The organism is Kosakonia sacchari SP1, assembly GCF_000300455.3.
Taxonomy (GTDB): Bacteria; Pseudomonadota; Gammaproteobacteria; order Enterobacterales; family Enterobacteriaceae; genus Kosakonia; species Kosakonia sacchari.
The window spans coordinates 56,828-114,304 of record NZ_CP007215.2 but is presented as its reverse complement, the minus strand read 5'-3'; the positions used below and the strand labels follow the sequence as shown (position 1 = coordinate 114,304).

General features: G+C 53.9%; 56 protein-coding genes and 1 tRNA gene (2 of these 57 only partly in view). 30 read left to right on the top strand and 27 right to left on the bottom strand.

Translation table 11 applies throughout. From position 1 onward, the window contains the following. The 7 genes from C813_RS23550 to coaD form a co-directional block, all read left to right on the top strand. On the top strand, positions 1-1,351 hold the 3' portion of the coding sequence (locus C813_RS23550) for a hypothetical protein (RefSeq protein WP_017458179.1). Its footprint begins 17 nt before the window's first position; only the last 1,351 of its 1,368 coding nucleotides appear in the window; its start codon lies beyond the left edge, outside the window; the stop codon is at positions 1,349-1,351. A gap of 159 nt (positions 1,352-1,510) precedes the next feature. Continuing rightward, on the top strand, positions 1,511-2,494 hold the full coding sequence (locus C813_RS23545) for a glycosyltransferase (RefSeq protein WP_017458178.1): 984 nt from the start codon (positions 1,511-1,513) through the stop codon (positions 2,492-2,494). 7 nt (positions 2,495-2,501) lie between these two features. Continuing rightward, positions 2,502-3,473, top strand: coding sequence for a glycosyltransferase (locus C813_RS23540; RefSeq protein ID WP_025263795.1), 972 nt, complete (start codon positions 2,502-2,504; stop codon positions 3,471-3,473). A gap of 19 nt (positions 3,474-3,492) precedes the next feature. Next, complete coding sequence (locus tag C813_RS23535; RefSeq protein WP_017458176.1) at positions 3,493-5,127, top strand: sulfatase-like hydrolase/transferase; 1,635 nt, start codon at positions 3,493-3,495, stop codon at positions 5,125-5,127. A 172-nt stretch (positions 5,128-5,299) separates the two neighbouring features. Continuing rightward, positions 5,300-6,574, top strand: coding sequence for a lipid IV(A) 3-deoxy-D-manno-octulosonic acid transferase (gene waaA, locus C813_RS23530; RefSeq protein ID WP_017458175.1), 1,275 nt, complete (start codon positions 5,300-5,302; stop codon positions 6,572-6,574). Beyond that, positions 6,574-7,344, top strand: coding sequence for a glycosyltransferase family 2 protein (locus tag C813_RS23525; protein WP_017458174.1), 771 nt, complete (start codon positions 6,574-6,576; stop codon positions 7,342-7,344). Before waaA ends, C813_RS23525 begins: the two co-directional genes overlap by 1 nt. A 3-nt stretch (positions 7,345-7,347) precedes the next feature. Further along, a complete protein-coding gene (gene coaD / locus C813_RS23520; RefSeq protein WP_017458173.1) occupies positions 7,348-7,827 on the top strand; it encodes a pantetheine-phosphate adenylyltransferase in 480 nt (159 codons plus the stop codon). A gap of 11 nt (positions 7,828-7,838) precedes the next feature. Here the strand turns inward: coaD and mutM are convergent, their stop codons facing one another. The 4 genes from mutM to radC all read right to left on the bottom strand — a co-directional run bounded on the left by mutM (position 7,839) and on the right by radC (position 10,033). Next, positions 7,839-8,648, bottom strand: a complete 810-nt coding sequence (gene mutM, locus C813_RS23515) for a bifunctional DNA-formamidopyrimidine glycosylase/DNA-(apurinic or apyrimidinic site) lyase (protein ID WP_017458172.1) — start codon at positions 8,646-8,648, stop codon at positions 7,839-7,841. A 75-nt stretch (positions 8,649-8,723) separates the two neighbouring features. Then, positions 8,724-8,891, bottom strand: a complete 168-nt coding sequence (gene rpmG, locus C813_RS23510) for a 50S ribosomal protein L33 (protein WP_003024094.1) — start codon at positions 8,889-8,891, stop codon at positions 8,724-8,726. A 20-nt stretch (positions 8,892-8,911) separates the two neighbouring features. Continuing rightward, on the bottom strand, positions 8,912-9,148 hold the full coding sequence (rpmB, locus tag C813_RS23505) for a 50S ribosomal protein L28 (protein WP_002436699.1): 237 nt from the start codon (positions 9,146-9,148) through the stop codon (positions 8,912-8,914). 216 nt (positions 9,149-9,364) lie between these two features. Next, positions 9,365-10,033, bottom strand: coding sequence for a RadC family protein (radC, locus tag C813_RS23500; RefSeq protein ID WP_017458171.1), 669 nt, complete (start codon positions 10,031-10,033; stop codon positions 9,365-9,367). Between the two features lie 173 nt (positions 10,034-10,206). On the opposite strand from radC, the gene coaBC reads away from it, so the two are divergent. From coaBC to C813_RS23480, 4 genes are all read left to right on the top strand, one after another. Further along, entirely contained in the window at positions 10,207-11,418 is a 1,212-nt protein-coding gene (gene coaBC / locus C813_RS23495; RefSeq protein WP_025263794.1) for a bifunctional phosphopantothenoylcysteine decarboxylase/phosphopantothenate--cysteine ligase CoaBC, read from the top strand. Next, on the top strand, positions 11,396-11,854 hold the full coding sequence (gene dut / locus C813_RS23490) for a dUTP diphosphatase (RefSeq protein WP_017458169.1): 459 nt from the start codon (positions 11,396-11,398) through the stop codon (positions 11,852-11,854). Before coaBC ends, dut begins: the two co-directional genes overlap by 23 nt. Positions 11,855-11,978: 124 nt before the next feature. Then, a complete protein-coding gene (gene slmA / locus C813_RS23485) occupies positions 11,979-12,575 on the top strand; it encodes a nucleoid occlusion factor SlmA (protein WP_017458168.1) in 597 nt (198 codons plus the stop codon). 179 nt (positions 12,576-12,754) lie between these two features. Next, a complete protein-coding gene (locus C813_RS23480; protein ID WP_017458167.1) occupies positions 12,755-13,771 on the top strand; it encodes an SMP-30/gluconolactonase/LRE family protein in 1,017 nt (338 codons plus the stop codon). 33 nt (positions 13,772-13,804) lie between these two features. Here the strand turns inward: C813_RS23480 and pyrE are convergent, their stop codons facing one another. Then, positions 13,805-14,446 carry an orotate phosphoribosyltransferase gene (gene pyrE / locus C813_RS23475; RefSeq protein WP_017458166.1) on the bottom strand — a complete coding sequence of 214 codons (642 nt, stop codon included), beginning with the start codon at positions 14,444-14,446 and terminating at the stop codon, positions 13,805-13,807. Positions 14,447-14,628: 182 nt separating this feature from the next. Further along, entirely contained in the window at positions 14,629-15,345 is a 717-nt protein-coding gene (rph, locus tag C813_RS23470; protein WP_017458165.1) for a ribonuclease PH, read from the bottom strand. A 122-nt stretch (positions 15,346-15,467) separates the two neighbouring features. Here rph and C813_RS23465 point away from each other — a divergent pair, with 122 nt between their 5' ends. Further along, the gene (locus C813_RS23465; RefSeq protein ID WP_017458164.1) at positions 15,468-16,331 is read left to right on the top strand and encodes a YicC/YloC family endoribonuclease; all 864 of its coding nucleotides are present in this window, start codon (positions 15,468-15,470) and stop codon (positions 16,329-16,331) included. Between the two features lie 267 nt (positions 16,332-16,598). Further along, on the top strand, positions 16,599-17,216 hold the full coding sequence (locus tag C813_RS23460; RefSeq protein WP_017458163.1) for a trimeric intracellular cation channel family protein: 618 nt from the start codon (positions 16,599-16,601) through the stop codon (positions 17,214-17,216). Here C813_RS23460 and ligB read toward each other — a convergent pair. Continuing rightward, the gene (gene ligB / locus C813_RS23455) at positions 17,210-18,889 is read right to left on the bottom strand and encodes an NAD-dependent DNA ligase LigB (RefSeq protein WP_025263793.1); all 1,680 of its coding nucleotides are present in this window, start codon (positions 18,887-18,889) and stop codon (positions 17,210-17,212) included. The two genes, C813_RS23460 and ligB, sit on opposite strands and share 7 nt — an antisense overlap. 257 nt (positions 18,890-19,146) lie before the next feature. Here ligB and gmk point away from each other — a divergent pair, with 257 nt between their 5' ends. The 7 genes from gmk (at position 19,147) to C813_RS23325 (ending at position 28,384) form a co-directional block, all read left to right on the top strand. Continuing rightward, positions 19,147-19,770, top strand: a complete 624-nt coding sequence (gene gmk, locus C813_RS23450) for a guanylate kinase (protein ID WP_017458161.1) — start codon at positions 19,147-19,149, stop codon at positions 19,768-19,770. A gap of 54 nt (positions 19,771-19,824) precedes the next feature. Beyond that, positions 19,825-20,100 (top strand): DNA-directed RNA polymerase subunit omega, encoded by a 276-nt coding sequence (rpoZ, locus tag C813_RS23445; protein ID WP_007369481.1) that lies wholly within the window; start codon positions 19,825-19,827, stop codon positions 20,098-20,100. A gap of 18 nt (positions 20,101-20,118) precedes the next feature. Continuing rightward, the gene (gene spoT, locus C813_RS23440; protein WP_017458160.1) at positions 20,119-22,236 is read left to right on the top strand and encodes a bifunctional GTP diphosphokinase/guanosine-3',5'-bis pyrophosphate 3'-pyrophosphohydrolase; all 2,118 of its coding nucleotides are present in this window, start codon (positions 20,119-20,121) and stop codon (positions 22,234-22,236) included. 4 nt (positions 22,237-22,240) lie between these two features. Next, positions 22,241-22,930, top strand: coding sequence for a tRNA (guanosine(18)-2'-O)-methyltransferase TrmH (gene trmH / locus C813_RS46905; protein ID WP_017458159.1), 690 nt, complete (start codon positions 22,241-22,243; stop codon positions 22,928-22,930). A gap of 3 nt (positions 22,931-22,933) precedes the next feature. Further along, positions 22,934-25,015, top strand: a complete 2,082-nt coding sequence (gene recG, locus C813_RS23360) for an ATP-dependent DNA helicase RecG (protein ID WP_017458158.1) — start codon at positions 22,934-22,936, stop codon at positions 25,013-25,015. A gap of 125 nt (positions 25,016-25,140) precedes the next feature. Beyond that, a complete protein-coding gene (locus C813_RS23330; protein WP_017458157.1) occupies positions 25,141-26,526 on the top strand; it encodes a nucleobase:cation symporter-2 family protein in 1,386 nt (461 codons plus the stop codon). Positions 26,527-26,647: 121 nt separating this feature from the next. Then, positions 26,648-28,384, top strand: a complete 1,737-nt coding sequence (locus tag C813_RS23325; RefSeq protein ID WP_017458156.1) for an AsmA family protein — start codon at positions 26,648-26,650, stop codon at positions 28,382-28,384. Positions 28,385-28,434: 50 nt separating this feature from the next. On the opposite strand, the gene yicI is transcribed toward C813_RS23325, so the two are convergent. Together yicI and C813_RS23280 are read right to left on the bottom strand one after the other, a co-directional pair. Continuing rightward, entirely contained in the window at positions 28,435-30,753 is a 2,319-nt protein-coding gene (gene yicI, locus C813_RS23305; protein ID WP_017458155.1) for an alpha-xylosidase, read from the bottom strand. 10 nt (positions 30,754-30,763) lie between these two features. After that, complete coding sequence (locus tag C813_RS23280) at positions 30,764-32,155, bottom strand: glycoside-pentoside-hexuronide family transporter (RefSeq protein ID WP_017458154.1); 1,392 nt, start codon at positions 32,153-32,155, stop codon at positions 30,764-30,766. A gap of 289 nt (positions 32,156-32,444) precedes the next feature. Between C813_RS23280 and C813_RS23260 the strand changes: the two genes are divergently transcribed. Then, positions 32,445-32,539: transfer RNA gene (locus tag C813_RS23260), tRNA-Sec, on the top strand. A gap of 190 nt (positions 32,540-32,729) precedes the next feature. Beyond that, on the top strand, positions 32,730-33,122 hold the full coding sequence (locus C813_RS23255; RefSeq protein WP_017458153.1) for a hypothetical protein: 393 nt from the start codon (positions 32,730-32,732) through the stop codon (positions 33,120-33,122). 143 nt (positions 33,123-33,265) lie between these two features. Here C813_RS23255 and C813_RS23250 read toward each other — a convergent pair whose 3' ends face one another. Then, positions 33,266-33,439, bottom strand: a complete 174-nt coding sequence (locus C813_RS23250) for a YlcI/YnfO family protein (RefSeq protein WP_017458152.1) — start codon at positions 33,437-33,439, stop codon at positions 33,266-33,268. A gap of 132 nt (positions 33,440-33,571) precedes the next feature. Here C813_RS23250 and C813_RS23245 point away from each other — a divergent pair, with 132 nt between their 5' ends. Further along, a complete protein-coding gene (locus C813_RS23245; protein ID WP_017458151.1) occupies positions 33,572-33,880 on the top strand; it encodes a SymE family type I addiction module toxin in 309 nt (102 codons plus the stop codon). A 276-nt stretch (positions 33,881-34,156) separates the two neighbouring features. Further along, entirely contained in the window at positions 34,157-34,438 is a 282-nt protein-coding gene (locus C813_RS23240) for a hypothetical protein (protein ID WP_017458150.1), read from the top strand. A 48-nt stretch (positions 34,439-34,486) separates the two neighbouring features. Here C813_RS23240 and C813_RS23235 read toward each other — a convergent pair whose 3' ends face one another. Next, positions 34,487-35,590: an alkene reductase gene (locus tag C813_RS23235; RefSeq protein ID WP_017458149.1), complete on the bottom strand. Its 1,104-nt coding sequence runs from the start codon at positions 35,588-35,590 to the stop codon at positions 34,487-34,489. Between the two features lie 114 nt (positions 35,591-35,704). Then, positions 35,705-36,379: a helix-turn-helix transcriptional regulator gene (locus C813_RS23230; protein ID WP_017458148.1), complete on the bottom strand. Its 675-nt coding sequence runs from the start codon at positions 36,377-36,379 to the stop codon at positions 35,705-35,707. 864 nt (positions 36,380-37,243) lie between these two features. On the opposite strand from C813_RS23230, the gene C813_RS23225 reads away from it, so the two are divergent. Further along, the gene (locus C813_RS23225; protein ID WP_017458147.1) at positions 37,244-38,302 is read left to right on the top strand and encodes an AbrB family transcriptional regulator; all 1,059 of its coding nucleotides are present in this window, start codon (positions 37,244-37,246) and stop codon (positions 38,300-38,302) included. 20 nt (positions 38,303-38,322) lie between these two features. On the opposite strand, the gene C813_RS23220 is transcribed toward C813_RS23225, so the two are convergent. After that, positions 38,323-39,207 (bottom strand): dihydrodipicolinate synthase family protein, encoded by an 885-nt coding sequence (locus C813_RS23220; protein ID WP_017458146.1) that lies wholly within the window; start codon positions 39,205-39,207, stop codon positions 38,323-38,325. Positions 39,208-39,217: 10 nt separating this feature from the next. Continuing rightward, positions 39,218-39,910 carry a B3/B4 domain-containing protein gene (locus C813_RS23215; RefSeq protein ID WP_017458145.1) on the bottom strand — a complete coding sequence of 231 codons (693 nt, stop codon included), beginning with the start codon at positions 39,908-39,910 and terminating at the stop codon, positions 39,218-39,220. 45 nt (positions 39,911-39,955) lie between these two features. Between C813_RS23215 and C813_RS23210 the strand changes: the two genes are divergently transcribed. The 3 genes from C813_RS23210 (at position 39,956) to C813_RS23200 (ending at position 42,453) form a co-directional block, all read left to right on the top strand. Next, entirely contained in the window at positions 39,956-40,558 is a 603-nt protein-coding gene (locus C813_RS23210; protein WP_017458144.1) for a helix-turn-helix domain-containing protein, read from the top strand. Positions 40,559-40,668: 110 nt separating this feature from the next. Then, a complete protein-coding gene (locus C813_RS23205) occupies positions 40,669-41,832 on the top strand; it encodes a multidrug effflux MFS transporter (RefSeq protein WP_017458143.1) in 1,164 nt (387 codons plus the stop codon). 225 nt (positions 41,833-42,057) lie between these two features. Then, the gene (locus C813_RS23200; protein ID WP_025263792.1) at positions 42,058-42,453 is read left to right on the top strand and encodes a (R)-mandelonitrile lyase; all 396 of its coding nucleotides are present in this window, start codon (positions 42,058-42,060) and stop codon (positions 42,451-42,453) included. Positions 42,454-42,555: 102 nt separating this feature from the next. On the opposite strand, the gene C813_RS23195 is transcribed toward C813_RS23200, so the two are convergent. The 3 genes from C813_RS23195 to C813_RS23185 form a co-directional block, all read right to left on the bottom strand. Beyond that, entirely contained in the window at positions 42,556-43,449 is an 894-nt protein-coding gene (locus C813_RS23195; protein ID WP_017458141.1) for a WYL domain-containing protein, read from the bottom strand. 519 nt (positions 43,450-43,968) lie between these two features. Continuing rightward, positions 43,969-44,922 carry an aldo/keto reductase gene (locus C813_RS23190; protein WP_017458140.1) on the bottom strand — a complete coding sequence of 318 codons (954 nt, stop codon included), beginning with the start codon at positions 44,920-44,922 and terminating at the stop codon, positions 43,969-43,971. A 78-nt stretch (positions 44,923-45,000) separates the two neighbouring features. Next, complete coding sequence (locus C813_RS23185; protein WP_017458139.1) at positions 45,001-45,936, bottom strand: LysR family transcriptional regulator; 936 nt, start codon at positions 45,934-45,936, stop codon at positions 45,001-45,003. A 203-nt stretch (positions 45,937-46,139) separates the two neighbouring features. On the opposite strand from C813_RS23185, the gene nfsB reads away from it, so the two are divergent. Next, positions 46,140-46,793 carry an oxygen-insensitive NAD(P)H nitroreductase gene (gene nfsB / locus C813_RS23180; RefSeq protein WP_017458138.1) on the top strand — a complete coding sequence of 218 codons (654 nt, stop codon included), beginning with the start codon at positions 46,140-46,142 and terminating at the stop codon, positions 46,791-46,793. Between the two features lie 86 nt (positions 46,794-46,879). Here nfsB and C813_RS23175 read toward each other — a convergent pair whose 3' ends face one another. The 10 genes from C813_RS23175 to C813_RS23120 all read right to left on the bottom strand — a co-directional run bounded on the left by C813_RS23175 (position 46,880) and on the right by C813_RS23120 (position 57,122). After that, positions 46,880-48,073: a zinc-dependent alcohol dehydrogenase gene (locus C813_RS23175; protein ID WP_017458137.1), complete on the bottom strand. Its 1,194-nt coding sequence runs from the start codon at positions 48,071-48,073 to the stop codon at positions 46,880-46,882. A 186-nt stretch (positions 48,074-48,259) separates the two neighbouring features. Continuing rightward, positions 48,260-48,790 carry a hypothetical protein gene (locus C813_RS23170; RefSeq protein WP_017458136.1) on the bottom strand — a complete coding sequence of 177 codons (531 nt, stop codon included), beginning with the start codon at positions 48,788-48,790 and terminating at the stop codon, positions 48,260-48,262. Between the two features lie 52 nt (positions 48,791-48,842). Continuing rightward, positions 48,843-49,820, bottom strand: a complete 978-nt coding sequence (locus C813_RS23165; RefSeq protein WP_017458135.1) for an ABC transporter ATP-binding protein — start codon at positions 49,818-49,820, stop codon at positions 48,843-48,845. Next, on the bottom strand, positions 49,817-50,797 hold the full coding sequence (locus C813_RS23160) for an ABC transporter ATP-binding protein (RefSeq protein ID WP_017458134.1): 981 nt from the start codon (positions 50,795-50,797) through the stop codon (positions 49,817-49,819). Before C813_RS23160 ends, C813_RS23165 begins: the two co-directional genes overlap by 4 nt. Then, positions 50,794-51,741 (bottom strand): oligopeptide ABC transporter permease, encoded by a 948-nt coding sequence (opp4C, locus tag C813_RS23145; RefSeq protein ID WP_017458133.1) that lies wholly within the window; start codon positions 51,739-51,741, stop codon positions 50,794-50,796. The genes C813_RS23160 and opp4C overlap by 4 nt, the downstream gene beginning before the upstream one ends. Then, positions 51,741-52,700, bottom strand: coding sequence for an ABC transporter permease (locus C813_RS23140; RefSeq protein ID WP_017458132.1), 960 nt, complete (start codon positions 52,698-52,700; stop codon positions 51,741-51,743). Before C813_RS23140 ends, opp4C begins: the two co-directional genes overlap by 1 nt. Before the next feature lie 47 nt (positions 52,701-52,747). Continuing rightward, the gene (locus C813_RS23135) at positions 52,748-54,451 is read right to left on the bottom strand and encodes an ABC transporter substrate-binding protein (protein ID WP_017458131.1); all 1,704 of its coding nucleotides are present in this window, start codon (positions 54,449-54,451) and stop codon (positions 52,748-52,750) included. A gap of 629 nt (positions 54,452-55,080) precedes the next feature. After that, complete coding sequence (locus C813_RS23130; protein WP_017458130.1) at positions 55,081-55,461, bottom strand: hypothetical protein; 381 nt, start codon at positions 55,459-55,461, stop codon at positions 55,081-55,083. A 109-nt stretch (positions 55,462-55,570) separates the two neighbouring features. Continuing rightward, a complete protein-coding gene (locus C813_RS23125) occupies positions 55,571-55,975 on the bottom strand; it encodes a hypothetical protein (protein ID WP_017458129.1) in 405 nt (134 codons plus the stop codon). 190 nt (positions 55,976-56,165) lie between these two features. Beyond that, complete coding sequence (locus C813_RS23120; protein ID WP_017458128.1) at positions 56,166-57,122, bottom strand: LacI family DNA-binding transcriptional regulator; 957 nt, start codon at positions 57,120-57,122, stop codon at positions 56,166-56,168. A gap of 293 nt (positions 57,123-57,415) precedes the next feature. On the opposite strand from C813_RS23120, the gene C813_RS23110 reads away from it, so the two are divergent. Beyond that, on the top strand, positions 57,416-57,477 hold the 5' end (the start) of the coding sequence (locus C813_RS23110) for a PTS sugar transporter subunit IIB (protein WP_017458127.1). It continues 253 nt past the right edge of the window; 62 of the gene's 315 nt are visible here — the first part of the coding sequence; its start codon is at positions 57,416-57,418; the stop codon falls past the right edge of the window.

Genomic DNA, 57,477 nt, shown 5'->3' with positions numbered 1-57,477 from the left:
TTTTTTGGCAGGGATTCTGGTCCTGTTTACCCTCGCTTTGTGTTTTGTCTGGCCAATGCCTAACGGTCAATTACCTTTCCACAGAAATGGATTCATCTATCCGGTTATCGCACTTTCACTCGGCCTGTTTTTCACCTCTCCACAAGCTCGCGCTCAGTTGCACGGTAAACAGTTGCGCTTTGTCCTTTATACGCTTGGTGCGTTAACACTGTTCCTGCTGATCAACGGCTTGTTTGTTGCACCAGATTTGAAAGAGATGATCGGCACATGGGATGGGCAATGGGTGCGTCCCGCACTACTTTTCAGTGCGGGTATCGTGTTGTTGCCAGCCGTACAAACGGCTTTCCCCAATTTTTCCGCTGCCCGGCTATTTACGTTTATTGTGCTCTCTTTCTGGGGCGTCATTCTCATTCACTTGCTGGATACGGTTTGGCTTTACTGGCGTGATGGGATAATCCATTGGGGTGAGACGCGCATTGTGTTTAACCGCACGCGCATGAGTTTCCAGATCAATATGATCACCGGTTTTATTCTCGCAGAGCTGTTAGCGCGTGGTTTAATGCACCAGCGTTTTCTGCGCCTGAGTACACCGGTGCTTGGCTTACTACTGCTGTCTAACCTCGTCTGTACCGCATTAGTGGACACGCGCTGGGGAACTATCGGTCTGGTTGGCGGCCTGTTTTCGGCCTTCATTCTTATCACGCTGCATAATATGCAGCGCAGCCGGGTAGTGCTGACATGCGGCATTTTAGTAGCAATTGTCGCAGCATCCGCGGCGCTGGGCTACGCCTCGTGGGAAACAGACCCGCGCTGGCAAAGCCTGGAAAGCGATGCGATTACCGGCTGGAATGCACCTTTTGAGAGCTTTTGCTATATCAATAGCGCAGCAGTACCCGTAAACGATATGGGTACCCCGATGAACCACTCTAACGGCTGCCGGGCCAGTTTCTTTCATCAGGGATGGAAATTGGTCTTCAAGTATCCAGCAGGGATGGGCCCACACAAAGAAGCCTTCAACTATATTTTGAATCGCGATTTACATACCGATCGCATTACCATCCCGCACAGCCACTACGGTTTGATTGAATTCGGTCTGCAAAATGGTTTCGCAGGTATCGCGGGTTGGTTAATTCTGTTGGCGGGATGTTGGTATATCGGCTGGCGGCACTTTCGCCATGGCAATACAATGATCGGCATGTTTTTGCTGCTGTTTACCATTGGCTTCTTCTCACGCACATTGGTTGATCATAACTTGCTGGATCACTATCTTGAGCAATACATGTTTCTAACTGGCCTATTGATTGGCATGTGTGCTTTACAGCAGTTGCGCTCTGGTCCCCCTAAAATCTAACAGTCTCCCCGAGCGCCAGTAGCTTTCTTTATCGCTTCGTAGATAATGAGCACCGCTGGCGCAACCACCACGGAACAAATCTGCCGCTTCGATGGTCTTTAAAAGGCCATCAACTATCAGGGTAAATCCCTCGCACAGCCCGCTTTTAACGGAGAAAGCATGTCCGATACACCGCAACTGAGCCTCGTTATTGCTGTTTATAATGGCGAAAAATTCCTCAGCGCATTCTTTGACAGTATCAAGGCTCAACAGCTTGAAAGCCTCGAGATGATTGTTGTTAACGACGGTTCAACCGATGGTTCTGCAGAAGTGATCGCGCGTTACGCCAGTGAGTTTACTCACTTTCAGGTGATCAACCAGGCTAACCAGGGCGTTTCAGCAGCGCGAAATACCGGCCTTGCCATCGCGCGCGGTGAGTATCTGGCTTTCCCCGACATCGACGATGTGATCTATCCCGGCATGTATCCGCGTCTGCTGGAGATAGCGACGCAAGGTAATTTGGATGTCGCGACCTGTAATGGCACTTACATCTATGATGACGGTCGTCCGGCAAAGAAAATTTTTCCGTCCGATAAACTCTCTTCGACAGGCGTACTGGAAGGACCGGTTTGGTTGCAAATGGCGCTCTCATCGCGCAAATTTCTGCACGTCACCTGGCTGAATATTTATCGTCATGCGTTTATCAAAGAGCACGGTTTTACGTTCGAACACGGTTTGCGCCATCAGGATATTCCCTGGACAACGGAAGTATTACTTACCGCGAAGCGTGTTCAATATGTGGATGAAACGTTTTACGACTATTTGATCCATTCTGCATCGGTATCACATATTCCAGGTACCAATGACACTCGCATGCGTTCAGCGCGTCATTATATGAAAATCCTCGAAATGCTCGACGCGATTAACCTTCGATATCCGGAACAAGTCAAACGTGTTCCGGCTTGTCAGTGGCAAATCGCCAAAGAGGGGTTGGGCATTTTGCATGAGATTAATAACATTGATGATCTGGCAAAAAAACGTGAGATCACGCAGGAGCTTTTTGACCGTGGGATTTGGTCAATGATTTGGCAGAACGCACGTGGATTCCGCCAGCGCTGGCGTCTTGGGCGTCGCTATTTTCGGCTTAAAAAACTTATTAAATAACTAAACTATGACCAAATTTAGGTTACATATCGTCTCACATGACGACTTTATCGCGACAAATTTTGCCGATTTTCAGACCCTGATGGATGAAAGCGTCAATCCGGATGATATTCCCCAACGGTTTTATTGCGGAGGCCGGGGTGTATGGACATTTCAGACCATGCTCAGCCTGAATTATTACTACCCTGGCGAAATAGCTTTTTCATGGGGCACTGAGTGCCGTGCAGACGCCATTAATTTGCTTCATAACGATCATTTCGGTTATCGGATAAAACCGTGGAATGGTCTTACTGTTGTCGCCAGGACCGACCGCCCGCCCGTGCTCGGCGCAGATTATGTGGTTGAACAAAATCCGGCGGTCTTATCGACACCAGGGCGAATATTCATCCCACATTGGCCTCAACCGGGTTTGCAACCGCGTGAACGTGACGATAACACCGTGCATACCGTCGCCTACTTCGGCAGTAAAGACAGCCTTCCGGAGGCATACCAGACCGAAAAATTTAAACAGCGGCTGGCAGATCAAGGTATTACGCTGCGCATCTCGTTTGATAACTGGACAGATTACCGCGATGTGGACGTATGTCTGAGCTTTCGCAAAAACCACGATCACCGACTGGCGCGTAAACCGGCCAGTAAATTAATTAATAGTTGGCTGGGCAAAACCGTCATGATCTGCGATGACGAACCTTCTTTCCGGGCTATACGCGAAAGCGAACTGGATTATTTGATCGCCAAAACGCCCGATGAAACCTTTGCCGCCATTATGAAGTTGAAAAATTCTCCTGACTTGTTTGCCCGCATGCGTGAACAAGGAGAAAAACGGCGACTTGCGCATTCCCATGAAGCTGTTGCAGCTAACTGGAATGCCTTGTTTGAAAGTATCTGGAAAAAAGGGCTACACAACCGCACTACCGCCGGGCGCGCTTTGCGCTTCGTATTGAGTAAGGCGATTCGTCCGCTTACCAGGAAGTTTTAATAAAAAGCCAGGTAGTTAAATGTTAAGTAAGTCTTTATCGGCCCACGGGAAATTGGGGCGCGATAGCGTACGGACTCTGCTCCTGACGTTATCTTTTGTAGTGCTTTTTTCTTTTTCTGAACTCATTGTTATCGCGAAGGATCATGTCTATCGCCCCAAAAGTGATGATATTGCGCTTTATCTTATCATTGCTCTGCTGGCCGCTATCAGCGCGCGTTTCATCATTACGCGTTTATTGCTGTCCGTAACCTTTATCATTCAGGTTACAGAGGCCATTTACTATCAATTTTATGGTCAGTTCTATGGGCCAAGCGAAGTCTGGCTGGCTTTTGTTGAAACAAACGATATCGCCAGAGGCATGCTTGACAGCCTGGGTTCACTGGGGATTTTCTTTTCTATCCTGGCGATCGCGCTTGTCTTCATTCTCGGTTTTACTCGCCGCCTTGCGCCGCAGTGGCGAAATTCACTGGCGGTACCGTGCCTGTTAGCCATTACGATAATGTTTGTCGGTCAGTTTTATAAGGCCAAAGATGGGCAGATGTATAAATTCAACCCGGATCTGCGCCACTCATTGCTACGTAATGGTTTGTCTGCGGTAAGCTTCAGCGCCATGCGCCTGATCCCTGAAGCCATATCCGGTGAGAATCAGAATATAGCGAGTTACGAGCCTTATCAGGTGGCACCAAGAAGTGATTTCCGGTTTGGTAAATACTCAATCATTCTGGCGATTGGCGAAAGCCTGAATCCGCACCGTATCAGTGCTCTTGGCTATGAGCGCGATACGACGCCGGAGCTGAAGGCATTGATGGAGCAATATCATGGCAGTAGCAAACTGATCGTCTCCAATGCCGTTTCTACCCGTGTCGCGATCCCGATGCTGGTGAATAATTTGCGTGAGCCAGACAACTATTTTGCGTACAAGTCAAAAGCGACCAATATTTTCGCTAACGCGAACAAACAGGGGTTTGAGACTGCGTTCATTTCAGCGCAAGGGCTTGAAGGCTTGAGTAACTGGATTGGTATTCACGATATCGATCTCTGGGAAGACACGCAGATTCGCCCGGCACCCGACATCGGTGCGGATCAAGTGTTAACTCCGTCGGTTGAAGATGCGGGAATGAATTGGGATAAGCCATTCTTGATGGTTTTAAACAGCCGTGCACCACATATTCCTTACGATAGTAATATCCCGCAAGGGTTTGCTAAATTCTCAACGCCTGCGCTCAGCGACACCGTGGCGCAGAAGAAAAATGAATATGACGACGCTGTGCGCTTTTATGACAAAGAGTTGGCATCCGCCATCCGTACTGTTATGGCGAAATCGAAGCTACCAGTGCTGGTCTTTATTACTTCCGACCACGGCGAGCGGGTTGGAGAAGGCGGTTTATTTGGGCATTCGGTCGTTGAAATGCCGATCGCAGAAGTGCCGTTTATCTATTTCAGTAACGACCCCACAATGTCGCTAAGCGCTATTTCGCCACAAGCGCCACGCAACCATTACCAATTGGCAACTTTGATAAACAAAATGATCGGTTTTGATGTGAGCAACCCCAATCAAAAAGATGACAGCTACTACATCACCGGGGGCGATATCCGCGGCCTTTCCGAAAAAGTGACTTATCATCTGGATTCCCTTTCGGACGTTAAACCATAATCACCGCGTTGGGCGGGCAGAAATGCCCGCCTTTTCTTAATTTCCCACCAGAATCATTTCCCTACAGGACGTTACGCCCTCAAAAGAAGTGGCTTGCGCGCCAAAGGTATAGCTTTAACCGCCCTAAATGCTTAGAATTTGCCCGCCGAATCTTAAAAAAACGGATAGTCGCTTGGAATTGCTGTATACCACCCTGCTTTACTTAATTCAGCCTCTGGTGTGGTTGCGATTATTACTTCGCAGCCGCAAAGCCCCTGCTTACCGCAAACGCTGGGCTGAACGCTATGGTTTTTGTCGTAACAAAGTGAAGCCAGACGGTATTCTGCTGCATTCCGTCTCCGTGGGAGAAACGCTGGCGGCGATCCCGCTGGTACGCGCGCTGCGCCATCGTTACCCTTCGCTGCCCATCACCGTGACCACCATGACGCCAACCGGCTCAGAACGGGTGATGTCGGCGTTCGGCAAAGACGTACATCATGTTTATCTCCCGTACGATCTGCCCTGCGCCATGAACCGTTTTCTCAACAATGTTCGCCCGAAGCTGGTGATCGTGATGGAAACCGAACTGTGGCCGAACATGATCTCCGCGCTGAAAGCGCGCCAAATTCCACTGGTTATCGCTAACGCGCGACTGTCAGAACGCTCGGCAAAAGGTTATGGCAAGTTAGGCAAATTCATGCGCCGACTGCTGAGCAAAATCACGCTGATTGCAGCGCAAAACCAGGAAGATGCCGACCGCTTTTTACAATTGGGCTTAAAGCGCAGCCAGTTGACCGTGACCGGCAGCCTGAAATTTGATATCTCCGTAACGCCAGAACTCGCTGCCCGCGCAATAACGCTGCGCCGCCAGTGGGCACCACGCCGCCAGGTGTGGATTGCCACCAGCACGCACGACGGCGAAGAGGCGATTATTTTACAGGCGCACCGCAAGCTGCTGGAAACTTTCCCTGATTTACTGCTGATCCTGGTGCCTCGCCACCCGGAACGCTTCCAGGATGCGCGCAATTTGACGCAGAAAGCCGGGTTCAGCTACACCTTACGCAGCTCGGGCGAAATCCCGTCCAGCAGCACACAGGTGGTGATTGGCGATACCATGGGCGAGCTGATGCTACTTTACGGCATTGCCGATCTGGCGTTTGTCGGTGGCAGCCTGGTCGAACGCGGCGGCCACAACCCGCTGGAGCCTGCTGCACACGCTATTCCCGTGCTGATGGGGCCGCATACGTTTAATTTCAAAGATATCTGTGCACGCCTGCAGGAAGCGGAAGGGCTGATCACCGTCACCGATGCGGATTCGCTGGTGAAAGAGGTGTCGACCCTGCTGACGGATGAAGATTACCGTTTATGGTACGGTCGCCACGCGGTGGAAGTGCTGCACCAGAACCAGGGCGCGCTCGCGCGTCTGCTGCAACTTCTGCAACCGTATTTGCCTCAGCGGAGCCATTAATGTCCAAACGTTTGTCGGTGGTGATGATCGCCAAAAACGCGGCGGATCTACTGCCCGATTGTCTGGCATCCATTGCCTGGGCGGATGAAATTGTGCTGCTGGATTCCGGCAGCAGCGACGACACGGTAGGCATTGCCAGCCGCGCGGGCGCCAAAGTCTTCACCCATACCGACTGGTCGGGTTACGGCGTACAGCGTCAGCTGGCACAGCGCTACGCCAGCGGCGATTACGTTCTAATGCTCGATACCGACGAGCGCGTCACCCCGGAACTCGCAGAGCACATTCGCGTGACGCTCGCCGCACCGCAGCCGGGGGCCGTTTATAGCATTTCCCGCCGTAATTATTTCCTTGGTCGCTTTATGCGCCACAGCGGCTGGTATCCGGATCGCGTTACCCGCTTGTACGAGCGTGAGCGCTATCAGTACAACGGCAATCTGGTACATGAATCGCTGGATGCACCGCAAGCGCCGGTCATTGCGCTCAGTGGTGATTTGCTGCATCTGACCTGCCGGGATTTCGCCAGCTTTCAGCGTAAACAGTTGAATTACGCCACGGCGTGGGCGCAGGAACGCCATCAGCGCGGTAAAAAAACGTCGCTACCGGGGATTTTCGCGCATACTTTGGGCGCATTCGTCAAAACATTATTGCTGCGCGGCGGCATGCTGGATGGAAAACAGGGCTGGCTGCTGGCAGTGGTTAACGCGCAGTATACTTTCAATAAATACACCGAGCTGTGGGCGCTGAACCACGGTTATTCAGAGAAAGAATAAGCGATGAGTACAAAAGCGATTTATCCCGGCACCTTTGACCCCATAACTAACGGGCATATTGATATTGTGACCCGTGCCGCCACGATGTTTGATGAGGTGGTGTTAGCGATTGCCGCCAGCCCAAGCAAAAAACCGCTGTTTGACCTGCCAGAGCGCGTGGCGCTGGCGCAAGCCGCGACGGCACATCTGCTGAATGTGTCCGTGGTGGGGTTTAGTGATTTGATGGCCAATTTTGCCCGCGCCCAGCAGGCAAATATCCTTATTCGCGGCTTGCGGGCGGTAGCGGATTTCGAATATGAGATGCAGCTGGCGCATATGAACCGTCACCTGATGCCGGAGCTGGAAAGCGTGTTTCTTATGCCGTCAAAAGAGTGGTCGTTTATCTCTTCTACGCTGGTCAAAGAAGTGGCACGTCATCAGGGCGATGTCACCCACTTCCTGCCGCCTGACGTTCACCAGGCGCTGTTAGAGAAGCTTAAATAAGCTTCTGACCCTTATTTCTGGCAGCGTCGGCAGTAAAACGTTGAACGCTGTGCATGCTTTGCGGCAACAATCGGCGTGCCGCAGACGCGACAAGGTTCCCCTTCCCGACCATATACCTGCAACTCCTGAGCGAAATAACCCGGTTTACCGTCGCTTTGCAAAAAGTCTTTTAGCGTGGTTCCGCCCTGTTCGATAGAGCGAAGCAGCACCGCTTTGATCACCCGCACCAGAATTTCGCACTCCTGCGCCGAGAGTGATGAAGCCAGCCGATCGGGATGGATCCCGGCAGCAAACAGCGATTCGCTGGCGTAGATATTCCCCACGCCGACCACCAGCTTGTTATCCATGAGCCAGGGTTTAATGGCGGTTTTCTTCTTCGCGCATTTCTGCTGGAAATATTCAGCGTTGAAAACGTCGCTGAGCGGTTCCGGGCCGAGATGCGCCAGTACATTGTGGCCTTCCAGCTCTTTCGTCCACAGCCACGCGCCAAAACGACGTGGATCGGTGTAGCGCAGCACTTTGCCGTTGCTCATCACTAAATCGACGTGGTCGTGTTTTTCAGCAGGCAGCTCATGGGGAAGAATACGCAGGCTACCGGACATGCCAAGGTGAATAATGATCCAGCCGTCGGGCAATTCGAGCAGCAAATATTTGGCGCGGCGCTGAACGCTCAGTACCGGTTTGTCGCTCAGGCTGTGGATCTCTTCGGAAACCGGCCAGCGCAATCGCCCGTTGCGCACCACCGCGTGAAGAATGGTTTCGCCAACAAGGTGCGGTTCAATACCTCTGCGGCTGGTTTCGACTTCGGGTAATTCAGGCATCTCGTCTCCGGTTTATGGGTGGTCAGAAATGCAAAAACCCCGACAGAGCGGGGTTTTTGTGCAAGAAAACTAAAATTATTTAATTTTAGCTTCTTTGTACAGCACGTGCTGACGGACAACTGGATCGAATTTTTTCAGTTCCAGTTTTTCCGGCTTAGTACGTTTGTTCTTCGTGGTGGTGTAGAAGTGACCAGTACCAGCGGAAGAAACCAGCTTGATTTTCTCACGAATACCTTTAGCCATGATTTATATCCTTTAAGTACTTAGTACTTTTCGCCACGGGCACGCAGTTCAGACAGAACTGTATCGATGCCTTTCTTATCGATTACACGCATACCTTTAGCAGATACACGCAGGGTGACAAAACGCTTTTCGCTCTCAACCCAGAAACGGTGAGAGTGCAGGTTCGGCAGGAAACGGCGTTTAGTCGCGTTCAGTGCGTGGGAACGGTTGTTACCGGTCACCGGACGCTTGCCAGTAACTTGGCAGACTCGGGACATGTCTATTCTCCAAAAATCAAATTAGCTCGAGCTTCGTATGGGGTATCGGCGCCTCGTCAGGCTTTACAGCCCGGTCATCGCAGTTCTATGTGAACTCTCGATTGCCAGGCCCAAATGCCAAACCCGAGATTCTCAAAGGTGGCGTAGTATACGCTGAGTCGGCGGTGTGCTCAAGTCCCGAACAGACAAAGATCCCGATGGATCGCGCAAAGTGGTCTAAATCCAACCACGTTCGGCAAAAGAAACGTACTCACCGCGGCCAATAACCAGATGATCGAGCACCCGGATGTCCATGAACTGGCAGCATTTTATTACCCGTTCGGTGATCTGCCTGTCCGCTTTGCTCGGCTCAGCGTTACCAGAGGGGTGATTATGCGCGAGGATCACGGCGGCCGCATTGACTTTTAACGCTTCACGCAAAATTTCTCGCGGATGCACCTCAACCTGGTTAATCGTGCCGGAAAAAAGCCGACAATGTTTGAGTATCCGGTTCTGGTTATCCAACAGGATCACCATAAAGATCTCGCGCTCTTCGCCCGCAAGCTGGCTTTGTAAAAACTCGCGCGTCATTTCCGGGCTCAGCAGTGAGCTCTCTTCCAGCAGGCGCGCATTATAATAGCGCCGCGCCAGTTCACCGATACCCCGCAATTGGGCATATTTGGCAAGGCCAATGCCATGCACCTCCTTAAAATCATCGAGATCGGCGGAGAGCAGCGTATACAGCGAACCAAACTGCTTAAGCATTTCACGCGCCACGGTGAGCACGCTCTTTCCCTGTGTTCCGGTGCGCAAAAAAAGCGCCAGGAGTTCCACGTCAGTCAGTGACTCAATACCGAACTTCATCATCTTTTCACGCGGTTTCTGGGGCGTAAAAACAATATCCATATTCATTTCTCCTTCGCTCTCGCCAATGCTGCCATAGCTGCCATCTCGCTTCGACCAGGGAGTCATATCTCTGCGTAGCACCTCGCAAAGTGGTTTGTGGGCAACAGCACGACAACACCAGGATTGTGATAAAATGCCCAGCTTCTGGTGAAATTCAACAGGAAAGAATCATGATCAGTCTGGCGGGTAAAAAGATTGTCCTCGGCGTGAGCGGCGGTATTGCGGCCTATAAAGCGCCCGAACTGGTACGCCGTCTGCGCGATCGCGGAGCGGAAGTCCGTGTCGCAATGACCGAGGCGGCAAAAGCCTTTATTACGCCGATGAGCCTGCAGGCCGTTTCCGGTTATCCGGTTTCCGACAGCTTGCTCGATCCCGCCGCTGAAGCGGCAATGGGCCATATTGAGCTGGGCAAATGGGCTGATTTAGTGATTCTCGCCCCCGCCACTGCAGATTTAATCGCCCGCGTCGCTGCCGGTATGGCAAACGATCTGGTTTCCACTATTTGCCTTGCCACACCGTCGCCTGTCGCCGTTGTTCCCGCAATGAATCAGCAGATGTATCGCGCCGCCGCCACCCAGCATAATTTGCAGGTGCTGGCCTCGCGCGGGCTGTTGCTGTGGGGCCCGGACAGCGGTAGCCAGGCCTGTGGCGATGTTGGTCCAGGAAGAATGCTCGACCCGCTGACCATTGTGGATATGGCCGCCGCGCATTTCTCGCCGGTCAAAGATCTGCAACATCTGAATATCATGATTACTGCCGGTCCGACGCGTGAACCGTTAGATCCGGTGCGTTACATCACCAATCTCAGTTCCGGTAAGATGGGCTTCGCCATTGCCGCCGCCGCTGCAAGCCGCGGTGCGAATGTCACGTTGGTTTCCGGCCCTGTTTCGCTGGCAACGCCGCCGCTGGTGCAACGGGTGGATGTGACCACTGCGCTGGAGATGGAGGCCGCGGTTCAGAGCCGCGTTCAGCAGCAGAATATTTTTATCGGCTGCGCCGCCGTTGCGGATTATCGCGCCGCCAGCGTCGCTGAAGAAAAAATCAAAAAGCAAGGCGATGAAATCACGATAAAAATGGTGAAAAACCCGGATATCGTCGCTGGCGTTGCCGCACTTTCTGCTCATCGACCTTATGTTGTTGGGTTTGCTGCCGAAACAAATAATGTGGAAGAATATGCCCGGCAAAAACGCGCCCGCAAAAACCTTGATCTGATTTGCGCTAACGATGTTTCGCAGTCGAATCAGGGGTTTAACAGCGACAACAATGCATTACACCTTTTCTGGCAGGATGGCGACAAACGCTTGCCGCTGGAGCGTAAAGAACTTCTGGGACACCTATTACTGGACGAGATCGTTACCCGTTATGATGAAAAAAATCGACGTTAAGATTCTGGACCCGCGTGTTGGCAAGGAATTCCCGCTGCCGACATATGCCACCTCCGGTTCCGCCGGACTTGACCTGCGCGCCTGTCTCGACGACGCCGTAGAACTGGCGCCTGGCGCAACGACATTGCTGCCGACGGGTCTGGCAATCCATATTGCCGATCCCTCACTGGCTGCGGTCATTCTGCCGCGCTCTGGTCTGGGCCATAAACATGGCGTCGTGCTGGGCAACCTGGTGGGGCTGATTGACTCGGATTACCAGGGCCAACTGATGGTGTCCGTCTGGAACCGCGGCCAGGACAGTTTTACCATCGTGCCGGGTGAACGCATCGCGCAAATGGTCTTTGTGCCGGTCGTTCAGGCGGAATTTAACCTTGTAGAATCTTTCGACGCGACCGAGCGCGGCGAAGGCGGCTTCGGCCATTCCGGGCGCCAATAAGCAGCCCTATTTAACGCATCACACGGCGAAATAACGCGATAACATCACCGCAAACGCACTACGTTTGCGGTCGCCTTGTGGTTGCTCGCCTGACAAGTGCTTATTTTCAGGGGTATTTTGGAACATGGCAGAAAAACAAACTGCGAAAAGGAATCGTCGCGAGGAAATACTTCAATCTCTGGCGCTGATGCTGGAATCCAGCGATGGAAGCCAGCGTATTACGACGGCAAAACTGGCGGCGTCCGTTGGCGTTTCTGAAGCGGCGCTGTATCGCCACTTCCCCAGTAAAACGCGCATGTTCGACAGCCTGATTGAATTTATCGAAGATAGCCTGATTACCCGTATCAACCTCATTTTAAAAGACGAGAAAGACACCACTGCGCGTCTGCGTCTGATTGTGCTGCTGATTCTGGGCTTTGGTGAACGTAATCCCGGTTTGACACGCATCATGACCGGCCACGCGCTGATGTTCGAACAAGATCGCCTGCAAGGGCGCATTAGCCAGCTTTTCGAACGCATTGAAGCGCAGCTGCGCCAGGTGCTGCGCGAACGCAAGATGCGTGAAGGCGAAGCCTACGCGACAGATGAAACGTTACTGGCAAGCCAGCTGCTGGCGTTTTGCGAAGGGATGCTATCGCGCTTTGTGCGCAGTGAGTTTAAATACAGTCCGACCGAAGATTTCGACGCCCGCTGGCCACTGTTAGCCGCGCAATTACAGTAATACCTCATGCAGCCCTCGTGGCTGCATTCTCATTTCCCTGCAATCTGTGAAAAAGCACAACGTAATTCGTTAAGATGCCAGATGTCGCGGCGTCGCGGATTCCCTACCCTCCCTCTGGCAGTATCTTTCCACTTAAGCGAAACATCCTCATAAATACCCTACAAATAAGGAGACGCTTGATGGCAACATCACGTCGGGAACTGCTTAAACTCAGCGGTATTGCCACCGCATCACTGCTTTTAAGTCAAAAGAGTATTGCCTCCTGGACACCCTCGGCCCGCTATCCCGATCCCAGCATCGTCGCGCTGGATGACAGCTTTCGCGACTATATGGTTTCCAGCGCCAAAGTAGAGCAGATAGCCACCGGATGCCGCTGGGCAGAAGGGCCCGTCTGGTTTGGCGATACCCGCATGCTGTTGTGGAGCGATATTCCCAACAACGCGGTCATGCGCTGGGATGAAGCTACCGGTGCAACCAGTGTTTTTCGCCAGCCTTCCAATAACGCCAACGGCCACGCCCGTGACAGACAAGGGCGTTTAATCAGCTGTGAGCACGATACCCGCCGCATTACGCGCACAGAGTATGACGGCACGATCACCGTGCTGGCAGAGAGCTATGACGGCAAGCCGCTGAATTCACCGAACGATATAGCGGTGAAATCCGACGGCTCCATCTGGTTTACCGATCCGCCATTTGGCATCGCCGGTTTTTATGAAGGGCACAAAGCCACGCCGCAGTTGCCGCAAAACGTTTACCGCCTGGATCCTGAAACCCACAAGCTGGAAGTGGTGCTGGGCGATGTTAAAGGTCCAAACGGCATTTGCTTCTCGCCGGATGAAAAAACGCTGTTTGTGGTAGAAAGCCGCGCGACGCCTAATCGTTTAATTCTGGCGTGGGATATCGAAGGTGATCAGCTAAAAAATCGGCGAGTACATATCGACTGCGGTAACGGCACGGCAGACGGCATTGCCATCGATATGCATGGCAATCTGTGGTGTGGCTGGGGAATGGGTACTGAGGAGCTGGACGGCGTACGCGTGTTCAATCCGCAAGGCAAAGCGATTGGGATGATCCACCTGCCGGAGCGCTGCGCTAACTTGTGCTTTGGCGGCGAACAGCGCAATCGCCTGTTTATGGCCTCCAGCACCTCGGTCTATTCTCTTTATGTAAACACTCAGGGCGCGAAGCTGGTGTAAAACGGACCCGGCAGTCGCCTGCCGGGAACACATTTAAACGCCGTACTGCTCGCGGTAGGCGCGCACAGCGGCCAGGTGATCGGCCATCTCTGGTTTCTCTTCCAGGTAGGCAATCAATTCTTTGAGTGTAACAATCGCAATCACGTTGCAGCCATAATCGCGTTCTACTTCCTGAATTGCCGAAATATCACCGCGACCGCGCTCCTGCCGATCCAGAGAAATCAGCACGCCAGCAAGCGTTGCGCCATTCGCCTGGATAATCTCCATCGATTCGCGAATCGCCGTTCCGGCGGTGATTACGTCATCCACCAGCATGACACGACCCTGCAACGCGCTGCCCACCAGATTGCCGCCTTCGCCGTGGGTTTTGGCTTCTTTACGGTTAAAGCAATAAGGCACATCGCGCTCGTGGTGTTCTGCCAGCGCTACGGCCGTGGTGGTCGCGATAGGAATACCTTTGTAAGCCGGGCCAAACAGCAGATCAAAATCGATACCGGAATCCACCAGCGCTTCGGCGTAAAAACGCCCTAACAGAGCCAGATCGCGCCCGGTATTAAACAGCCCGGCGTTGAAGAAATAGGGGCTTTTGCGCCCGGATTTCAGCGTGAAATCGCCAAACTTCAGTACCTGCTTGTTAAGCGCAAATTCAATAAACTGACGCTGATACGCTTTCATGGATCCGCTCCTCATCTCACTTTTCATTATTCACAGATTACGCAAAATACGTCGCGCGACCTCGCGCAGACCACATAAGCCACACCTGGAGAATAGCGCAAGCATGACGTGCGGCAGCCGACAAAGAAACCGCGTGAAGTATAAAGCGCAAAAAAAGGGCGACTCATCAGTCGCCCTTAAAATTAATTCTCTAGCGCCGCCTTCTGCGTCGCGATAATCGATTCGATCCCCCCTCTGGCCAGCGCCAGCAGGGTGAGTAACTCTTCATGGGAGAAAGGCTCGCCTTCCGCCGTACCCTGAACTTCAATCATGCGACCGTCTTCAGTCATCACCACGTTCATGTCGGTTTCAGCTGCGGAGTCTTCCACATATTCAAGATCACAAACGGCTTCGCCATTAACAATACCCACGGAAACCGCTGCAACCATGCCTTTCATCGGGTTAGTTTTCAGCTTACCGGCGGCAACCAGTTTGTTCAGCGCATCCGCCAGCGCAACACACGCGCCGGTAATTGATGCAGTACGCGTGCCGCCATCGGCCTGAATGACGTCGCAGTCAAGCGTAATGGTGAATTCGCCCAGCGCGTTCAAATCAACCGCTGCACGCAGCGCACGCGCGATAAGACGCTGAATTTCCATGGTACGCCCGCCCTGTTTGCCTTTCGCGGCTTCACGCGCGTTACGGGTGTGGGTCGAACGCGGCAGCATGCCATATTCGGCGGTGATCCAGCCCTGGCCCTGACCTTTCAGAAAGCGCGGAACGCCCTCTTCGATGGACGCAGTGCACAGCACTTTGGTATCACCAAATTCAACCAGCACGGAGCCTTCTGCGTGTTTTGTGTAATTACGAGTCAGGGTGACGGGGCGCACCTGGTTGGCGCTACGGCCTGCTGGACGCATGATAATTTCTCCGGCTTATCGAATGTGGCTGCGCATTATACTGGCTTACCAAGGTTATTCCTATCCTGATAAGGCCACGAAAGCTATAATCCCCGCATCTCTCTTTGAAAACGGGAACGTCTATGATCCGCAGTATGACCGCCTATGCCCGGCGTGAAATCAAGGGTGAATGGGGCTCTGCCTCTTGGGAACTGCGCTCGGTTAACCAGCGTTATCTGGAAACTTACTTCCGTCTGCCGGAGCAATTTCGCAGCCTCGAGCCGGTTGTCCGTGAACGTCTCCGTAACCGTCTGACGCGCGGTAAAGTGGAGTGTAATCTCCGTTTTGAGCCTGATGCCAATGCGCAGGGCGAACTGATCCTGAACGAAAAACTGGCTAAACAGCTGGTGAATGCGGCGAACTGGGTCAAAATGCAGAGCGATGAAGGGGAAATCAACCCGGTTGATATTCTGCGCTGGCCTGGCGTTATGGCTGCGCAAGAACAGGATCTGGACGCCATCGCCGCGCAGATCCTCGCCGCACTTGACGGCGCGCTGGATGATTTTATCGTCGCCCGAGAAACTGAAGGTCAGGCGCTGAAAGGGCTGATTGAACAGCGTCTGGAAGGCGTGAGCACCGAAGTCAGCAAAGTCCGCGCTCATATGCCAGAAATCCTGCAATGGCAGCGCGAGCGCCTGGTCGCCAAGCTGGAAGAAGCGCAGGTGCAGCTTGAGAATAACCGCCTTGAACAAGAACTGGTGCTGATGGCGCAGCGCATCGATGTCGCCGAAGAGCTGGATCGCCTTGAAGCGCATGTTAAAGAAACCTACAACATTCTGAAGAAAAAAGAAGCGGTTGGCCGCCGTCTCGACTTTATGATGCAGGAGTTCAACCGTGAGTCGAACACGCTGGCCTCCAAGTCGATTAACGCAGAGGTGACGAACTCCGCTATCGAGCTCAAAGTCCTGATTGAGCAAATGCGCGAGCAGATCCAGAACATCGAGTAATCTCTCTGCAGTACATTGAAAAGGCCCAATGGGGCCTTTTTATTTATCATGCAGCCACTAATTAACTTATGCTTAATTTCATTAATCGCTGCCGTTCACTCGCCATCTATCTTTCTATTTAAATTTAAAAATCATACATATAACTACATTCTAATCCCGAATAACGCATTAGATAAAGTTATCCAAAACAACGCTCCTTAGAAAATCTCAATCGTATGCCTGTGTATAAATCGGCTACCCTGCCGCTTCTGATTTACGGGGGAGCGCATGCTGTTACACATTCTCTATCTGATTGGCATCACGGCCGAGGCGATGACCGGCGCACTGGCGGCAGGCCGGCGCAGAATGGATACCTTTGGCGTGATAATTATCGCCACAGCAACGGCGCTGGGCGGCGGTTCGGTACGTGATATTCTGCTTGGCCACTACCCGATCGGCTGGGTAAAGCACCCGGAATATGTCGTTATCGTTGCCGTCGCGGCAGTATTAACGACTATCTTCGCGCCGGTGATGCCGCATCTGCGCCGTCTGTTTCTGGTGCTTGATGCCCTGGGGCTGGTGGTGTTTTCCATTATCGGTGCGCAGATTGCCCTCGACATGGGTGAAGGCCCGGTTATCGCCGTGATTGCTGCGGTAATTACCGGGGTGTTCGGCGGTGTGTTGCGGGATATGTTTTGTAAGCGTATCCCGCTGGTGTTCCAGAAAGAGCTATACGCCGGAATCGCCTTCGTCTCTGCCGTGCTCTATATCGTTCTTGGTCATATGGTTCCCAGCCACGATATGGTGGTAATTGCAACGTTGTTGTTTGGCTTCATTACGCGGTTACTGGCTATCCGCTGGAAGCTCGGCTTACCCGTGTTCCACTACAAGCACAGCACTCACTGAAACGCTTTTATTCCTTGTTCGCCTAACCAAGCCGAAAGTTGTTCAATCTCGGGAGCATGCATAAAGGCAACGATCTGTCGGGCTTTTTCAGCACCAATTGCCGGGAAACGCTGCCACTCCTTTTCGTTACGTGCGCGCATTTGCTGCCATGTCGTGTCACCAGTGACTTTCAGGGCAGGCTGCGGTAACGGTGTTCCCAGTGCAATAAGCCAGCGAATAAACGGTTTTTCTCGTACCAGCGAAAAGCGATGCCAGAGCTGTAAACCGCGTTCCGGCGAAATGCCTGGCGTCGACTGTAATTGCTCTTTTGTCAGCGCCAGCCAGGAAAAAAGATGTTCGAAGTGATGCGCCTGATTCAATCCCCGCCAGCCACTTTCACCAAGCCCCTCAATCCCCAGCGCTTTTGCCGAGCTGAGCCATACCAGGCGAGCAATAAATTGCTCCTGACATTCCGCAGAAGCATAAAAACAGGTCAACGGGGTAAAACGTGGCGCAGGCGGAACAGGTTTATCGCGAACAAGTGAACGCCACACCACACTGTCGATGCGCGGGATCCCTTGACCGGCAAGGCTGATAGCGATTTGATCGCCAGGTGCAACATCCAGCTCTTGCCAGCGTCTGACAGAGCCCAAATTGACCCGCTGAACGCGCTTATCATCGAGTTGAACCGGTTCCAGCAGAGCCACCGCGGAAATTTTACCGGTGCGCCCAATGGCAAACTGAATATCTTTTACCGTTGCAATTTCCTCGGGCGGTTCATATTTCCATGCCACCACCCAATTACCCTGCCCCGGCAGCCATGTATTTCCCGCCGGTTCGATTCCAGAGCGCACCACAACACCATCGGTGACGAAAGGCAATTCTGAGGTAAACCAACGGCTGCGAAGCTTTTCCACGTCTTCTGCCGTGCTCACTGGCACGCTATATTGCACTTCGTCACTAAACCCCGCTTTGCTGAGTTCCGCTAACTTTTGTGCCAGCGTTGCCGGGCCGTCTGGCCAGGCCCAGACGAAAAACGCCAGATCATTGAGAATGGCGGGCTCGTCGCGGCGCATCATTACACCCGCAACTTTTGCGCGGGCGTTAAGTCCACCGGCCTGTTTCTGAATATGGTTTTCCGTGCGTAAAAACAATTCACCCTGCAATACGCTGTTCGCCAGCGCACCACTCACTTTTTCAGGAATCGATGGGATTGCACGTATTTTTGCCGTCCAGTCTTCACCAGCCAGTCCATCGCCGCGACTGATTGCCTGTGTCAGTTCACCATTGCGGTAGACTAACGTCACCGCGACGCCATCCACTTTTGGCTGCGCCCATAGATCGGTTTTCCCTGCCATCCAGCGCTGTAGCGCTTGTTTACCCGCTAGCTTTTGCACCCCAGTATGCGCGACAGGGTGTTTCACACTGCCGCCCGGTAAAACAGGTGCTGAACTTGCGGGTTCAAGCGCAAAACAGCGTTGCCACGCCGCCAGCCGCGCGCTGAGCTGGTCGTAAACAGCGTCGCTTACCTCACTTGCTCCCTGCTTCCAGTAGTGCTCATTCCACTGGGCAAGTTGCTGCTGAAGGCGGTTAACCTCATCTTGCGCTCTAGATGGCGACCAGACTGGACACACCGCCTGGCTGGACAGGCTCCATAGCAACAGACACACCGCGAATCCGGTTCTTTTCCACATCATCCCTTCTCCTTGTGATAGCGCCGCTGTTATAGCGTGGCCAACGCTGTGCTGACGACATGGAAAGAGAGAGATTGCGAGGAGGGTTCCGGCAATTCACTGCCGCTGTGAAAATTTGCAAATAAAACAGGAAAGCAGGCCGCAAAATGTCAAACTTAGCGGGAAAAAGTGTGACAAAGGCTACGTCACATAGCGCCGATGTGTATAATAGGCACGTATGTAAGTTTCCTTTCGCAATTCACATACAAAAGACTCTCATGGCTCAAGGCACGCTCTATATTGTTTCCGCCCCTAGCGGCGCGGGTAAATCAAGCCTCATTCAGGCTTTGCTAAAAACCCAACCGTTATACGATACGCAGGTTTCTGTTTCGCACACCACGCGCGCTCCGCGTCCGGGTGAAGTGCACGGTGAACACTATTTCTTTGTTAATCATGATGAATTTAAATCCATGATTGGCGAGGACGCGTTTCTTGAGCATGCCGAAGTTTTTGGTAACTATTACGGCACCTCGCGCGCAGCCATTGAGCAAGTGCTGGCAACCGGCGTAGATGTGTTTCTTGATATCGACTGGCAGGGCGCGCAGCAAATTCGCGCCCGTATGCCGCAGGCGCGCAGCATCTTTATTCTGCCGCCATCGAAGCTGGAGCTCGATCGTCGCTTGCGCGGGCGCGGCCAGGATAGCGAAGAAGTCATTACGAAGCGTATGGCGCAGGCAGTTGCGGAAATGAGCCATTACGCGGAATATGATTACCTGATTGTGAATGATGATTTCGATACCGCTTTGGGCGATCTGAAAACCATTATTCGCGCCGAACGTCTGCGCATGAGCCGCCAAAAGCAGCGACATGACGCTTTAATCAGCAAACTATTGGCAGACTGAGCCTGGTTTCAGTATCATGCCCAGTCATTTCTTCACCTGTGGAGCATTTTAAGTATGGCACGCGTAACTGTTCAGGACGCTGTAGAGAAAGTTGGTAACCGTTTTGACCTGGTGCTGGTCGCCGCGCGTCGCGCTCGTCAGATGCAGGTTGGCGGTAAAGATCCGTTAGTCCCGGAAGAAAACGATAAAACCACCGTTATCGCGCTGCGCGAAATCGAAGAAGGTCTGATCAACAACCAGATCCTCGACGTCCGTGAGCGCCAGGAACAGCAAGAGCAGGAAGCCGCAGAACTGCAGGCCGTAACCGCCATTGCTGAAGGTCGTCGTTAATTAACCTGCAGGTCACCCTTGTATCTGTTTGAAAGCCTGAATCAGCTGATTCAACACTATCTGCCTGAAGATCAAATCAAACGTCTCAGGCAGGCGTATCTCGTTGCACGTGACGCTCACGAGGGCCAGACACGTTCAAGCGGTGAACCTTATATCACGCACCCTGTAGCGGTAGCCTGCATTCTGGCCGAGATGAAACTCGACCACGAAACGCTGATGGCTGCACTATTGCATGACGTGATTGAAGATACCCCCGCCACCTACCAGGATATGGAACAGCTGTTTGGCAAAAGCGTTGCCGAGCTGGTGGAAGGGGTGTCGAAACTTGATAAGCTCAAGTTTCAGGATAAGAAAGAAGCGCAGGCCGAAAACTTTCGCAAGATGATTATGGCGATGGTGCAGGACATCCGCGTCATTCTTATCAAACTTGCCGACCGCACTCATAACATGCGCACGCTGGGCTCTCTTCGCCCGGACAAGCGTCGCCGCATCGCCCGTGAAACCCTCGAAATCTACAGTCCGCTGGCGCACCGTTTGGGTATCCATCACATCAAAACCGAACTCGAAGAGCTGGGTTTTGAGGCGCTGTATCCAAATCGCTACCGCGTTATTAAAGAAGTGGTGAAAGCCGCGCGTGGCAACCGTAAAGAGATGATTCAAAAAATCCTCTCAGAAATCGAAGGGCGTTTACAGGAAGCGGGTATTCCCTGCCGCGTTAGCGGTCGCGAAAAGCACCTGTACTCGATCTACTGCAAAATGGTGCTGAAAGAGCAGCGTTTCCACTCGATTATGGATATCTACGCCTTCCGCGTGATTGTTCACGATTTGGATACCTGTTATCGCGTTCTGGGCCAGATGCACAGCTTGTACAAGCCGCGTCCTGGCCGCGTGAAAGACTATATCGCTATCCCCAAGGCGAACGGCTATCAATCTCTGCACACCTCAATGATTGGCCCGCATGGCGTGCCGGTTGAGGTGCAGATCCGTACCGAAGATATGGATCAGATGGCAGAGATGGGGGTTGCCGCGCACTGGGCATATAAAGAGCATGGCGAAAGCAGCACCACCGCGCAAATCCGCGCCCAGCGCTGGATGCAAAGCCTGCTGGAGCTGCAACAGAGCGCCGGTAGTTCGTTTGAATTTATCGAGAGCGTTAAATCTGATCTCTTCCCCGATGAGATTTATGTTTTCACCCCGGAAGGCCGTATTGTCGAGCTGCCCGCTGGCGCCACGCCGGTGGATTTCGCCTATGCGGTGCACACGGATATCGGCCATGCCTGCGTTGGCGCGCGCGTCGACCGCCAGCCGTATCCGCTGTCGCAGTCGCTCTCCAGCGGCCAGACGGTAGAAATTATCACCGCACCGGGCGCACGCCCAAATGCCGCATGGCTGAACTTTGTCGTCAGCTCGAAAGCACGCGCCAAAATCCGTCAGATGCTGAAAAACCTCAAGCGTGACGACTCGGTGAGCCTCGGCCGCCGTCTGCTGAATCACGCGCTGGGCGGAAGCCGCAAACTGGCAGAAATTCCGCCGGAACATGTGCAGCGCGAGCTGGATCGCATGAAGCTCGCCTCGCTCGATGATTTGCTGGCAGAAATCGGCCTCGGCAACGCCATGAGCGTCGTGGTTGCGAAAAACCTGCAGCAAGGGGAAGCCGTGCAAAGCACGCAAGCACCGGCTGGCGCAAACGGTGGTCATCTGCCGATTAAAGGCGCAGACGGCGTACTGATCACCTTTGCAAAATGCTGTCGTCCCATTCCTGGTGACCCAATTGTCGCGCACGTCAGTCCCGGCAAAGGGCTGGTTATTCACCATGAGTCCTGCCGCAACATTCGTGGCTACCAGAAAGAGCCAGAGAAGTTCATGGCTGTCGAGTGGGACAAAGAGACCGCGCAGGAATTTATCACCGAGATCAAGGTGGATATGTTCAACCATCAGGGCGCACTGGCGAACCTGACGGCAGCGATAAATACGGCCTCTTCGAATATTCAAAGCCTGAATACTGAAGAAAAAGATGGTCGCGTCTACAGCGCGTTCATCCGTCTGACGGCGCGCGATCGCGTCCATCTGGCGAATATCATGCGCAAAATCCGCGTGATGCCGGATGTGATAAAAGTCACCCGCAACCGAAACTAACTTTATGAATTCTCAACGTTATGCGCGTATCCGCGAGATGCTCGCCAGGCGTCAGCCGGATCTGACGGTCTGCATGGAGCAGGTTCACAAGCCTCATAACGTCTCCGCCATTATCCGCACCGCGGACGCCGTTGGCGTGCATGAAGTTCACGCTGTCTGGCCGGGTAACCGCATGCGCACCATGGCCTCGTCTGCTGCGGGCAGCAATAGTTGGGTGGAAGTGAAAACCCACCGCACCATTGGCGATGCCGTCAGCGTGCTGAAAGCGCGCGGCATGCAAATCCTCGCAACCCATCTGTCTGATAACGCCGTTGATTTTCGCGAGATCGATTACACTCGCCCGACCTGCATTCTGATGGGCCAGGAGAAAACCGGGATCACTCAGGAAGCGCTGGATCTGGCGGATCGGGACATCATTATCCCGATGACTGGCATGGTGCAATCACTGAATGTTTCTGTGGCATCCGCCTTGATCCTTTACGAAGCGCAACGCCAGCGGCAAAACGCAGGTATGTATGAACGTGAAAACAGCATGTTGCCGGATGAAGTTCAGCAACGTCTGCTGTTTGAGGGTGGCTACCCGGTGCTGGCGAGAGTCGCGAAACGCAAGGGCCTGCCTTACCCTCACGTTAATACGGAAGGCCAAATCGAAGCCGACCCGACGTGGTGGGCAATCATGCAGGCGGCGGGATAACCGATGAAAGGTAAGCTGCTCGATGCGGTGCCATTAAGTTCGCTGACCGGTGTCGGCGCGGCGCAGAGCAGCAAGCTGGCGAAAATCGGCCTGCATACCGTTCAGGATCTCCTGCTTCATCTCCCGTTACGCTACGAAGATCGTACCCAGCTTTACCCAATTGCCGACCTGCTACCAGGCGTTTACGCCACGGTGGAAGGCGAGGTGTTGAACTGTAATATCACCTTCGGCGGGCGCCGGATGATGACCTGCCAGATTAGTGACGGCACGGGCATTCTCACGATGCGCTTTTTTAACTTCAACGCGGCGATGAAAAATAGCCTCGCCACTGGCCGCCGTGTGCTGGCCTACGGGGAAGCGAAACGCGGGAAGTATGGCGCGGAGATGATCCATCCCGAATACCGCGTGCAGGGCGATCTCAGCACCCCGGAATTGCAGGAAACCCTGACGCCGGTTTACCCCACCACCGAAGGCATCAAACAAGCGACACTGCGCAAGCTCACCGACCAGGCGCTGGAATTACTGGCGACGTGCGCCATCAGCGAACTGCTGCCGCCGGAGCTGGCACAAGGCATGATGAGCCTGCCAGAAGCGCTGCATACGCTGCATCGCCCGCCGCCGTCACTGCAATTAAGCGATCTGGAAAGCGGGCAGCACCCGGCGCAGCGCCGTTTGATCCTTGAAGAATTACTGGCGCACAACCTCAGCATGCTGGCGTTGCGCGCCGGTGCGCAGCGTTATCATGCGCAACCACTCAGCGCCAGAGATGAACTGAAAAACCGCCTGCTGGCGTCGCTGCCGTTTAAACCAACCGGCGCACAAACGCGCGTGGTCACCGAGATCGAGCGCGATATGGCGCTGGATATGCCAATGATGCGCCTGGTGCAGGGCGATGTGGGCTCTGGTAAAACGCTGGTTGCAGCACTGGCAGCGCTGCGGGCGATTGCCAATGGAAAACAAGTGGCGATGATGGCTCCCACCGAACTGCTGGCAGAGCAGCACGCTAACAATTTCCGCACCTGGTTCGCGCCGCTTGGCGTGGAAGTGGGCTGGCTGGCGGGTAAGCAAAAAGGCAAAGCGCGCCAGGCACAGCAAGAGGCGATTGCCAGCGGTCAGGTACAAATGGTGGTGGGCACCCATGCCATTTTCCAGGAACAGGTGCAGTTTAACGGCCTTGCTCTGGTGATTATCGACGAACAGCACCGCTTTGGCGTTCACCAGCGGCTGGCGCTGTGGGAAAAAGGTCAGCAGCAGGGTTTTCACCCGCATCAGTTGATCATGACGGCAACACCGATCCCGCGCACGCTGGCGATGACCGCCTACGCCGATCTCGACACCTCGGTGATCGACGAACTGCCGCCGGGCCGTACACCGGTCACTACCGTCGCCATTCCGGATACGCGCCGCAACGAGATTATCGACCGCGTGCGCAGCGCCTGCACCAGCGAAGGCCGCCAGGCCTACTGGGTTTGTACACTGATTGAAGAGTCCGACCTGCTGGAAGCGCAAGCGGCGGAAGCGACCTGGGAAGAGCTAAAACTGGCGTTGCCGGAGCTGAATGTTGGCCTGGTGCATGGCCGCATGAAACCAGCAGAAAAACAGGCGGTGATGCAGGCGTTCAAACAGGGCGAGCTGCATCTGCTGGTCGCCACCACGGTGATTGAAGTGGGCGTGGATGTGCCAAATTCCAGCCTGATGATTATCGAAAACCCGGAGCGGCTCGGTCTTGCGCAACTCCACCAGCTACGTGGCCGCGTTGGGCGTGGTGCGGTGGCCTCCCACTGCGTACTGCTCTACAAATCCCCATTGTCAAAAACCGCGCAAAAACGTCTGCAAGTACTGCGCGACAGTAACGATGGCTTTGTGATTGCGCAAAAAGATCTGGAAATTCGCGGCCCCGGCGAACTGCTTGGTACCCGCCAGACCGGCAACGCGGAATTCAAAGTCGCCGACCTGCTGCGCGACCAGGCGATGATCCCGGAAGTACAACGTGTAGCCCGCCATATTCATGAGCGTTATCCACAGCTTGCCGAAGCGCTGATCGACCGCTGGATGCCGGAAACAGAACGCTACTCCAACGCCTGAGTTTTAGAACCTTATCCCGTAAAACGAACACCCCTTAGAAAAGTATGTTTTTAGCATAGCAACCGTTTGCTTTTACCAAACAGTCCGATAAAATCAGCGCTTTTCCATCCAGGGGATTGCTTGAGATGTCCGTAAACACCATCGAGTCAGAAAGTGCGCAACCGGTTGCGCAGACTCAACCCAGCGAATTGATCTACCGCCTTGAAGATCGCCCGCCGCTGCCGCAGACCCTGTTTGCCGCGTTACAGCACCTGCTGGCGATGTTTGTTGGCGTTATCACGCCCGCGCTGCTCATCTGCCAGGCGTTGGGTTTACCGGCTCAGGACACTCAGCACATTATCAGCATGTCGCTGTTCGCCTCGGGCGTCGCCTCTATTATTCAGATCAAAGCATGGGGGCCGGTCGGCTCCGGGTTGCTCTCGATTCAGGGCACCAGCTTTAACTTTGTTGCGCCACTGATCATGGGTGGTACCGCGCTGAAAACCGGCGGTGCGGACGTGCCCACGATGATGGCTGCGCTGTTCGGCACCCTGATGCTGGCCAGTTGCACTGAAATGGTCGTCTCCCGCATTCTGCCGTTTGCGCGGCGCATTATTACCCCGCTGGTTTCCGGCGTGGTGGTGATGATTATCGGCCTGTCGCTGATCCAGGTGGGGCTGACCTCCGTTGGCGGCGGTTTTGCCGCGATGGGCAACCACACCTTCGGCGCGCCGAAAAACCTGCTGCTGGCAGGCGTGGTTTTAGGGCTGATTATTCTGCTTAACCGCCAGCGCAACCCGTATCTTCGCATTGCATCGCTGGTGATCGCTATGGCGGTTGGCTATGTGCTGGCGATGTTTATGGGCATGCTGCCGGCATATAGCGCACCGGCAACGTCTTTTATGGTGCCAACGCCGCTTTACTACGGCCTGAGCATTGACTGGACCCTGCTGCTGCCGCTGATGCTGGTATTTATGATCACCTCGCTCGAAACCATCGGTGACATCACCGCCACGTCTGACGTTTCCGAGCAGCCCGTCGCTGGACCTCTGTATATGAAACGCCTGAAAGGCGGCGTGCTGGCAAATGGCCTCAACTCCTTTGTTTCCGCTGTTTTCAACACTTTCCCGAACTCCTGCTTCGGCCAGAACAATGGTGTTATTCAACTGACCGGCGTTGCCAGTCGCTATATCGGCTTCTTCATTGCGGTGATGCTGATGGTGCTCGGCCTGTTCCCGGCGGTCAGCGCTTTTGTACAGCAGTTGCCTGAACCGGTACTGGGCGGTGCAACGCTGGTGATGTTCGGTACTATCGCCGCATCCGGTGTGCGCATTGTTTCCCGCGAACCGCTGAACCGCCGTGCGATCCTGATTATCGCGCTGTCGCTGGCTGTGGGCCTCGGTGTTTCCCAGCAGCCGCAAATCCTGCAATTCGCCCCGGACTGGCTGAAAAACCTGCTCTCTTCCGGCATTGCTGCAGGTGGGATCACCGCGATTGTACTGAATCTGATTTTTCCGCCAGAGAAAAACTGATAACCCCCGCGGCAACGGGACGAAAACCGTTGCCGCTGTAACGCCCTTTCATCATTCCGCCCTTGAGCATTGCGCATAAATCGTGCATAACTGCCAGACTGGCAACTGGGGATGGAAGATCATGAAATTTCTTGGAAAGCTGCTCCTTTTCGTTGTTATCGCCCTGCTTGTGGCGGTCATCGCCTGCTATTTCCTGCTGCAAACCCGCTGGGGCGCAACGCAGGTCAGCAAGTGGGTGAATGATAACAGCGGCTATCACCTGACCTTTGAAGCGATGGATCACCGCTTCTCCTCCCCTTCCCATGTGTTGCTGAAAGGCGTAAATTTTGGCCGCAAAGGCAAACCGGCAACGCTGGTCGCCAAAACCGTCGATATCGGGCTGAGCAGCCGACAAATTACCGATCCGCTGCACGCCGATACCATTTTGTTACAGGACGGCACGCTAAATCTCTCCCCGGCAGCCGCACCACTGCCCTTCCAGGCCGACCGTCTGCAATTGACCAATATGGCCTTTAACAGCCCGACCACCGGCTGGGATCTCAGCGCCCAGCGCGTCACTGGCGGTGTTGCGCCGTGGCAACCCGTCGCGGGAAGTGTACTGGGCAGCAAGGCGCAAATTCAGATGAGCGCCGGTTCGCTGACGTTAAACGGCGTTCCCGCCAGTAACGTGTTGATTCAGGGCAGTATCGATAAAGATGTCGTTACGCTAACTACTATTGGCGCGGATATGGCGCGCGGCTCAATGACCGGCGATGCGCAACGCGCGGCGGATGGAAGCTGGATAGTGAATAATTTGCGGCTGAACGATATCCGCCTGCAAAGCGACAAATCCCTGCTCGATTTCTTTAGCCCACTGACGACGTTACCCTCGCTGAAAATTGGTCGTGTCGAAGTGACCGACGCCCGTTTACAAGGGCCGGGCTGGGCCGTCACCGATCTGGATTTAAGTTTGCGCAACTTGACGCTGACCAAAGGCGACTGGCAAAGCGAAGATGGCAGGCTGTCGATGAATGCCAGCGAGTTTATTTACGGCTCGCTGCACCTGTTCGACCCGATCCTCAATGCCAACTTCTCGCCGCAGGGCATTGCGCTGCAACAGTTCACCTCACGCTGGGAAAACGGCATGGTGCGCACGTCCGGCAACTGGTATCGCGCAGGCCACGCGCTGGTGCTGGACGACACCGCCTTTGCCGGGCTGGAATACACGCTGCCGGAAAACTGGAAGCAGCTATGGATGGATGATTTGCCCGCGTGGCTGAACACCGTGACGCTGAAAAAATTCAGCGCCAGCCGCAACCTGGTGATTGATATCGACCCGGCTTTCTCGTGGCAACTGACGGCGCTGGACGGCTACGGCGATAACCTGCAACTGGTGCGCGAGCGCAAATGGGGCGTGTGGGGCGGAACGGCGAAGCTGAACGCCGCTGCCGCCACCTTTAACCGCGTGGACGTACGCCGCCCGTCACTGGCGCTGAACGCCAACAGCAATGTCGTCACCATCAGCGAGCTAAGCGCCTTTACGGGGCAAGGGTTGCTGGAAGCCAAAGCGGTGGTTGCGCAAACGCCGGATCGCAGCGTGAATCTAAACCTGAACGGTCGCGGCGTGCCAGTGAATGTATTACAGGAATGGGGCTGGCCGGCGCTGCCCATCAGCGGCGACGGTAATCTCCAGCTCACCGCCAGCGGCAATGTGCGCGCCGATGCGCCGCTTAAACCGTCGGTGAACGCCGAGCTTTCCGCTATTAACGTGCAGAAACAGCAAATCAAACAGAGCATGCATGGCGGTGTGGTTTCCGGCGGCGTTGTTGCGCCTCCGGCGGAATCCACATCAGCGCCTTCTCCTCAGCCGACTCCCTGAACATGACATTTCCTCTCCCTTACGGGGGAGGAATATCGCGAAGCAAAAATTCACAGCGTAATGCGTATCTCCCCGCCCTGCGGCGTAATCACCACGCCTGACTCACTGCCAGATTGCGTGGCGCCTTGTACACCCGCAATCTGCGCGATATTGCGCAGGCACAGCGTCCAGTTGTGACACTCTCCTTCGCTACGTAAGGTAATCACGCCCGCATCGCGTTTAGCCCGTAAACGAAAAATTACCGCACCGCGGGCATCCGGCACGTCGCACAACGCTTCGCGTCCCTCATCCAGCGCAAATAGCTGGAAAGCGGTGCCGTCATGCCAGGTGTAATCCGGGCGCTGGTCGTTGCTGCCGAGCGCCAGCAGGGTGTTATCCCGCATGTACACCGGCAGGCTCATAAAGTCGTGCCGCTGTTTATGCCAGCGGCCACCGGTTAATGTGTCGTTGTGCCACAAATGCGTCCAACGTCCTTCCGGCAGGTAAAACTGCACGTCACCCGCTTCACTGAACACTGGCGCGACCAGCAGCGCATCGCCAAGCATGTACTGGCGGTCAAGATAGTCACAGGCCGGATCGTTCGGGAAGGAGAGCATCATGGCGCGCATCATCGGCAAACCCGATTCGTGTGCCAGCGCAGCCTGGCGGTAGAGGTACGGCATCAAACGGCATTTTAGTTGCGTGAAGTGGCGCACCACATCGCAGGACTCGTCATCGTACGCCCACGGCACACGGTAAGATTTGCTGCCATGTAAGCGACTGTGGCTGGAGAGCAAACCAAACGCGCACCAGCGTTTGTAAACATGCGCGGGTGCGGTGTTTTCAAAGCCTCCAATATCATGGCTCCAGAAACCAAAACCAGACAGGCCAATCGATAGCCCGCCGCGCAGGCTTTCCGCCATCGATTCATAGTTGGCATAGCAGTCGCCGCCCCAGTGTACCGGGAACTGTTGCGCACCAACGGATGCCGAGCGGGCAAACAGCACCGCGTCTTGCTCACCAACGGTTTCTTTCAGCACGTTCCACACCAGCTCGTTGTAGATGTAGGCGTAATGGTTGTGCATTTTCTGCGGACACGCGCCGTTATGCCACACCACATCAGTCGGGATGCGCTCGCCAAAATCGGTTTTGAAGCAGTCCACGCCCATCGCCACTAAATCTTTGAGTTTATTTGCGTACCACTGGCAGGCTTCCGGGTTGGTGAAATCATAAATCGCCAGCCCCGGTTGCCATTTATCCCATTGCCACAGCGAACCGTCCGCGCGTTTCAGCAGGTAGCCCTTCTCTTTCAACTCGCGAAAAACCGGCGATTTCTGGCCGATATAGGGGTTTATCCAGACGCAGATTTTCAGCCCGCGCGCTTTCAGGCGTTTAATCATTCCTGCCGGATCCGGGAAGGTCACCGGATCCCACTCAAAATCGCACCACTGGAAAGCCTTCATCCAGAAACAGTCGAAATGGAAAACGTGCAGCGGTAGCTGGCGCTCCGCCATGCCGTCAATAAAGCTGTTCACCGTCGCTTCGTCGTAGTTGGTGGTAAACGAGGTGGTGAGCCACAAGCCAAACGACCACGCAGGCGGCAACGCCGGACGACCGGTGAATTGCGTATAGCGGTTCAGCACGTCCTGCGGCGTTGGGCCGTCGATAACGAAATATTCGAGATATTCGCCCTCAACGCTGAACTGCACTTTGGAGACCTTCTCCGAACCCACTTCAAACCCCACCGCTTGCGGATGGTTTACCAGCACGCCGTAGCCACGATTGGTGAGATAAAAGGGGATATTCTTGTACGACTGCTCGGTGCTGGTGCCGCCGTCGCGGTTCCAGGTTTCCACCATTTGCCCGTTGCGAACCAGCGCAGTAAAACGCTCGCCGAGGCCATATACCGTTTCACCCACGCCCAAATCCAGCCGCTCAAACAGGTAATTGCGGCCACTGTTGCCATCCTGCACGTAGCCGTTGTTTTTCAACTGGCTACCGGTAATGCGCACGCCATCGCGCAGAAAATCGAGCGCCCAGTTTTCACCTTTACCAATGCGCACACTGAGCGCACCGCTTTGCAGCTCGGCAAATTCTTCGGTGTTGCGCATTTCCACGTGGACGTTTTGCGCAACATTAAGCGGGAAGTGCGGGCCGTTATCTATTGCTCCCTGAAAATGCTCGATGCGCACGCCAATAATCCCTTCCTGCGGCGAGAAAAAGCGCAGGGTGAAGAGCGGCGTATCCAGTTGCCAGGTGCGCTCGCGCACATCGCGCGGGGCGGCATAGACCACCATCTCATTACCCTGTTGTTCGACATCGAACACCTGAACCGGCTGGATCAATGTCAGACCAGGCTGGATAAGCCAGTTGCCATCACTGATTTTCATGCGTAACTCCTTACAGTAACTCTTCCCGGGGTGAAACATGACCAAACCGTGGCTGACTGCGGTGTTCGCCGCGTGCCAACTGTTCCATGATTGTTTTGAGGAACGGAGTTTTCAGGGTGTAGTAGCGTTTGGCGATAAAGGCGCTGAGCAAATAGCAGGCCGCCGGAACCAGCGTAAACAACGCAATGATGATGCTGATGGTGGCGCTGTTCTGGCTCTGCGCCGCGGCATTGTAACCACCGCCCGCCAGCGCCCAGCCGATCAACGCGCCGCCGAAAGCGAGGCCGAGTTTCAGTACGAACAACGTACCCGCAAAGCTGATGCCGGTGAGACGTTTACCGTTACACCACTCGCCGTAATCAACGGTGTCGGACATCATCACCCACTGGATCGGCGTAACCAGCTGATGCAGCACGCCAATGACGAAGATAAAGATGAACATGGTGACGCTGGCCTGAATCGGCACGAAGAACATGGCGATGCTGAGCACGGTGAGCGCCGCGTTGGTCCACCAGAAGATGGTGACTTTGCATTTCCAGTCGGTGAGCGGCTTGGCCAGTGCGCTGCCAATCAGGTTGCCGACGCAGTAGGTAGTGAGAAACGCGGTGAAAATGGCGGCATCACCCATGATCCAGGTGACGTAATACATCATCGCGCCGCCGCGCACGCAGACAGCGAGGATATTGAGAATGGTCAGCAGGCCGACAATGCGCCACTGGTCGTTTTGCCAGATATCGCGCAGGTCTTCACGCATGGAAGTGGTGCTCGGCGGCGCCTGAATACGCTCTTTGGTGGTGAAAAAGCAGAACGCCAACATCATAAAAGCAACCACCGAGAGCACTGCAATGCCACCCTGGAAACCGAAGACTTTGTCATCACCGCCAATCAGTTTCACCAGCGGCATCATCAGCACAGTAGAGAGCATGCCGCCCGCCGTCGCCAGCACGAAACGCCAGGATTGCAGCGAGATGCGCTGCTGCGGGTCGTTGGTGATCACACCGCCGAGGGCGCAATAAGGAATGTTGACCACGGTGTAAAGCAGGGTGAGTAACGTATAAGTGACAGCGGCGTAGATCATCTTACCGCTGAGGCTGAGATCCGGCGTGCTGTAGGCCAGAACGCACACAATGCCGAACGGCAGTGCGCCAAAAATTATCCATGGGCGGAACTTACCCCAGCGGCTGCGGGTGCGATCGGCGAGCAGCCCCATGCACGGGTCCGAAACGGCGTCTAATGCACGCGCCAGCAGAAACATGGTGCCGACAAACCCGGCAGGGATGCCAAAGATATCGGTATAAAAGAACATCATGTACAGCATTACGTTATCAAAGACGATATGGCTGGCGGCGTCCCCCATGCCGTAGCCAATCTTTTCTTTCACAGAAATAATCTGACTGTCCATTTTTGTTTCCTTTACGCATGAAAAATACGCAGAAAGCGGTTTCAGACGTTGTAAACGATTGGATTTCAGCCGGGTATTGCGAATTCTTGTTATCTGATTACGTTTATTCTTTTCTGTGATCGCGGTTCCTTTAGCGTGTGAAAAATTGCTAAGCCTTGGAAAAGATGAGGATTTATCTTAAACAGCCGTTCGCGACGGAAGCACAATGCGAAAATTTATGGCGGGGGTATGTGGTAAATGCCTGAAAGTAGCTATAATGCGCCCCGCCTCCATGTAGCAATGCAGGCGCGGAAGATCGTCATCTCCGGTGAGGTGGCTGGACTTCAAATCCAGTTGGGGCCGCCAGCGGTCCCGGGCAGGTTCGACTCCTGTGATCTTCCGCCAAAATGAAGACCTATCACATATGCAAATAATTTATTAAGGAATAACTTTTATTTGCACAACTTATATTCATCTTAAGGTTGAAAAATATATCTTAATTTATGTGAAGTGGATTGAAATATTATCAACTCAGCCAATTTTATATTCACCATTATCTGATAAATTACGGATTCACTCTTACAAGGATGAATATATGACTGCTGCCATTCGTTTTCGAGCCTCTTGCATCAAAACATTATCATCTGTAGAAGCAAACCCAGAAAAATCACACCAGCATGAATTTAACGGAGTTAAAGAATTAAAAGCTTTATTAGGTATGGATGAATTTAAATGCGATGCGCAATTCTCTATACGGGGATCACAAATCTCAAATCTGGCACAAATTACTTGGTATGACGCCCGCATTTCACACTTATCGAGATCAGAGTATCGACTTTATTTTACGCCAAATGAAGTTATGGATAATGCTGCTGAAGGCGACAATATAATTATAGGGTATGATACCAATGATAACCTGCAGATTATATTAATAAAAATGGGAACCACTTCGCATGAGGGGTTAATTAAACATTGGCGAGCAAACTAGCGGTGCATCTTTTTATTCACTGATGCCAGTATAATTCTGGCATCAAAAATTATTACACATCAATAAATTATAATATATTTAAAGGTGAAATATAATTAAGGAGAGGTTTTTCTAATCCGTTTAGAATAAGAAAGTAGCATCTTTTATTCTTTTTCGTGTTCTGCCTCAAGCCGCATTCTACAAGCCTCTTTCACCCACTTACTAAAATTCCCTTTTCCCGCCGCTTTCTCAATCTGTTCCAAAAGATCATCTTCAAACCGGATGTTCTTCATCGTGCTTTTGGTTCGATCAAAATTTAGCTTCTTTTTCTCTTGCATGGTAGGTACCACTTCGGTTACGTTATGTTCATGTGGTACCTACCACATGAAATTGGATTTCGTAAACAACGCCCCGATGTGCAGCAACACAACCGGAGCGTCTAACCATCCCCAACTATCAAGGAGTTGATAATGGCTGATCCGCATTCTACCTCAGACTTCACCATCGCCGGAACCGAGCACAACGTAATTGTGCGATATCGCCCGAATCAGGGCGACGCGAGCACGCCGAGTATTACGCTTTCCGGCAAGTGGTTGCGCGATGCCGGGTTTAATACCGGGCAACATATTCTGGTGAAAGTGATGCAGGGCTGCATCGTGCTAGTGAAATACAGTGATAAAGAGGAGTGGCTGGCGACGGCGCTGGATAAAACGCGCAAGCAGCTCAGGGAAGTGAAAGGGGTGGTGAAAAACGCCTGGCTGAAATCACGGTCAGAGTGAATCCCGGCGCGTTTGCCGCATCTCAAACAGATGCCTGTTCGCAGGCTCTGTTTGCTGGCACTGACGGAAATAAATCCAGATGGTTTCCTGCTCAGGTGTAGAAAGAAAAAGCGATGAAAAACACAGCGCCCGTAAACGTCGTGGCCAGCAAAAACGGCAGCTTCAGCGACACATCGCCGCCTGAAAAAAGGCGTAAAAAGTCGTTCGTTTCCCTTTCTCCATCGCCACTATTAAGGCGTAAAATAAGCGCCTCGATATTCCGACAGACAACAACCGATGAAGCGTTACCTTTTTATTCTCTCCACCGCCCTTATTTTCAACACCAGCTTTGCCGCCGCCCCGTTGCCGAAAGACGTGCAGGATTTTCGTCATCTTGCCGATCAATGCGAGCATTTTGCCGCCGAGCAGGATTCCGACCTCGACGAACAGCGCCAGAAAGAGCTGGATGCCAGCCTGCAAGCCACCTGTGGCAAAGCGGTGGTGCAGCTCAAAACGCTGCGGGAAAAATACAAGAATGACGCGGCATTAATGAAAGTGATTAATGCCTACGATTTCTGACGGCAGTTTGCAGCACGCAAAAACGGGGGCATTAGCCCCCGTTCGTTATTACGCTTTCTGCAATGGATAATCCAGGTAGCCTTCTGCGCCGCCGCCAAAGAATTTCTCCCTGATCGGTTCATTGAGCGGCAGGTTATGTTGCAGGCGGTACGGCAAATCCGGGTTAGCGATAAACGGTCGGCCAAAACCAATTAAGTCTGCCCAGCCTTTTGCCAGCGCTTCTTCGGCGCGCTCCGGCGTGTATTTGCCGGAGTAGATCAGCGTGCCGTGGAAAATAATACGCAGCGCCTCTTTAAAAGCCGCAGGCATCACCGGCGCGTCGTCCCAGTCTGCTTCGGCGATGTGAATGTAAGCAATGCCAATCGCATTCAGAACGCTGGCCGCCGCGAGATAAGTGGCTTCCGGCGTATCATCGCGTGAACCCATCAGCGTAGTCAGCGGCGCCAGGCGAATGCCGACACGCTCTTTACCAATCGCCGCCGAAACGGCTTCGACCACCTCTTTCATAAAGCGCAGACGGTTTTGCAGCGAACCGCCATATTCGTCGTCGCGCAGGTTCGACTGCGAATCAATAAACTGGTTAATCAGATAGCCGTTCGCGCCATGCAGTTCGATGCCATCAAAACCAGCGGCAATCGCATTACGCGCGGCCTGGGCGTAGTCGTTGACGATAGCGGGAATTTCATCCACTAACAGCGCGCGCGGCATAGAGTGCTGCACCATATCGCCCACGCCGTTTTCCGGCCCACGCCCTTCCACATCGACAAACACTTTTACGCCTTCGGCCTGAATCGCCGACGAAGAAACCGGCGCCGCGTTACCGGGCTGCAATACGGTGTGGGAAACGCGCCCCACATGCCACAACTGGGCAAAGATTTTGCCGCCCGCGCGATGCACTGCATCGGTCACTTTTTTCCAGCCCGCAATTTGCGCATCGCTGTAAATACCCGGCGTCCAGGCGTAGCCCTGACCCTGCTGGCTGATTTGCGTGCCTTCGCTGATAATCAGCCCGGCACTGGCGCGCTGGGCGTAGTAATCCGCCATCATATCGGTTGCCACATCACCCGTTCCGGCGCGGGAGCGGGTCATCGGTGGCATAACAATACGGTTAGTCAATGCGAGCGTATTCAGGGAATAGTTATCGAATAACATGGTGGCTTATCCTTCTTTGATTCGGTCACTGTGGTTGCGGTTAGCAACCTGATGAGAAGCAGGATAGGCGCACAAGAATTTTGAATAAACAGCAATAAAAGCAATAAACTATTGCTAGGTTGTCAATAAATAACGCTGGCCTGCCCTTATCGCAGGTATGTGGCAAAAACTGCCAGAATAGAGGGGCGAAACCGCAGGTTCTGAAGCAGGCTTATTCGCGCGTCGTATCATCTTTAGCTCATTCGTCCCGATACGGGGAAGAAATATCGCATCTGCCATGACTTTTCCTTCAGAGCAACAAAAACAGTCGTTCCAGTTATTATAAATATGAATAAGCTCCGCCATACTGTTTAAACCGAGTTTACGCAGTATGGCGTTTTTATAATTACTGACGATTTTTTTATCGATGCCCAATGCTTGCGAAATCGTATCGCTGGACTGGTACTCAAGAAACCGCAACATAATTTTATATTCCGTCGCGCTAAAATGGACTTCGCGAAAGGAATATATATCCTCATGACCCTTAAGGAAATTAAGTATTTTTCTGATCTCATGCCGAAGCAAAGATACAGATGAAGATTTATCGATAGATATAAAGCGAGTGCAAATAAATGAATTAAACCCTTTTTCTTCACTTAAAATATAAAGCAATGAATTCATGCTAAAAAATAATATTTTTCCATCTCCCCGTTCAAAGGCAACCAGTGTATGCGTTGCATGCGGGTTAATGGCTTTAAGCAGCTTATCCATGCCCATGACAAAATAGCTATCCTGAGAGATGATATACATATCCAACCTCCGGGAAATATTATTTGCCAGCGAATTATAACGAAAACACATTATGCCTTCGGTTAATTCAAAAGGTTATATAGCGTTTTGCAATAAGAGAAATGGGTGAATCAGAAAAAAATAAAGTCGCAAAAAAATGCTACCGCCCCTGGTTTTCACCAAAGCCTACCGAGACGTCCGATATTCGCCATAGCCAATAAATCCATAACAAAAGCAATTTAATCCATAAGAGAAACAATGGGTGGTTGAAGATACATTTCACTTAGGGAGATGCGATAGTTTATGAATCAATCGCCTGGAAGCACTATGCTTAACTTAATAAAAAAAGCGGCAATAAATTCTGCCACATTTAAAATCACATAAATGTATAAATAAATTAACAACTTATTATTTTTTAAATAACAACAGTAACACAGAGTAATAAAAAATTAGCCACTACGCTCGCATAACGCAAGAAAGCTCACAATAGTTTAGGAATTTTCATAAATGTCCAAACCGATAACTAGAATAGCCTATACCAATCAAATTATTACGAAAGCAGAAAATAGTTGAATTAGAAAAAATATATCCTCTTGAACACATATTTTTGGTTAAAACGCCGCTTCGCTTCACAGTACGCAGAACAAATAGGTGGGGCTGCGCTTATCAATGGCTGAAAACAGCGAACAGGATGACCGCAAATTCCGACGTGGAGAGTAAGATCTGTTAAGCCATGTTGCCGTGAGGAACAGTGCATTTGCAGGGAGAGTGAAGAACACTTACATTCAAAGACCCAACCTTGCTTTTCAACACGTTATTTTCGGGAAGCGTTATGCCGTTGATTGATCTTACCGCCGCTGTTGTAGCGTGTAGGGAGTGCCGCTGATGGCGACACACGCGCCCTGGTTTCGCAACTGGTTACAGCTTATCGCCCTTTCATTGCTCTTCGTTGCTGTGATGGAACTGATCCATCTGCCCGCAGCGCTTCTGTTGGGCCCGATGTTTTCCGGTATTCTTCTCGCCATCTTCAACCGGCCTGTTACCGTCAGTAAAAAATGGTTCGCCGCCGCGCAAGCGGTGGTTGGCGCGATGATTGCGCATGCGATCCCGCCGTCAGTGTTTGGCCGCATCGCCGCCGACTGGCCACTGTTTATCAGCTGTATTTTCTCCGTTATTTTCGCCAGTGCAATCCTGGGCTGGATCATGGCGAAATTGCAGGTTTTCCCCGGTTCAACAGCGATTTGGGGATCGTCGCCAGGCGCGGCGGCGGCGATGACGATTATGGCCGAGAGCTTTGGCGCGGATGTCCGTCTGGTGGCGTTTATGCAGTACCTGCGGGTGATGATCGTGGCACTGGTCGCGGTACTGGTGACCCGTATGTGGATGGGCACTGAGAGCGCGGATCACGCGGTCGCCACCTTTACCCTGTTCGGCCCGGTGCGCTGGCTGCCGTTTGCCGGAACATTACTGGTGATTGCCGCAGGTTTCCTGATTGCCCGCTGCGTCAAAATTCCCTCCGGGCCAATGTTGATAACGTTGGCGCTGGGAATAATGGTGGAAGATACCGGTTTGCTGACGCTGGAATTGCCGCCGTGGTTACTGGCGCTTTCTTACGCACTGATTGGCTGGAGTATCGGTTTACGTTTTACGCGGGAGATTGTCTGCTATGCCGCCCGCGCGTTACCGCGCGTGCTGCTGTCGGTACTGACGCTTGTCGCGGTGTGCTGCGGTTTTGCCTGGTTACTGGTGCATTTCGCGGGGATCGATCCGCTCACGGCCTACCTCGCCACCAGCCCCGGCGGCGCGGATACGGTGGCGATTATCGCCTCGTCAAGCCAGGTCGATATCTCGTTTGTAATGGCGATGCAGACCGGGCGTTTTATCCTGGTGCTGATAACCGGCCCGGCGATTTCCCGCTTTGTGGCGAAACGACTGGGGGCGTAACACTGCGCCCCCCGGCTATCTCAACCCGCTAACCGCAGTTGCTCGATCACCTCAGCCACCTCGCGGCGCGCATCGCCAGTGAGCGTCCGCAATGGCGCTGGCAAGCACGATGCGCCCGCTAAACCCAGCAGTTCCGCCGCCGTGGCCATCACCCGCAGGCTACCGCCGTAGCGTTTAAAGAGGTCCCACAAGGGTTGCAGCGCATCAGAGTGGGCGCGCGCCAGTGTAAAATCTCCGGCTTGTGCCGCGCGGGAAATAGCCAGAGCCGCTTGCGGGAACACCCCACCGAGTACCGAATACCAGACGCCGCATCCGGCGCGAAGACCGTCAACCGCGATGGCATCGCCGCTAATACCCAGCGTGATGCTCTGTGGAATTAGCGGACGCAGGCGCGCAGCCCGCTCGGGTGCGGAAATCGGTGGGATTTTGATTGAGCCGATATTAGGCAACTGCGCAATACGAAGCAGCAACTCGTCGCTAAAGGTGAAATGGGTGGCACCGGGGTTATCGTACACGCAGAGCGGCACGGAGAGTTCGCGCGTCACGGCGGCAAACAGGCTGAACACTTCCTCTTCGGTTAACGCGTGGTAGGAGACCGGTGCCAGCAGCACGGCGCTAACGCCCGCTTTCTGCGCATCTTCCGCCAGCCACAGCACATCGCGCGTGCGCAAGGCGCCAATTCCGGCAATCACCGGAACCGCGCCGGAATGTTCCGTCGCCAGGCGCAGCGCATTAGCCCGCTCGGTACGGCTAAAATAGGGGTAGCACCCCGTCGAACCCAGTGCGCCAATCGAATCGACGCCGGCGACACGCAGCCGTTCAATCAACTTCACGTAAGCCGCTTCATCCAGCCGTTCATCGCGCAGCGGCGACAGCGGAAATGCGCTCAATCCTGTGAAATCCATTCTTCCCCCTTCAGAGATCAAACCCGAGCCTGGTTGTTTCAACACGACAGCCCGGCATCATACGTTGCAATCCGGCGATCAGTTCGTCGCCTGCCTCACATAATGCGTCCAGCGGCATTTCCGGCAGGCTTTCGAGGATAAACCACATCTGGCTGTCGGCAGCGCTCAGGCGGGTGCGCACGCCCTGCCGCCAGTTCCAGCGGCGGCACGTTACGCCCGTGTCATCGCGCCAGATAACTTCCCCCGGCTCCGGTGACTCATGCGCCAGCTCGCCCTCTTTCATCATGTCGAACAACTCCGTACCGTCGGCGATCGTCAGACACGGCGCGCCGTGATAGGCCGCAATGTTCTCGCCACCGACCGGAATAGCGTAGCGCAGGCTGATGGCATTATAGAGATCCACCACCGGGTCAATTGCAGGTACCACGCCGTCGCGCTGCACACGTTTTCGCAGCGCCTGCGCCGAACAGGGCGTGCGTTTTGGCTTCGCGCCGAAGCGCTTAAAGACCTCATCCCATGCTGCCAGATGCGCATCCGCCCAGGCCGGGCCGCCCGCCGCGACACATTCACACGCACTCGCCAGTGCCGCTTCGCCCACGTGCGGGTTCAGTAGCGGCGCAGCTTCAACATAAACGCTAAGCGCGCGAAAACCAGGGGCGATGACGGCAAGACGAGCATCGATTGACGGCTGAACGGAAAGCATCGGATAATCCTTTTTAGTGACCATTTTATTGCATAGTATCGACCGATGACCAAAAAAGTCAATAAACCGACCGATTCAGGCGCCGATGTTCATCGCGTCAGTGAAGCGGTGGCAACGCGTATTAAAGCGTTTCGTAAGCAACAAAAACTCTCGCTGGATGAGCTTTCGCGCCGCGCGGGCGTCAGTAAAGGCATGCTGGTTGAGATCGAAAAATGTCTCGCCAACCCGAGCATCGCTTTGCTGTGCAAAATCGCCGCCGCAATGGGCGTTTCCGTGGCGGATATTGTCGACGTCGCCAGTAAACCGACCGCGCATCTGATAGCAAAAGAAGATATTCCTACATTGTGGCAGGGCGAAAACGGCGGCACTGCGCGGTTGCTGGCAGGCACCAGCGGGCCGGATATGCTGGAGATGTGGCGCTGGGAGATGTTCCCCGGCGAACGGTTCGCCTCACCAGGCCACCCTTCCGGCACCATAGAACTGCTGCACGTTGAGCGCGGCACGCTGCACATTCAGGTTGGGCAAACGGCGCTTATTATTGGCGAAGGTTGTTCCGCCGTGGCGCAAACCGACACCGCGCACCACTACGCTAATGAAAGCAGCCAACCCGTTATTTTCACTATGACGGTCAGCGAGCGCCATTCATGAATCTGGCTCATAACGTCATTATGATTTAATGGCGTTATCATTTGTGCCGCACTGATTAAGATACCGTCCCGCCCTTGTCGGCGTTCCCTTCGTGACTTAATCAGGATTTTATGAACAACAAGCTCCACGGGCCGCTATTTCTCGCGATCCTCAGCGCGCTGATGGCCTTTACCTCCCTGTCGACGGATATTTACCTGCCCGCAATGCCCCTGATGGCAAAAGAGTTACAGGGCGATATCGAACTGACCATCACCGGTTTTTTGGTCGGCTTCGCGCTGGCGCAGCTGGTTTGGGGGCCAATTAGCGACGCGATCGGCCGCCGCACGCCGCTGTTTATTGGCATGCTGTTGTTTGTCATCGGTTCTGCTGGCTGTGCGCTTTCCACAGAAATCCACCAGATGGTGTTCTGGCGAGTGTTTCAGGCTTTCGGTGCTTGCACCGGCCCGATGCTGGCGCGGGCGATGATCCGCGATCTGTTTGCCCGCACCCGCGCGGCGCAAATGCTCTCAACATTAACCATCATCATGGCGATTGCGCCGATCGTTGGGCCGCTGGCGGGCGGGCAAATTATTCAAATCACCAGCTGGCACGCTATTTTTTGGCTGCTGGCCGGGATTGGCGCGCTGATGTTCATTTCGCTCTATTTCCTGCCGGAAACCTTACCCGCCGAAAAGCGCACCAAAGCCTCGCTGCCGGGCGTGTTTCGTAACTACTTCGCACTGCTGCGTAACCGCGCGTTTATGCGTTACACGCTGTGTGTGACCTTTTTCTACGTCTCTGCCTATGCCTTTATTACCGGTTCGCCGTTCGTTTACATCCGCTATTACGGCATTGATCCGCAATATTACGGCTGGCTGTTTGCCATCAATATTGTCGGCTTAATGGGGGTGAGCTTTCTGAACCGGCGGCTGGTGCAGCGCCATCCGCTAGATAAGTTACTGAAAATTGCCGTCACGGTTGCCACAGTGGCGATGGTGGTTCTGGCGCTGGCGGTGAAGTTGCAGTTTGGTGGTATTGCTGCAGTGATCATTCCGGTGTTTCTGTTCTTTTCGATGAACGGCATTATCGCCGCCACCTCAACCGCCGCCGCGCTCGACGCCGTGCCCTCTATCGCCGGTTCCGCCTCGGCGCTGATTGGCTCGCTGCAATATGGCAGCGGTATTATCTCGTCGCTGCTGCTAACGTGGTTTCGCGACGGAACGCCGTGGACGATGGCGTGGATCATGGCGCTATTTACCCTTGCCAGTACAGTAATGGCGCTACGCCGCCATTGATGAGTTTTACTCATAAGCTCATGCCGATTTCCCCTAATAGTGCCGGTAGTCGGTGAGGATTATGATCGCCCTGTCACTTTTCCTTTCGGAGGGGATATGGCACAGAAAACCTTGCTGATTACCGGTGTCAGTCGCGGTTTTGGCCGCGAACCACTACTTTCTGCCTGCAACGGTTTCTCACCTGCCAGCTACGCTTTAAAACGTATTCAAACACGGGAGAACAACATGAAAATCATCCGCAGCGCATCGGTTCCCTCCGCGCAAGGGCCGCAAGACTATTTCACTGGACGCGTACGTATCGACGCACCGTTTAAAGCTGACGGACCCGCACGCGTTGGCGGCGCGACGGTCACGTTTGAGCCCGGCGCACGTACCGCGTGGCACACCCATCCACTAGGACAAACGCTGATTATTACCCACGGTAAAGGGTGGATTCAGTGCGAAGGCGAAGCCGTCCAGGAGATGAACCAGGGCGATATTGTCTGGATCCCGGAAGACGTGAAGCACTGGCACGGCGCAACGGCTGAGAACGCCATGACTCATATCGCCATTGCCGAATCACTAAACGGCAGCCCGGTTACCTGGCTTGAACATGTTACCGACGAGCAGTATCACGGTTGAGCACCTGAACAACCGCCGCTTAATGGCGTATTCGCGGCGTGGCCCGTGATTACTGGCCCAACAACGTAAGGTGCCAGCCAGTAAGTGCGATAAACGCGGACGCTATCTCTGCGCCACGCCGTGGGCGTAGCGCAGGTGCAGATCCTGCTCGAACTGTTCGCGCAGCGACGCCGGAGAAAGAATGCCGATATCCGGCAACCAGTAGCGCAACCAGCGAAACAGCGTGTGCGGATCGGTGATGGCAGTGGCAAGCGTTAAGCTGCCGTCATCATGCTGTTCAACAATACGTTGTGCCGGAAACAGCGCCCGACGGGTGACATATTCGGCGGCGTGGGCCGAGACGCGCAACAGCGCTTCAACCCTTGAACCAAAGCGGATGCCGACGCTGTTTTCCAGCTCCGCCAGCACCTCGGCGTGGGGCTCAAAATTAAGCGTCGTGCTTTTCAGATTTTCGATTCGCGCTACTTCAAACGCTTTCAGCCGCCCATTTTCCACCGCTGCCAGATACCAGAGACCGTACTGGTTAATCAGCCGATAGGGCTGCGCGCAGCGGGGTTTATCGCGATAGTGATATTCCACTTCGCAATGCCCGGTAATGGCGTGATTAAGCTGATTAAGCAGATCTTCAATTTGCCGGTTCTCCCGGCTACTCGGCGCGTGAAAGGTAATATTGCTGCGGTGCTGCATAGTGTTACGCAGCGATTGACCATCATTACGCGGAAACAGGTGCGCCACGCCGGTAAAATCGGCGAACTCCGCCAAATGGCCATTATGCAAGGCAGGAAGAAGATGGACGCTGAGTTTATACCGCCCCGGCGAAACCTGATCGAGAATATGCCCAAGCCGTGCCAGATCGCGATAAGCCGTACGTTCAGTGATACCGAATTTTTCGCACAACCACGCTTTATCAATGATCTTTCCCTGATACAACGCCGCGAAGATCTCGCACAGCCGCTCAATCAACGGGTCGTGTTTTCTGTCGTGACTTTCCTTCATTGTGACGGGTTCCGGAATACAAAGTCTCAGAAGACGTTAACGGTTACGGCCTGACCCTCGCGCCACGGCCCTGCTATCCAGGTAAAACCTTGTTTTTTCATAGTGGTTAACGGCAGTAATGCGAAAAACTAAAATGAAATTTCCGCCCAAAGCGCAACAATTACACAATGCCATGATTTCGCTCAGGGAAAGATAAACGATTGCCCTGACAGGGCGTGTCACTCGGGGATTTTTTGCACTTTACCGCTGCGTTTACTTCAACAAAACCTCAAAGTTCCGCCGCGCTCATGGCGAAAGGTATCCGCGTCACCGACACCGGTTCAATGGGTAACGTGATAGTTCAGGGCTAAGCCTCCGGCGTTCACCAAAGCGCAAAACCCGTGCCGCACGCGCCGCCAGTAAACGGTTTGCCAGGCGTTGTTTTTAAAGAAGGTACTGGAATCTGGATGAGTGCGCGGTTATCCCGCAACTGCGCGCAAGATTATACAGCCCGGCAGCAGGTGCTGCCGGGCGATGGGATCAGGCACCGGCTTTATTCAGCGCGGCGATTTCATCTGCGGAGAGATTTAACGACACGGCGGTGACAAAGCTGTCGATATGCGCCAGTTTGGTGGCACTGGCAATCGGCGCGGTAACGCCCGGTTGCTGAATCAGCCACGCCAGCGCCACTTCGGCGGGTTTCACGTTGTGGCTGCCCGCCACGCTTTCCAGCGCCTCAACAATGGCGAAACCACGTGGGTTCAGATATTTGGCAATGCCCTGCCCACGCTGGCTTTGGCTCAAATCTTTTTCGCTGCGGTATTTACCGGACAAGAAACCGGACGCGAGGCTGTAATAGGTCACCACGCCAATGTTTTCCCGTATCGTTAAATCCTGCAACGCGCCTTCAAAGCTGGAACGGTCGTAAAGGTTATATTCCGGCTGCAGCACCTGGTAGCGCGGCAAACCTTTAGCGTCTGCCACTTTTAGCGATTCGCCCAGTTGTTCGGCATTCAGATTAGAAGCGCCAATGGCGCGAATTTTCCCGGCTTTCAGCAGCTTTTCATACGCGCCGAGCGTTTCGTCATAGGCGGTTTCGCTGTCCGGCCAGTGTGAGAAATAGAGATCGATATAGTCCGTTTGCAGGCGGCGTAACGAATCTTCCACCGCCTGGGTGATCCAGCGCGCGGAAAGGCCTTTTTTACCCGCTTCGCCCATATCAGCGCCAACTTTGGTGAACAGCGTCACTTTGTCGCGCGCGCCAGGATGCGCCGCCAGCCAGTTGCCAATAATGGTTTCCGATTCGCCGCCGTTATTGCCCGCCGCCCAGCGCGAGTAAACATCGGCGGTGTCAATAGCGCTAAAACCGCGCTCCAGCAGTGCATCCAGCAAGCTGAAGCTCTGTTTTTCATCGACCGTCCAGCCAAAAACGTTGCCGCCGAAAACCAGTGTCGGGATCTGTAACCCTGTTGTACCCAGTGAACGTAAAGCCATGTGCTTAACCTCCGTAAGAGTGCGTAATGTGCTACGCAAAGAGGTTAATCCTGGCGCGCCGTGACGTACATTTTTTGGTCATCCGTGCGGTTTAAAAGCCGGGTGAGTGTGCAGCAACGCGGTGATCGGCCGCAGATGTTCGCGCAGCACACTATGCAGATGGCGAATTGCCGGGGAAAACTGTTTGCGATGCGGGCAAATCAGGTTCAGCGGCGTTGCTTCACCGGGATGCTGCGGCAACAACACTTCCAGCCGGCCTGCCAGCACATCGGCGCTGATATCGATCCACGATTTATAAATAATCCCCATGCCTTCCAGCGCCCAGCGGCGGGCGACATCGGCGTCGTCGCACAACATCCGGCTTTTGACGATCAACTGGCGGCGCATGCCGTTTTCCGGAAAGCTCCATTTGTCATACACCTGGCTGTTCATGGTGAAGAGTAAACCGTGGTGATTGACCACATCATCCAGCGTTTGCGGGCGTCCGTGTTTCGCCAGATATGCCGGTGCCGCCGCCAGCACCCGGCGGTTATCTTCGGCGATCGGCAAGGCGACATAGCTGTTGTTATCCAGCACGCCGTAACGAATGGCGATATCGACCGGATCGCGAAAGACATCGCTGATTTGATCGGAAAGCGACAGCCGCAGCGACACGTTGGGGTGCTGCTGGCAAAAGCGCGTAATCAGCGGCAGCAGAACATTACGGCCAATATCGGAAGGCACCGCCACGCGCAGTTCCCCCTGAATCTCTTTATCGCCGCTGTGTAGACTCTCCGCACCAGCGGCGACGACCGCCAGCATCTCCTGGGCGAAAGGGAGATATTTTTCCCCTTCAGCGGTGAGGCGCAGACTGCGTGTGGATCGGACAAACAGACGTTTATCCAGATCCCGCTCCAGCCGGTGTACCGCCGCGCTCACCTGGCCTGGCAACAGCCCGGCTTCGCGCGCCGCATTTGAAAAACTTCCCAGTAGCGCTGAACGGACGAACAGCGTGACATCTTCCAGCCGAATCATGATTTCTCCGCAGGGTGAATAACAGGCGAGTGGCTCCTTTGTTTTGCCAGAAAACAGCGTCCTGGCAAACACCATTTTCACTCGCCGAGTGAAAGTGCTGCCTTTTTACACCGATTTATCTTGTGCCGCTTTGTGTTTATTCTCGTCACACTCTACGGGACGGTTCGCCCCGAATTTTTCATCTATTGCGCAGGAGAACGACAATGACACTTGATGATGCTGTAATTGCCCGCCATACCGTGAAAGCCTTTGAACCCGGCAAAACGCTGCCGCAGGATAAAATCGACACGTTGCTTAACGTGCTGCAAAACAGCCCCTCTTCCGTGAACTCACAACCGTGGCACTTTGTGGTCGCCTCCACGCCGGAAGGCCGCGCGGCAATGGCGAAATCCGCCACTGCGGCGTTCGTCTATAACGAACCGAAAATTGTCAATGCTTCTCACGTTATTGCCTTGTGCATCCGCAGCGATCTTGATGAGCAGCACCTGCAAAAGGTGCTGGAACAAGAGCAGAAAGATGGTCGTTTTAAAGACGAAGCGGCAAAAGCGGGCCAGGATAAGGGCCGCCGTTCGTACGTAGCGATTCACCGTTATGAGCAGCGCGATCTACCACAGTGGATGGAAAAACAGGTTTATCTGGCGCTTGGCGGCTTGCTGCTGGGTGCGGCGATGCTGGGTATTGACGCCACGCCGATGGAAGGTTTCGACCAGCGCGAACTGGATCTTGCCCTCGGCCTGCGTGAAAAAGGGCTGACCAGTGTGGTGCTGGTGTCGCTCGGTGTGCGTAGCGAGAACGATTTCAACGCCGCGCTGCCAAAATCGCGCCTGCCGCGCGACGAGATCTTTACCTTTATTTAAGCACCTGCGCTACGGTATGCCTCTCCTCGCCGGGAGAGGCTTTTTTGCCTCAACAATTACCGCCTGTGCTCACGAAAAGCGACAGGTTAAATCGTCGCTTTTTCTGCATTCAGGCCCGGCACAAGGATCACTTTGCGGCAATCCTCTGCATGTTTATCAAAAATGTCATAGCCGCGCGCCGCCTCTTCCAGTGGCAGGTGGTGCGTGACGATCTCTTCCGGTTTCAAATGCCCGGACTCAATCAGCGGTAACAAATCCGGCAAATACGCCTGCACATGCGTCTGACCCATTTTGAAGGTCAGCCCCTTGTCAAAGGCATCGCCAAACATGAAAGCGTGGATAAAACCGGCATATACGCCGGGCACGCTGACAATTCCGCCGCGGCGCGTAGCGGCGATCGCTTGTCGGAGCACTTTCCCGCTACTGCCTTCGATTTTCAGCGTACTGAGCACAGTTTCGGTGGTGCTGCCTTTGGCTTCGAATCCCACGGCATCGATAACGGCGTCCACACCTCGGTGACCGGCGGTATTTTCAATTATCCACGCCGCAGGGTCGTCATTTTTATCGAAGTTAATGGGGATTACGCCATAACGATCGCGGGCGAAAGCCAGCCGGTAATCGCTGTCATCAATCATAAAGATCTGCTCCGCCCCCTCCAGACGGGCGCAGGCCGCCGTCAGTAAACCGACCGGTCCGGCGCCGTAAATTGCCACGCTGGAGCCGGGTTTCACCTCGGCATTTTTTACCGCTTGCCAGGCTGTGGGCAGGATATCGGAGAGAAACAGCACTTTCTCATCGGTGAGGGTGTCCGGGACTTTAAACGGCCCGGTATTGGCTTTCGGCACGCGCACATATTCGGCCTGACCGCCGGGAATACCGCCGTACAAATCGCTGTAACCAAACAGCGCCGCAGGTGGCGTGATGCCTTTGCGGTTCAGCGCCGCGCCTTTGCCGGAATTGGTTTGTTCACAGGCCGAGTACTGGTGAAGTTTGCAGAAGAAACACTCCCCACAAGCAATGACAAATGGGATCACTACCCGATCGCCTTTACTAACGGCATGAACACCCGATCCGGTTTCCACCACTTCGCCCATAAATTCATGACCGAAAATATCCCCATGATTAGTGCCTGGTATTTTCCCGTGATAAAGATGCAGGTCAGAGCCGCAAATCGCCGTTGCGGTAACGCGAAGAATAATATCGTCTGAAGATTCAATAATCGGGTCGGGGCGATTATCAACGCTAACTTTATGTGCGCCGTGATACGTCAGTGCTCTCATATATCCTGTTCCTTATAAGGTTCAGACAGAACTGATAAGCATAGAACAGACCAGAGCAGAAAAATAAAATAGGCAGTAATTCTTAATGTCAGCGAAACGGTTATTTTTGGTCACAACAACATTGCCTGTGAAATTACCGTTTCGCTTGTCAGGAGGAAATAAAAATAGTTATCGCCGGGCAGAGAGTTATTTATCGTAATATTTTAGTAATACGGTTAAATAATCAAAGCCAATACTCTCGACTAAACTTCTCTCTCGCTGACCGTTCCCATTTAGCCAACCTTTGATGATCTCGCAATCGACAAAGATGTCATAAATCGTGTCATTCAGCGCCGATAAGTCCTTATTACTGTTAATCCCCAGCACGCCGTTTTCGACAGGGGTATTTTGAAATAGTGCCCACTGCTTCTGCGCATCCACGATGATAAAGCCGCCATACTCGCGGCTATCATGCATCTGTTTGCACAACCCGGCGATGTTCACCAGCCAGTCTTCGCGAGAATCTATTACGCCTAAATACGTATAGCTGGTGCTGGCAAAAACATGCGCGCAACCCGTCTCGCCAAAGCAGGCGCGAATAATTTGCTGCGTTGCCGTTATCAACCAATCTGATGTACAGATGTCGTTATCAAAAAAGAAATAGCGGGAAAATTTCTGTGTAAAAAGGGGACCAGGAAGATTCGCCCCCTTTATTATCATGTCGAATGGATGTTGCATCACGTGCGCCAGGTTGACGAAGAGTGCTCAATAATACCCCTCACGATTGCTGTCACTCAATCCTTTCCACCAAATGACACGCCACATGATGTCCTGGCTCCACTTCACGCAGCGCCGGGATTTCAGCGCGGCATTGGGCGGTTGCCAGCGGGCAACGCGATGAGAAACGGCAGCCGGAGGGCGGACGCGACGGATCGGGAATTTCCCCTTGCACCACAGCGACAGGTTCGCTATCCGGGTCGAGCGTTGGCACCGCCGCCAGCAGCGCCTGGGTGTAAGGATGCAGCGGCCGGTTAAACAGCGTGTCACGGCTGGCGGTTTCCACCAGTTGCCCGAGGTACATCACCGCGACGTCATCGCACAGGTGTTCCACCACGCCCAAATCATGGGAGATAAACAGGAATGTCACGCCGCGATCATCGCGCAAATCCGCAAATAAATTAATAATTTGCGCCTGAATAGAGACATCCAGCGCCGAAATCGGCTCATCGGCGATGATGAAATCCGGGTTGAGGATCAACGCGCGCGCAATACCGATACGCTGACGCTGACCGCCGGAAAACTCATGCGGAAAACGGTTGTAGTGCTGCGGCGCAAGCCCGCAAATTTTCATTACTTCCAGCACTTTGTCGCGCAGTTCCGTCCGGCTGCACAGCTTATGCTCAAGCATCGCTTCACCAATCGCATCGCCCACGCGAATACGCGGATTCAGCGAACTGTAAGGGTCCTGAAACACCAGCTGGATTTTCGGGCGCAGCGCGCGCATCTGTTTCGCGCTCAGATCCTGCAGCTCCTGGCCGCGATACTTCACGCTGCCTGCGGTTTTGTCGTACAGCCCAAGCAAAGTGCGGCCAACGGTGGTTTTACCGCTGCCGGACTCACCCACCAGCCCAAAAATCGTCCCCTGGCGGATCTTAAAACTGACGCCGTCTACAGCGCGTAACTCCCCGGTTTGCTGGCCAAACAGCCCGTCGCGCAGCGGGAAGTGCTTTTTCAGCCCTTCCACTTCAATGACATATTGTTCGCTCATGCGGTTGGCTCCAGAAGCGTACTGTGAATACACGCGGCTTGCCGCGTCTGGCCGATAAGCGGCGGGATCCCCGCCCGGCATGCGTCAGTCGCCCGCTCGCAGCGATCGTAAAAGGCACAGTATGGCGGCAGCGCGGCGAGATCCGGCACCTGGCCGGGAATGGAGTAAAGCCGACGCCTGCGCTCGCCCGGAATGGGACGGGCAGCAATCAGCCCTTTGGTGTACGGATGCAGCGGGTTACGCAGCACATCGGCCGTCGGGCCCTGTTCAACGATGCGCCCGGCGTACATCACCACCACATGCTCGGCCATCTGCGCAATCACGCCCAAATCATGGGTGATCAGCATTAGCGCCATCTTATGCGCCCGCGCCTGGTCGCGCAGCAGCCGCAATATTTGCGCCTGCACGGTAACATCCAGTGCCGTAGTCGGTTCGTCGGCGATCAGCAGTTTTGGCTGGCAACTCAGCGCCATGGCAATCATGATGCGTTGCAACATGCCGCCAGAAAGCTGATGCGGGTAGCTGCTCATCAGGCTCTCCGCCCGCGCCAGTCCCACTTCGGTGATTAACTGCGTGGCATGCGCCCACGCCGCTTTGGGCGTTTCACCGCGATGACGAAGCAACGGTTCGCAAAGCTGCTCGCCGATGGTCAGCACTGGGTTAAGCGCGGTCATCGGCTCCTGGAAAATCATCGCCAGTTGGTTGCCGCGCAGATCCGCCATTTTTGACGGCTTCAGGCGCAGCAGATCGGTGCCCTGAAACAGGATTTGCCCGCCGTCAATGCGTGCCGCTTGCGGCGGCAGCAAGCCCATCAACGACATGGCGGTGACGCTTTTTCCGCAGCCGGACTCGCCCACCACACCGATAGTTTGCCCGGCGTTGATGGTGAACGACACGTCCTGCACGGCGCGCACACGCCCCTGTTCACCCGCAAAAGAGAGGGACAACTGATTAAAGGTGACCAGCGGTTCGCTCATTTCACGCTCCGTTTCATCTTCGGATCCAGCGCATCACGCAGGCCATCACCCAACACGTTAATCGCAATCACGGTAATAAAAATGGCGATACCCGGCGGCATCCATAGCCACGGGCGGCGCTGAAAATCGATCAGGCTGTTGGCGGCATCCATCATGTTGCCCCACGATGGCGTGGGCGGCACCACGCCAAGCCCAAGGTAGCTCAGCGCGGACTCCATCAGGATGGCGTTCGCCACCGCCATCGTCGCCATCACCACCAGAATCGGGATGGTATTCGGCAGCAAGTGACCAAACAGACGGCGACGCGACGACAAGCCCAGCACCTGCGTCGCCAGCATAAAATCGCGCTCGCGAAGCGAAAGAATTTGCCCGCGCACCAGCCGCGCCAGCTTCGGCCACTCCAGCAAACTGAGCATGATCACCACCATGTAGATGCGTGATTCAGCGGAGAAATCGAGTTCCGAGAGCATCGCCCCGGCGACAATCAGCAGCGGTAAACTCGGAATGGTCATCACCAGATCCGCCAGCCGCATAATCAGTTTATCTGTCCAGCCGCCCGCGTAGCCCGAAACTGCGCCCAGCAGATAGCCGAGCGCTACGGAGAGCAGCATGGTCAGCATACCGATAATCAACGAAATGCGCCCCGCCAGCAGCAGGCGGGTATAGACATCGCGGCCGAGAAAATCGGTGCCCAGCCAGTGCTCCGCACCGGGGGGCTTGTTGATCATCAGCGCGTCAGTGGCGTCGTTTTTCCACGGCGACCAGAGCGGCCCAATCACGCACCAGATTGTCATCACCACCAGCAAAAACAGGCACAACATGGCTAAATGATTATGGCGCAGCGCTTTCCAGGCTTGCCGCCACGGTGAAGGCGTGGCCTGCGCCAGCGCCGGGATTTCCGCTTTACGAAGGCGGCGATTGGTTGAAAAAAGCGAACCGAACATCACGACCTCACCCGAATACGCGGATCAGCCCACGCGTAAAGCACATCGGCAATCAGGTTGCCGAGAATGGTTAGCACCGCCAGGAAAAGGGTAAAGCCCATCAGCACCGGGTAATCGCGCGCCGCCAGCGAATCGATGTGAATATGCCCCGCGCCCGGCCAGTTAAACACTTTTTCGGTGATTATCGCGCCCGAAAACAGCCCCGGCAGTTCAAACCCGAGCAAGGTGATGATCGGCAACAATGCATTGCGCAGCGCATGTTTAAAAATCACCGTCCGTTCGCGCAGCCCTTTGGCGCGCGCGGTGCGGATAAAATCCATCTTCACCACATCCAGCATACTGGCGCGGAAATAGCGCGTCAGGCTGCCCGCCTGCAGCATCACCAGCGCCAGCACCGGCAGCACCAGGTGCGCCGCCACTTGCAGCACCCACGCCCAGCCGCCTTCGTCGCTGCCGGTGTTGGTCATGCCGCCGACCGGCAGCCAGTGCAGATCCACCGCAAACCACTTAATCAGCAACAGGCAGAGGAAAAAGGTCGGAAAAGACATGGCGGCGAACACCACCACGCTCACCAGGTGATCGAACAGCGAGTTGGGTTTCAACGCAGACGCGATGCCCACCGCCAGGCCGATGCCCCAGTAAAACACCAGCGCCACGCTTGCCAGCAGGAACGAGTTCCAGATGTACTGGTTCAGCAACTGGCTCACCGGGATTTGGTATTGCAACGAGAAGCCTAAATCACCGCGTAACAACTGGCCGAGCCAGTGCAAATAGCGGGTGAACAGCGGTTGATCGAGGCCGTAAATGGCTTTCAGTTCCGCGGCGCGGGCGGCGGTCAGCGTGACGTTGCCGTCGATAAAGTCGCCCGGCGTTTTGGCGAACAGCATAAAAATAATCAGCGAAGCCAGCAGCAGCATGGGTACGGTTTGCAGCAGCCGCCTCAGGATAAAATTTCGCATAGCGTTCTCATGGCAACTGCCGGGAAATCCCGGCAGTTGTGATGGTGTTACTTAACGATTTTCACATCCGGCAGGCTGCCGGTCAGGCCGTTGTAGATATCCGGTTTAAAACCGGTGACGCGGGCGCTGCTGGCCGACAAAATCTCGCGGTAGCCCAGCAGGATCACCGGCGGATCGTCCGCCAGCACTTTATACAGCTGGTGGTAAATCGGTTTACGTTTTTCCACATCCAGCACCGCGTTACCGTCGTTAATCAGCTTATCAACCTGCGGGTTGTTATAGCCGGACTCTTTCGCTTCCGTGCTGTAATAATCCCGCACGCCGTCATGCGGATCGTTTAACGTGCTGGTGCTAAAGGAGGCAAGGTCATAATTGCCGGCTTTACGCTGCGCCATCAGGGCGTTGAAGTCGACAACCTGCGGTTTGAGCAGCACACCAATCTGTTGCCAGTTCTCTTTGGCAATCGGGATCAGCGCGTCGTTCAGCACTTTCTTGCTCACCAGCAAGGTCAGTTCCAGGCGTTTGCCGTCTTTCACACGGATGCCGTCCGGCCCCGGTTTCCAGCCCGCTTCATCCAGCAGTTTTTTGGCTTGCGCCGGGTCGAATTTGTACGGGTTAACCCCGTCAGTGTTATAGGCCCAGGAGATCGGCGCAATTGGCTCAATCGCCACTTTGCCGTACCCCTGATACACCACATCAATCAGCTTCTGGCGGTCAAGGCCGTAAATCAGCGCCTGGCGCACTTTCACGTCCTGCAACGCCGGACGACGCACGTTGAACTCCACTTTGCTGTAATCGCTGGAGCCGTACAGGTTGATATTGGCGAAGCCGAGCATTTTCAGTTGCTCAATATCATCCGGGCGCGAGGTGAACGCGTCATAGTCTGTCTCACCGGTCTGGAAGAGCTGGAAGTTGGTGGACGGGTTGGTCACGCGGTAGATAAAGCGCGGCGTTGGCGGTGTACCACGGTAGAAATGGGTGTTGGCGTGGAAACGGATCTCCTGGCCCGGAATGTATTTCTCATAGACATACGGCCCGTTGCCCAGCGGTTTGCCGTGCAGCGTGCGCAGGTAATCCAGATTGCCGCGCTGATAATCCTTGCCGTAATAGGCTTTGGACAGCACCGGCCCGCCGATTTTCGCCAGTGTTGTGGCACCCGGTTGGGTGGTGGTGACTTGCAGCGTTAATGGGTCGATCACTTTCAGGCCGCTGACGCTGTCCGCTTTCCCGGCTTTGTATTCCGCGCCGCCCGCAATATTCGCCAGCGTGATATCCGTGTCGCCATCATATTTCGGGTCGTAAAGCACCGTTAGGGTAAACGCCACGTCTTCGGCAGTCAGCGGCGAGCCGTCGCTGAAGGTCAGGTTCGGGCGCAGCTTAATGGTATAGACCTTGTTGTCCGGGCTAACTGTCCAGCTTTCGGCCAGGCCAGGCACCAGTTTGCCGTGGCTGTCCCAGTCGATCAGACGCGAGAAGATGACGTTGGTGACGTTTTCATCCCAACCATTGACGAAGAAGTAGGGGTTAAAAATCCCCTGAGGTTCCGAAATACCGGCGACCACAGTGTCTTTGCGCAGCTTCGCCGCCGCCGGGATCTGGCTGGCGTCTGTCGCCGGTGTGATGCCTTCTTTCAAGATCTCATCGGCAAACGAGGCAGACGAGAACGCCACCACACTGCTGAGTAACGCGATTTTCAGCGCGAGGGTAAAGCGCGTGGGTTTTGTTTTTAAGCTATTCACGAAGCTGGCCAAAATTGCTCCCTCATCAAATGATTGCGTGGAATTTACAAATAATGACGAACGATAAGAGCCGCACCGCACCCTGTCTAACAACGAAAACGTATGGCTTATAGCTAAACGTCCTTAGCAAACTTATGGCTAACGATTGGTGGGATTTAGCTAAACGGCTGATAACCTGCGCTGTGCAGGCGATGTAAGAGCATGCCTTAAGCCGTTCCCGGCAGCGGTTTTTTTTCTGCCTGAACTTAACTTCGGGGAAACAGCACATTGTGCACGGGGTTTCGCTTTGGGGCCTTGCCACTGTAGCGCTGTCCGCAATTCAGGCGGAACCAGCGAAAATATAGACTTAATAGAATTGAGATGCTGATGATAATTCGGAGAAATATCGGCGTTGCCGTTTACAACATAATACCTCGCCTGGTGATTTAAAAACCAAATGTCATGCTCAACAACGTCGGGTATTAGCAGTGTCGGCATGAGATTATGCAGTAATTCCGCCTCAAAAAAAACAGGATGTGTCCTGTGCTTTTATTTCTGCACCCTGCGACTACATATTTCTGATATAGGGTAAAGCCAGCGATAACATTTCAATATAGATTTCATTCTTCTTCATAGGCAAGGCCATCACATTTATTGAAATATTAAATAAGAGGGAGGGTGTTTTTTATATGTTCTGGCAGAAGGTCATATTTCATCGGCACTATTGGGCGTGCAACCAATATATACATATTCTCTTTAAAATCATAACTCAACAACCCTTTACGCGACATGGCAATAAATGAGGCCAGATAGCGCTGGCGCTGCTCCTCATTAGCAAACTCCTCCAGATTTTCCTCAATCACCTCAATATCTGACATCGGTTGCAGCGAAGCAAAATAGTCGAAAACCAATTCATAGTTGGCAACAGAGCCACTAAGTTCCACCGGAACGGGGCCAACGCCAGCAGTAGCGAAATGGGCGAGTGAACCATCCGGCGCAACGCCGAACCAGTCCAGATCGCATTCCAAGAGTGATTCATCCATCGGGATAGTACCGTCGTCGCGCATTTTAGTGGCTCGCGAACATGGCGGGAAACCAGGTATGGATAGTACCGAACTCAGGCACCCAATCACTGTTTAAACCATTCATCACTTATCCTTTCTCCTGGAGTACCGCCAGTAACGGCGCAGTATCATCTAAAGAAATCAATGACTCATATACAGATTCGGCGTACTCGCCAGCATGCAAAAGCAGTATTGCGGATACTACCCGGGCGCGGCTAAATGAGATGATAGAATCAGTCTCGCCGTTTTCTTGCTTAATGAAATAGTCGTTATCCAGCGCCTCGCCGCGCTTTCTGCAGAACGCCAACTCATGTTTAGTCAGGGTACCGTTGCGTTGCAACCCTGAGAACGCTTCACCCACATTGGCATCCTTCCAGCCCGAAACGCGTAAGGCATACTGACAGGCAGCGATGGCAAGCTGTATGTTCTCTCTCGCTTGCAACTGATCCATCTTCTGCGCCAGTACGACCGAAATGGTCTGCAGTCTGTTCATCTTCCGCTCCCCACTTTCATTACGCGTTTTTACGATGTTCTGTTCGATTATCGGCAGTAACAAGCACAGAGAGAGAATTGTTTGTAGTAAAAATGCGATTTACCTTAAATCGGTTTTTTATTTAACTTAAGGACGAAAATTACAAGCGGGAAATAAAAAAGCCCCCAACCGGAGGCTTTCAAAATAGCGATTAGCGTTTGCTGACATCGGGAATAATTAAATCCCCGCGCACCCGGTAAGCGCCCAGCACGCTCTGCGTTTTTTCATTTAGCCAGGCGACAATGCGCGCTGCCATCGCGTCCATCGAATATTCGATAGCCGGAATGGTAGGAATGCCCGGCAAATGCAGCGAACCGGCGAGGCTGAAGACCATAATGTCACCCGGCACCGATTTATTAAACGCCTGCAATTGCGGGATCACACGCTGGGCTTCCTGCTCGTCCGCCACCAGCAACGCGTTGAAATTCAGGGTGGTGGCGTTATTGAGCAGCACCTGCAACGCAACAGAGGACGAAGTGTCATCCATAAACACCAGGTTGCGGTTAAACGGCAGGAAATTATTTTCCAGCGCCAGCTTATAGCCGTGCAGCACTTGATCGGCCGCTGCGGTGCGCGGGTGGATCAGCGCAATTTGTCGGCGGCTCTGGCTAATCAGGTAGTTACAGGCCGTTTCGGCGGCGAAGGCATGATCAAATTGAATAGAGTTGGGCGTGGCGTCGGCAGACTCAACGCAATCCACCAGAATGACGTTTTCGTCGTCAATTTTGAGCGGGAAACGCGCGCCGATAATCAGCACATCGTCACACAGCCCGCAGGTCAGCTCATCCAGCGCACTCATCACTTCCGCTTTGGTGTTGGCGAAGCGCAGCAGCAGATGTTTCTGGCTCTGGCTTAAATGTTTTTCCAGCGCGTAAAGGTAGCCGGTGGTTTGGTTGATATTGTCCTGGGCGCAGATAACACCGATGCAGCCTGTCGACTGGCTGAGCAATGACTGCGCGATAACATTGGGCCGATAATTCAGCTCTTCGACCGCTTTCAGCACCGCGAGGCGGCTGGCTTCCTTAACGCCGCGCGAACCACTCAACACCCGTGAGACTGTGGCTTTCGACACCCCAGCTAAACGTGATACATCGTTGATTGTAGACATCTTTCTCCCCTGACAGACGCACATTGCGCCCGCAAAATCTAAATACTTCAACGGCTAATATATAACCACACGCAGTATAACGGTTTCGCTTTTTGATGGAAACCGATTTTCCATTCTGCGCTTTTTGTTCTCAACAGAGTGCCAAATTCCGTGACGCAAATCCAATTACAGCATCAGATAATTCATAGACATTGACAGCTATCACACTTCTGCGGCGAATAAATGGAAACCGGTTTCCATATGATATCCAATCGACCCCGCAATAACTTTTTACACTTCGAGGATGGTTAACGATGTTCAGGATTATGTTGTGCTGTTCAGCCGGTATGTCCACCAGCTTACTGGTGAGGAAAAT

Bases quoted from the DNA above. Each gene is read 5' to 3' on its own strand.
- C813_RS23545 (WP_017458178.1), top strand. From the start codon at position 1,511: ATGTCCGATACACCGCAACTGAGCCTCGTTATTGCTGTTTATAATGGC.
- C813_RS23540 (WP_025263795.1), top strand. From the start codon at position 2,502: ATGACCAAATTTAGGTTACATATCGTCTCACATGACGACTTTATCGCG.
- C813_RS23535 (WP_017458176.1), top strand. From the start codon at position 3,493: ATGTTAAGTAAGTCTTTATCGGCCCACGGGAAATTGGGGCGCGATAGC.
- C813_RS23525 (WP_017458174.1), top strand. From the start codon at position 6,574: ATGTCCAAACGTTTGTCGGTGGTGATGATCGCCAAAAACGCGGCGGAT.
- coaD (WP_017458173.1), top strand. From the start codon at position 7,348: ATGAGTACAAAAGCGATTTATCCCGGCACCTTTGACCCCATAACTAAC.
- mutM (WP_017458172.1), bottom strand. From the start codon at position 8,648: ATGCCTGAATTACCCGAAGTCGAAACCAGCCGCAGAGGTATTGAACCG.
- rpmG (WP_003024094.1), bottom strand. From the start codon at position 8,891: ATGGCTAAAGGTATTCGTGAGAAAATCAAGCTGGTTTCTTCCGCTGGT.
- rpmB (WP_002436699.1), bottom strand. From the start codon at position 9,148: ATGTCCCGAGTCTGCCAAGTTACTGGCAAGCGTCCGGTGACCGGTAAC.
- radC (WP_017458171.1), bottom strand. From the start codon at position 10,033: ATGGATATTGTTTTTACGCCCCAGAAACCGCGTGAAAAGATGATGAAG.
- dut (WP_017458169.1), top strand. From the start codon at position 11,396: ATGATGAAAAAAATCGACGTTAAGATTCTGGACCCGCGTGTTGGCAAG.
- slmA (WP_017458168.1), top strand. From the start codon at position 11,979: ATGGCAGAAAAACAAACTGCGAAAAGGAATCGTCGCGAGGAAATACTT.
- C813_RS23480 (WP_017458167.1), top strand. From the start codon at position 12,755: ATGGCAACATCACGTCGGGAACTGCTTAAACTCAGCGGTATTGCCACC.
- pyrE (WP_017458166.1), bottom strand. From the start codon at position 14,446: ATGAAAGCGTATCAGCGTCAGTTTATTGAATTTGCGCTTAACAAGCAG.
- rph (WP_017458165.1), bottom strand. From the start codon at position 15,345: ATGCGTCCAGCAGGCCGTAGCGCCAACCAGGTGCGCCCCGTCACCCTG.
- C813_RS23465 (WP_017458164.1), top strand. From the start codon at position 15,468: ATGATCCGCAGTATGACCGCCTATGCCCGGCGTGAAATCAAGGGTGAA.
- C813_RS23460 (WP_017458163.1), top strand. From the start codon at position 16,599: ATGCTGTTACACATTCTCTATCTGATTGGCATCACGGCCGAGGCGATG.
- ligB (WP_025263793.1), bottom strand. From the start codon at position 18,889: ATGTGGAAAAGAACCGGATTCGCGGTGTGTCTGTTGCTATGGAGCCTG.
- gmk (WP_017458161.1), top strand. From the start codon at position 19,147: ATGGCTCAAGGCACGCTCTATATTGTTTCCGCCCCTAGCGGCGCGGGT.
- rpoZ (WP_007369481.1), top strand. From the start codon at position 19,825: ATGGCACGCGTAACTGTTCAGGACGCTGTAGAGAAAGTTGGTAACCGT.
- trmH (WP_017458159.1), top strand. From the start codon at position 22,241: ATGAATTCTCAACGTTATGCGCGTATCCGCGAGATGCTCGCCAGGCGT.
- recG (WP_017458158.1), top strand. From the start codon at position 22,934: ATGAAAGGTAAGCTGCTCGATGCGGTGCCATTAAGTTCGCTGACCGGT.
- C813_RS23330 (WP_017458157.1), top strand. From the start codon at position 25,141: ATGTCCGTAAACACCATCGAGTCAGAAAGTGCGCAACCGGTTGCGCAG.
- C813_RS23325 (WP_017458156.1), top strand. From the start codon at position 26,648: ATGAAATTTCTTGGAAAGCTGCTCCTTTTCGTTGTTATCGCCCTGCTT.
- yicI (WP_017458155.1), bottom strand. From the start codon at position 30,753: ATGAAAATCAGTGATGGCAACTGGCTTATCCAGCCTGGTCTGACATTG.
- C813_RS23280 (WP_017458154.1), bottom strand. From the start codon at position 32,155: ATGGACAGTCAGATTATTTCTGTGAAAGAAAAGATTGGCTACGGCATG.
- C813_RS23255 (WP_017458153.1), top strand. From the start codon at position 32,730: ATGACTGCTGCCATTCGTTTTCGAGCCTCTTGCATCAAAACATTATCA.
- C813_RS23250 (WP_017458152.1), bottom strand. From the start codon at position 33,439: ATGCAAGAGAAAAAGAAGCTAAATTTTGATCGAACCAAAAGCACGATG.
- C813_RS23245 (WP_017458151.1), top strand. From the start codon at position 33,572: ATGGCTGATCCGCATTCTACCTCAGACTTCACCATCGCCGGAACCGAG.
- C813_RS23240 (WP_017458150.1), top strand. From the start codon at position 34,157: ATGAAGCGTTACCTTTTTATTCTCTCCACCGCCCTTATTTTCAACACC.
- C813_RS23235 (WP_017458149.1), bottom strand. From the start codon at position 35,590: ATGTTATTCGATAACTATTCCCTGAATACGCTCGCATTGACTAACCGT.
- C813_RS23230 (WP_017458148.1), bottom strand. From the start codon at position 36,379: ATGTATATCATCTCTCAGGATAGCTATTTTGTCATGGGCATGGATAAG.
- C813_RS23225 (WP_017458147.1), top strand. From the start codon at position 37,244: ATGGCGACACACGCGCCCTGGTTTCGCAACTGGTTACAGCTTATCGCC.
- C813_RS23220 (WP_017458146.1), bottom strand. From the start codon at position 39,207: ATGGATTTCACAGGATTGAGCGCATTTCCGCTGTCGCCGCTGCGCGAT.
- C813_RS23215 (WP_017458145.1), bottom strand. From the start codon at position 39,910: ATGCTTTCCGTTCAGCCGTCAATCGATGCTCGTCTTGCCGTCATCGCC.
- C813_RS23210 (WP_017458144.1), top strand. From the start codon at position 39,956: ATGACCAAAAAAGTCAATAAACCGACCGATTCAGGCGCCGATGTTCAT.
- C813_RS23205 (WP_017458143.1), top strand. From the start codon at position 40,669: ATGAACAACAAGCTCCACGGGCCGCTATTTCTCGCGATCCTCAGCGCG.
- C813_RS23200 (WP_025263792.1), top strand. From the start codon at position 42,058: ATGAAAATCATCCGCAGCGCATCGGTTCCCTCCGCGCAAGGGCCGCAA.
- C813_RS23195 (WP_017458141.1), bottom strand. From the start codon at position 43,449: ATGAAGGAAAGTCACGACAGAAAACACGACCCGTTGATTGAGCGGCTG.
- C813_RS23190 (WP_017458140.1), bottom strand. From the start codon at position 44,922: ATGGCTTTACGTTCACTGGGTACAACAGGGTTACAGATCCCGACACTG.
- C813_RS23185 (WP_017458139.1), bottom strand. From the start codon at position 45,936: ATGATTCGGCTGGAAGATGTCACGCTGTTCGTCCGTTCAGCGCTACTG.
- nfsB (WP_017458138.1), top strand. From the start codon at position 46,140: ATGACACTTGATGATGCTGTAATTGCCCGCCATACCGTGAAAGCCTTT.
- C813_RS23175 (WP_017458137.1), bottom strand. From the start codon at position 48,073: ATGAGAGCACTGACGTATCACGGCGCACATAAAGTTAGCGTTGATAAT.
- C813_RS23170 (WP_017458136.1), bottom strand. From the start codon at position 48,790: ATGCAACATCCATTCGACATGATAATAAAGGGGGCGAATCTTCCTGGT.
- C813_RS23165 (WP_017458135.1), bottom strand. From the start codon at position 49,820: ATGAGCGAACAATATGTCATTGAAGTGGAAGGGCTGAAAAAGCACTTC.
- C813_RS23160 (WP_017458134.1), bottom strand. From the start codon at position 50,797: ATGAGCGAACCGCTGGTCACCTTTAATCAGTTGTCCCTCTCTTTTGCG.
- opp4C (WP_017458133.1), bottom strand. From the start codon at position 51,741: ATGTTCGGTTCGCTTTTTTCAACCAATCGCCGCCTTCGTAAAGCGGAA.
- C813_RS23140 (WP_017458132.1), bottom strand. From the start codon at position 52,700: ATGCGAAATTTTATCCTGAGGCGGCTGCTGCAAACCGTACCCATGCTG.
- C813_RS23130 (WP_017458130.1), bottom strand. From the start codon at position 55,461: ATGGATGAATCACTCTTGGAATGCGATCTGGACTGGTTCGGCGTTGCG.
- C813_RS23125 (WP_017458129.1), bottom strand. From the start codon at position 55,975: ATGAACAGACTGCAGACCATTTCGGTCGTACTGGCGCAGAAGATGGAT.
- C813_RS23120 (WP_017458128.1), bottom strand. From the start codon at position 57,122: ATGTCTACAATCAACGATGTATCACGTTTAGCTGGGGTGTCGAAAGCC.